General features: G+C 64.4%; 51 protein-coding genes (1 of these 51 cut by a window edge). 17 read left to right on the top strand and 34 right to left on the bottom strand.

Features of this window, described 5'->3' with window-relative positions:
• Nucleotides 1-14: 14 nt before the first annotated feature.
• Both EZV60_RS13365 and EZV60_RS13360 read right to left on the bottom strand, forming a co-directional pair.
• The gene (locus tag EZV60_RS13365; protein ID WP_135506088.1) at nucleotides 15-2,843 is read right to left on the bottom strand and encodes an efflux RND transporter permease subunit; all 2,829 of its coding nucleotides are present in this window, start codon (nucleotides 2,841-2,843) and stop codon (nucleotides 15-17) included.
• Nucleotides 2,844-2,852: 9 nt separating this feature from the next.
• The gene (locus tag EZV60_RS13360) at nucleotides 2,853-4,328 is read right to left on the bottom strand and encodes an efflux RND transporter periplasmic adaptor subunit (RefSeq protein ID WP_135506087.1); all 1,476 of its coding nucleotides are present in this window, start codon (nucleotides 4,326-4,328) and stop codon (nucleotides 2,853-2,855) included.
• A gap of 139 nt (nucleotides 4,329-4,467) precedes the next feature.
• Here EZV60_RS13360 and EZV60_RS13355 point away from each other — a divergent pair, with 139 nt between their 5' ends.
• Both EZV60_RS13355 and EZV60_RS13350 read left to right on the top strand, forming a co-directional pair.
• Complete coding sequence (locus EZV60_RS13355) at nucleotides 4,468-5,367, top strand: LysR family transcriptional regulator (RefSeq protein WP_135506086.1); 900 nt, start codon at nucleotides 4,468-4,470, stop codon at nucleotides 5,365-5,367.
• Between the two features lie 276 nt (nucleotides 5,368-5,643).
• The gene (locus EZV60_RS13350) at nucleotides 5,644-7,380 is read left to right on the top strand and encodes a mechanosensitive ion channel family protein (protein ID WP_135506085.1); all 1,737 of its coding nucleotides are present in this window, start codon (nucleotides 5,644-5,646) and stop codon (nucleotides 7,378-7,380) included.
• Nucleotides 7,381-7,393: 13 nt separating this feature from the next.
• Here the strand turns inward: EZV60_RS13350 and EZV60_RS13345 are convergent, their stop codons facing one another.
• Nucleotides 7,394-8,278 (bottom strand): LysR family transcriptional regulator, encoded by an 885-nt coding sequence (locus EZV60_RS13345; RefSeq protein ID WP_135506084.1) that lies wholly within the window; start codon nucleotides 8,276-8,278, stop codon nucleotides 7,394-7,396.
• Between the two features lie 194 nt (nucleotides 8,279-8,472).
• Between EZV60_RS13345 and dctP the strand changes: the two genes are divergently transcribed.
• The 4 genes from dctP (at nucleotide 8,473) to EZV60_RS13325 (ending at nucleotide 12,127) form a co-directional block, all read left to right on the top strand.
• Entirely contained in the window at nucleotides 8,473-9,456 is a 984-nt protein-coding gene (gene dctP / locus EZV60_RS13340) for a TRAP transporter substrate-binding protein DctP (protein WP_135506083.1), read from the top strand.
• Nucleotides 9,457-9,528: 72 nt separating this feature from the next.
• Nucleotides 9,529-10,038, top strand: a complete 510-nt coding sequence (locus tag EZV60_RS13335; protein WP_135506082.1) for a TRAP transporter small permease — start codon at nucleotides 9,529-9,531, stop codon at nucleotides 10,036-10,038.
• Entirely contained in the window at nucleotides 10,038-11,339 is a 1,302-nt protein-coding gene (locus tag EZV60_RS13330; RefSeq protein ID WP_135506081.1) for a TRAP transporter large permease, read from the top strand. The genes EZV60_RS13335 and EZV60_RS13330 overlap by 1 nt, the downstream gene beginning before the upstream one ends.
• Nucleotides 11,315-12,127, top strand: a complete 813-nt coding sequence (locus tag EZV60_RS13325; RefSeq protein ID WP_135506080.1) for an alpha/beta fold hydrolase — start codon at nucleotides 11,315-11,317, stop codon at nucleotides 12,125-12,127. The genes EZV60_RS13330 and EZV60_RS13325 overlap by 25 nt, the downstream gene beginning before the upstream one ends.
• A 54-nt stretch (nucleotides 12,128-12,181) precedes the next feature.
• Here the strand turns inward: EZV60_RS13325 and EZV60_RS13320 are convergent, their stop codons facing one another.
• From EZV60_RS13320 to EZV60_RS13285, 8 genes are all read right to left on the bottom strand, one after another.
• Complete coding sequence (locus tag EZV60_RS13320; RefSeq protein WP_135506079.1) at nucleotides 12,182-12,871, bottom strand: ABC transporter ATP-binding protein; 690 nt, start codon at nucleotides 12,869-12,871, stop codon at nucleotides 12,182-12,184.
• Complete coding sequence (locus EZV60_RS13315; RefSeq protein WP_135506078.1) at nucleotides 12,868-13,617, bottom strand: ABC transporter ATP-binding protein; 750 nt, start codon at nucleotides 13,615-13,617, stop codon at nucleotides 12,868-12,870. The genes EZV60_RS13320 and EZV60_RS13315 overlap by 4 nt, the downstream gene beginning before the upstream one ends.
• Nucleotides 13,610-14,593 (bottom strand): branched-chain amino acid ABC transporter permease, encoded by a 984-nt coding sequence (locus EZV60_RS13310; protein WP_135506077.1) that lies wholly within the window; start codon nucleotides 14,591-14,593, stop codon nucleotides 13,610-13,612. The genes EZV60_RS13315 and EZV60_RS13310 overlap by 8 nt, the downstream gene beginning before the upstream one ends.
• Nucleotides 14,590-15,513 (bottom strand): branched-chain amino acid ABC transporter permease, encoded by a 924-nt coding sequence (locus EZV60_RS13305; RefSeq protein WP_135506076.1) that lies wholly within the window; start codon nucleotides 15,511-15,513, stop codon nucleotides 14,590-14,592. Before EZV60_RS13305 ends, EZV60_RS13310 begins: the two co-directional genes overlap by 4 nt.
• 66 nt (nucleotides 15,514-15,579) lie before the next feature.
• Entirely contained in the window at nucleotides 15,580-16,722 is a 1,143-nt protein-coding gene (locus EZV60_RS13300; protein WP_135506075.1) for an ABC transporter substrate-binding protein, read from the bottom strand.
• 27 nt (nucleotides 16,723-16,749) lie between these two features.
• Nucleotides 16,750-16,986 carry an Lrp/AsnC ligand binding domain-containing protein gene (locus tag EZV60_RS13295; protein ID WP_425353569.1) on the bottom strand — a complete coding sequence of 79 codons (237 nt, stop codon included), beginning with the start codon at nucleotides 16,984-16,986 and terminating at the stop codon, nucleotides 16,750-16,752.
• 87 nt (nucleotides 16,987-17,073) lie between these two features.
• The gene (locus EZV60_RS13290; protein ID WP_245306298.1) at nucleotides 17,074-17,445 is read right to left on the bottom strand and encodes a L,D-transpeptidase; all 372 of its coding nucleotides are present in this window, start codon (nucleotides 17,443-17,445) and stop codon (nucleotides 17,074-17,076) included.
• 56 nt (nucleotides 17,446-17,501) lie between these two features.
• Nucleotides 17,502-17,927 carry a tellurite resistance TerB family protein gene (locus EZV60_RS13285; protein ID WP_135506072.1) on the bottom strand — a complete coding sequence of 142 codons (426 nt, stop codon included), beginning with the start codon at nucleotides 17,925-17,927 and terminating at the stop codon, nucleotides 17,502-17,504.
• Between the two features lie 117 nt (nucleotides 17,928-18,044).
• On the opposite strand from EZV60_RS13285, the gene EZV60_RS13280 reads away from it, so the two are divergent.
• The gene (locus EZV60_RS13280; RefSeq protein ID WP_135506071.1) at nucleotides 18,045-19,619 is read left to right on the top strand and encodes a lysine--tRNA ligase; all 1,575 of its coding nucleotides are present in this window, start codon (nucleotides 18,045-18,047) and stop codon (nucleotides 19,617-19,619) included.
• Between the two features lie 60 nt (nucleotides 19,620-19,679).
• Nucleotides 19,680-20,081, top strand: a complete 402-nt coding sequence (locus tag EZV60_RS13275) for a c-type cytochrome (RefSeq protein ID WP_135506070.1) — start codon at nucleotides 19,680-19,682, stop codon at nucleotides 20,079-20,081.
• Between the two features lie 7 nt (nucleotides 20,082-20,088).
• Here EZV60_RS13275 and EZV60_RS13270 read toward each other — a convergent pair whose 3' ends face one another.
• The gene (locus tag EZV60_RS13270) at nucleotides 20,089-20,766 is read right to left on the bottom strand and encodes a hypothetical protein (RefSeq protein WP_135506069.1); all 678 of its coding nucleotides are present in this window, start codon (nucleotides 20,764-20,766) and stop codon (nucleotides 20,089-20,091) included.
• A gap of 365 nt (nucleotides 20,767-21,131) precedes the next feature.
• Between EZV60_RS13270 and EZV60_RS13265 the strand changes: the two genes are divergently transcribed.
• Nucleotides 21,132-22,106, top strand: coding sequence for a BRCT domain-containing protein (locus tag EZV60_RS13265; protein ID WP_135506068.1), 975 nt, complete (start codon nucleotides 21,132-21,134; stop codon nucleotides 22,104-22,106).
• Between the two features lie 2 nt (nucleotides 22,107-22,108).
• On the opposite strand, the gene parE is transcribed toward EZV60_RS13265, so the two are convergent.
• The 3 genes from parE to EZV60_RS13250 form a co-directional block, all read right to left on the bottom strand.
• Nucleotides 22,109-24,067: a DNA topoisomerase IV subunit B gene (parE, locus tag EZV60_RS13260; RefSeq protein WP_135506067.1), complete on the bottom strand. Its 1,959-nt coding sequence runs from the start codon at nucleotides 24,065-24,067 to the stop codon at nucleotides 22,109-22,111.
• Nucleotides 24,068-24,186: 119 nt separating this feature from the next.
• Nucleotides 24,187-25,101, bottom strand: coding sequence for a glucokinase (locus EZV60_RS13255; protein ID WP_135506066.1), 915 nt, complete (start codon nucleotides 25,099-25,101; stop codon nucleotides 24,187-24,189).
• Nucleotides 25,094-25,861 carry an HpcH/HpaI aldolase family protein gene (locus tag EZV60_RS13250; RefSeq protein ID WP_135506065.1) on the bottom strand — a complete coding sequence of 256 codons (768 nt, stop codon included), beginning with the start codon at nucleotides 25,859-25,861 and terminating at the stop codon, nucleotides 25,094-25,096. The genes EZV60_RS13255 and EZV60_RS13250 overlap by 8 nt, the downstream gene beginning before the upstream one ends.
• 157 nt (nucleotides 25,862-26,018) lie before the next feature.
• Between EZV60_RS13250 and EZV60_RS13245 the strand changes: the two genes are divergently transcribed.
• Complete coding sequence (locus EZV60_RS13245; protein ID WP_135506064.1) at nucleotides 26,019-26,618, top strand: HdeD family acid-resistance protein; 600 nt, start codon at nucleotides 26,019-26,021, stop codon at nucleotides 26,616-26,618.
• A gap of 37 nt (nucleotides 26,619-26,655) precedes the next feature.
• Here EZV60_RS13245 and EZV60_RS13240 read toward each other — a convergent pair whose 3' ends face one another.
• Together EZV60_RS13240 and EZV60_RS13235 are read right to left on the bottom strand one after the other, a co-directional pair.
• A complete protein-coding gene (locus tag EZV60_RS13240; RefSeq protein ID WP_135506063.1) occupies nucleotides 26,656-26,862 on the bottom strand; it encodes a hypothetical protein in 207 nt (68 codons plus the stop codon).
• Nucleotides 26,859-27,743 (bottom strand): MBL fold metallo-hydrolase, encoded by an 885-nt coding sequence (locus tag EZV60_RS13235; RefSeq protein WP_135506062.1) that lies wholly within the window; start codon nucleotides 27,741-27,743, stop codon nucleotides 26,859-26,861. The genes EZV60_RS13240 and EZV60_RS13235 overlap by 4 nt, the downstream gene beginning before the upstream one ends.
• 102 nt (nucleotides 27,744-27,845) lie before the next feature.
• On the opposite strand from EZV60_RS13235, the gene EZV60_RS13230 reads away from it, so the two are divergent.
• The gene (locus EZV60_RS13230) at nucleotides 27,846-28,718 is read left to right on the top strand and encodes a DMT family transporter (RefSeq protein ID WP_135506061.1); all 873 of its coding nucleotides are present in this window, start codon (nucleotides 27,846-27,848) and stop codon (nucleotides 28,716-28,718) included.
• Nucleotides 28,719-28,884: 166 nt separating this feature from the next.
• On the opposite strand, the gene EZV60_RS13225 is transcribed toward EZV60_RS13230, so the two are convergent.
• From EZV60_RS13225 to ffh, 17 genes are all read right to left on the bottom strand, one after another.
• A complete protein-coding gene (locus tag EZV60_RS13225; RefSeq protein WP_135506060.1) occupies nucleotides 28,885-29,694 on the bottom strand; it encodes a division plane positioning ATPase MipZ in 810 nt (269 codons plus the stop codon).
• Between the two features lie 219 nt (nucleotides 29,695-29,913).
• On the bottom strand, nucleotides 29,914-30,135 hold the full coding sequence (rpmE, locus tag EZV60_RS13220; RefSeq protein ID WP_135506059.1) for a 50S ribosomal protein L31: 222 nt from the start codon (nucleotides 30,133-30,135) through the stop codon (nucleotides 29,914-29,916).
• A 14-nt stretch (nucleotides 30,136-30,149) separates the two neighbouring features.
• Complete coding sequence (gene rplS / locus EZV60_RS13215; RefSeq protein ID WP_135506058.1) at nucleotides 30,150-30,533, bottom strand: 50S ribosomal protein L19; 384 nt, start codon at nucleotides 30,531-30,533, stop codon at nucleotides 30,150-30,152.
• A 243-nt stretch (nucleotides 30,534-30,776) separates the two neighbouring features.
• Nucleotides 30,777-31,268, bottom strand: a complete 492-nt coding sequence (locus EZV60_RS13210; protein ID WP_135506057.1) for a GNAT family N-acetyltransferase — start codon at nucleotides 31,266-31,268, stop codon at nucleotides 30,777-30,779.
• Nucleotides 31,269-31,328: 60 nt separating this feature from the next.
• A complete protein-coding gene (trmD, locus tag EZV60_RS13205; protein WP_135506056.1) occupies nucleotides 31,329-32,129 on the bottom strand; it encodes a tRNA (guanosine(37)-N1)-methyltransferase TrmD in 801 nt (266 codons plus the stop codon).
• A gap of 4 nt (nucleotides 32,130-32,133) precedes the next feature.
• Nucleotides 32,134-32,640, bottom strand: a complete 507-nt coding sequence (rimM, locus tag EZV60_RS13200) for a ribosome maturation factor RimM (RefSeq protein WP_135506055.1) — start codon at nucleotides 32,638-32,640, stop codon at nucleotides 32,134-32,136.
• Nucleotides 32,633-32,776 carry a hypothetical protein gene (locus tag EZV60_RS19130; protein ID WP_167853527.1) on the bottom strand — a complete coding sequence of 48 codons (144 nt, stop codon included), beginning with the start codon at nucleotides 32,774-32,776 and terminating at the stop codon, nucleotides 32,633-32,635. The genes rimM and EZV60_RS19130 overlap by 8 nt, the downstream gene beginning before the upstream one ends.
• A 2-nt stretch (nucleotides 32,777-32,778) precedes the next feature.
• Nucleotides 32,779-33,408, bottom strand: coding sequence for a 5,6-dimethylbenzimidazole synthase (gene bluB, locus EZV60_RS13195; protein ID WP_135506054.1), 630 nt, complete (start codon nucleotides 33,406-33,408; stop codon nucleotides 32,779-32,781).
• A gap of 24 nt (nucleotides 33,409-33,432) precedes the next feature.
• Complete coding sequence (gene rpsP / locus EZV60_RS13190) at nucleotides 33,433-33,852, bottom strand: 30S ribosomal protein S16 (RefSeq protein ID WP_135506053.1); 420 nt, start codon at nucleotides 33,850-33,852, stop codon at nucleotides 33,433-33,435.
• 50 nt (nucleotides 33,853-33,902) lie between these two features.
• Nucleotides 33,903-34,202: a chorismate mutase gene (locus tag EZV60_RS13185; RefSeq protein ID WP_135506052.1), complete on the bottom strand. Its 300-nt coding sequence runs from the start codon at nucleotides 34,200-34,202 to the stop codon at nucleotides 33,903-33,905.
• Complete coding sequence (locus tag EZV60_RS13180; protein ID WP_135506051.1) at nucleotides 34,195-34,797, bottom strand: GNAT family N-acetyltransferase; 603 nt, start codon at nucleotides 34,795-34,797, stop codon at nucleotides 34,195-34,197. The genes EZV60_RS13185 and EZV60_RS13180 overlap by 8 nt, the downstream gene beginning before the upstream one ends.
• A gap of 3 nt (nucleotides 34,798-34,800) precedes the next feature.
• Nucleotides 34,801-35,385: a GNAT family N-acetyltransferase gene (locus EZV60_RS13175; RefSeq protein WP_245306297.1), complete on the bottom strand. Its 585-nt coding sequence runs from the start codon at nucleotides 35,383-35,385 to the stop codon at nucleotides 34,801-34,803.
• Complete coding sequence (locus tag EZV60_RS13170; protein WP_135506050.1) at nucleotides 35,382-35,951, bottom strand: GNAT family N-acetyltransferase; 570 nt, start codon at nucleotides 35,949-35,951, stop codon at nucleotides 35,382-35,384. The genes EZV60_RS13175 and EZV60_RS13170 overlap by 4 nt, the downstream gene beginning before the upstream one ends.
• Complete coding sequence (locus tag EZV60_RS13165; protein WP_135506049.1) at nucleotides 35,948-36,382, bottom strand: DUF6691 family protein; 435 nt, start codon at nucleotides 36,380-36,382, stop codon at nucleotides 35,948-35,950. The genes EZV60_RS13170 and EZV60_RS13165 overlap by 4 nt, the downstream gene beginning before the upstream one ends.
• Nucleotides 36,382-36,810 carry a YeeE/YedE family protein gene (locus EZV60_RS13160; protein ID WP_135506048.1) on the bottom strand — a complete coding sequence of 143 codons (429 nt, stop codon included), beginning with the start codon at nucleotides 36,808-36,810 and terminating at the stop codon, nucleotides 36,382-36,384. Before EZV60_RS13160 ends, EZV60_RS13165 begins: the two co-directional genes overlap by 1 nt.
• The gene (locus EZV60_RS13155; RefSeq protein ID WP_135506047.1) at nucleotides 36,807-37,343 is read right to left on the bottom strand and encodes a GNAT family N-acetyltransferase; all 537 of its coding nucleotides are present in this window, start codon (nucleotides 37,341-37,343) and stop codon (nucleotides 36,807-36,809) included. Before EZV60_RS13155 ends, EZV60_RS13160 begins: the two co-directional genes overlap by 4 nt.
• A gap of 3 nt (nucleotides 37,344-37,346) precedes the next feature.
• A complete protein-coding gene (ffh, locus tag EZV60_RS13150) occupies nucleotides 37,347-38,852 on the bottom strand; it encodes a signal recognition particle protein (RefSeq protein WP_135506046.1) in 1,506 nt (501 codons plus the stop codon).
• A gap of 235 nt (nucleotides 38,853-39,087) precedes the next feature.
• Here ffh and EZV60_RS13145 point away from each other — a divergent pair, with 235 nt between their 5' ends.
• The 6 genes from EZV60_RS13145 to EZV60_RS13120 all read left to right on the top strand — a co-directional run.
• Nucleotides 39,088-39,636: a prolyl-tRNA synthetase associated domain-containing protein gene (locus EZV60_RS13145; RefSeq protein WP_135506045.1), complete on the top strand. Its 549-nt coding sequence runs from the start codon at nucleotides 39,088-39,090 to the stop codon at nucleotides 39,634-39,636.
• Nucleotides 39,637-39,897: 261 nt separating this feature from the next.
• Nucleotides 39,898-40,272, top strand: coding sequence for an AtpZ/AtpI family protein (locus tag EZV60_RS13140; RefSeq protein ID WP_135506044.1), 375 nt, complete (start codon nucleotides 39,898-39,900; stop codon nucleotides 40,270-40,272).
• On the top strand, nucleotides 40,262-41,041 hold the full coding sequence (locus EZV60_RS13135; protein ID WP_135506043.1) for a F0F1 ATP synthase subunit A: 780 nt from the start codon (nucleotides 40,262-40,264) through the stop codon (nucleotides 41,039-41,041). Before EZV60_RS13140 ends, EZV60_RS13135 begins: the two co-directional genes overlap by 11 nt.
• Before the next feature lie 49 nt (nucleotides 41,042-41,090).
• Nucleotides 41,091-41,327, top strand: coding sequence for a F0F1 ATP synthase subunit C (locus EZV60_RS13130; RefSeq protein WP_135506042.1), 237 nt, complete (start codon nucleotides 41,091-41,093; stop codon nucleotides 41,325-41,327).
• Between the two features lie 89 nt (nucleotides 41,328-41,416).
• Entirely contained in the window at nucleotides 41,417-41,971 is a 555-nt protein-coding gene (locus tag EZV60_RS13125; protein ID WP_135506041.1) for a F0F1 ATP synthase subunit B', read from the top strand.
• Nucleotides 41,972-41,976: 5 nt separating this feature from the next.
• Nucleotides 41,977-42,263, top strand: the 5' portion of a protein-coding gene (locus EZV60_RS13120; protein ID WP_135506040.1) for a F0F1 ATP synthase subunit B. The gene runs 274 nt beyond the window's last position; the window shows 287 of its 561 coding nt (coding positions 1-287); it begins with the start codon at nucleotides 41,977-41,979; the stop codon falls past the right edge of the window.

Below are 42,263 nucleotides of genomic sequence, written 5' to 3'. Positions count from 1 at the left end.
CTCGTTCGCGCACTTCAGGGGAATACTTGTTCGTTGTCTTGCTCATGATGCTCCATCCTACTCAGGAGTTGGAGCCTCCGGCAAACCCGGCGCGGTTCACTCAGCAAGCCGAGAATTGGCATGAAGCCGAACTCAGCCTCGAAAAGCCTCAGCCCGAGACCGGCACCGAGTACAACAAGCGGAACCGTGGCCAGGATAATGGCAGGCCGGCGGAACGAGTTGAATTGCGCGATGAGGAGCACGACGATTACCGCGAGACAAAGCGGCATGTTGGCGGCCAAGGCCGCGCGCCCCTCGCCGGATTGCACGAGGATCCCGTCGAATTCGATGGAATGGCCAGGCGGCAGATCGGCGCGGAGCGTATCGATTTGGTTCGCGATGAGTGGTGCCATATCCTCGGCCCCCATGAGTTCCGAGCGCCCTTCGATGGTGACGGTACGCGTCAGGCCCTCACGCTCGATCCGGCCAAAGCCGGACTCGAGCCGGACATCGGCGACCTGCATCAGCGGTACGATCTGTCCGCCCGCCCCGAAGACGGAGAGGGTGCGGATGCGGTCGAGATCGGTCCGCTCGCCATTCACGGCGCGGGCGATGATCGGAATAACATCGTCCCCTTCGCGGTATTCCGACACTGGTCGCCCCGAAAAATAAGCGGAAAGAGAGCGTGCGACATCGGCGGAGGCGACGCCGGCGCGCCGGGCGCGCGTCTGGTCGACCTCTACCACCATGCGGGGCACGCGGTTTTCCCAGTTCTGGCGGATATCGCGCGCGCCCGGAACGGTTGCTATGATGTCTTCGACCCGGCCGGCGGTTTCGTAGATGAAGGCGCGATCCGGCCCCTTGACCTGCACCTTGAGAATCGCGCTGTCGGTCGGCCCGAGAAACATTCCCGTGACGTGGGCCTTCAGGTGACCGAAGTCCCTTGCAAAATGGTTGCGCAGCTCGTCCATCGCCCGTGTGACATTGCCCGGGTCGTCGACATTCAGGATCAGCACCGCGCGGTTCGGGGCGGGATCGACCGGCGTGAGAGACAGCACGAAGCGCGGCCCGCCGAAGCCGACATAGGCGGCATGATCTTCCAGCCAGTCGAAGCGGTCTTCGGTCAGGGTGGGCAGCAGCGCCTCGACCTCGGCCTTGGTCGCGGTCGTGGTGACGTCGGTGGGCAGGTAGATATAGGTGATGATCTGCGCGCGGTCGCTGTCGGGAAAAAAGCTTTGTGGTGCGGTCGCGACAAGGGCCGCGCCGCCCGCCAGCCCGGCCAGCATGATGCCGACAAAGACCAGACGGGCCTTCAGGAGACGCTCGATCAAAAAGCCGTACCCGCGATTGAGCGGATCGAACATGCGTTCGTAATAGGGGCGCGCGCCCTTTGTTTGCGCCTCGGCGAAGCGGTGGGACAGCACCGGTGTGACGGTCATCGCCAGAAGCCAGGAAATCGACAGGGTGATCGCGATCACGATCGAGATCGACCGGGTATATTCGCCGGCCACGTGTTCGGCCAACATCAGCGGAAGGAAAACGAGCACGGTGGTCGCCGTCGAGGACAAAAGCGGTAGAGACAAGGCACGCCCGACGCCCTTGAGTGCGGTATCGCGATCCTCGCCCTGTGACAGGCGGGTCTTGTAATCCTCGGCCACCACGACGCCCGCATCGACCAGAAGGCCCAATGCGATGACAAGCGTCGCAAGGCTCATCCGTTCAAGCGGCAGGCCGAGAAAGCCCATCACCGCAAGGGTCGACAGCATCACAATGGGCACGATGGCGCCGACGATCAGGCCGGTCCTGAGACCGAGAAGCAGCACGACCACCATCAGCACGATGCCGAGCGTCTGCAGCACATTGAGGGTCACGCCGAATACCGCGCGTTCCACCTGATCGGCCTGGAAGGTTATGATGTCGAGCGTCATACCGACGGGCAGGCTTGTCTCGATCTCGTCGAGCCTTTCCGCGATCCGGGGGCCGAGATCGAGGACGTTGTTCCCGTCCTGCATCGCGATGGCCAGAACGATCGCGGGATCGCCGTTGTAATAGGCGGACCGAGGTGCGGGATCGACCGGTTTGCGTTCGATGCTGGCGATATCGCGCAGGGGCAGTTGCCCGCCGTCGGGAAGCGAAATCAGCGTCTCGCCGATCTCGCCTACGCTGCGATAATCGCCCGTCGGCTCGATCATCAAGGTGCGTGGACCAAGATCGATCTGGCCACCGGGCCGGATGATGTTCTGGTTTGCAAGGGTTGCGGCAATCGCGTCGGGGTTCAGACCCAGTTGAGCCAGCCGCGCGTTCCGCGTTTCGATATAGACGCGCTCGGGCTGCAGGCCCTCGACGGAGACGCTCTTGACGCCTGCCACGGCGTAGAGCCTGTCGCGGATGTGATTGGTCATCTCGCCCAGTTCCGCAAGATCGTGATCGGGCGAGCGCAGGGCCGCAGTGACAACGGCCACGTCCCCGACATCGTCGGCGACGACAGGCGGGTTCGCCCCGTCCGGCAGATCCTGCCGCGCCCGCGCAACCTCGTTCCTCAGATCATCCCAGATCTGGTCCAGGTCGAAATAGCGGTCATGGATCTCTACGTGGATGATCGATGTGCCGGGCAGCGACGAGGACCGGATTTCCTCGACCTCGGGCAGGCGCCGGATGGCGCGTTCGAGAGGTTTGGTGACAAGCTGTTCGATACGTTCGGGCGACAGGCCGGGATAGCTGGTCGTGACGATCGCTTCGCGGATCGTGATCTGCGGGTCTTCCTGCGCGGGCAGCGTCACGTAGCTGTAGGCGCCGAACCCCATCAGAACAGCCACGATGAAGAAGACAAGCCTTTGGAAACGGGAGGCAAACTGCGTCAGCATGGCGGATCCTCAGTCGTCGTAGCGCGTGATGCCGGTGTCCCGAAGGGTCACCGCCATACCATCTGAGAGAAATGGAACGCCGCGGGTCGCCACGATCTCTCCGCGAGAGAGCCCTTTCGAAATCAGTGCGGTCTGACCTTCGGTGCGCGTCAGCGTGACGGCGCGGCGGTCAAGCATTCCGGTCGCCCGGTCGAAGACGAACACGTAACGCGCCGGTCCTTCGCCCATCAGCAACGCCTGAATGGGGACCGAGAGCGCGTCCGACCTTGGCGTTGCCTCGCGCAGAAGAAGTGCCGCCTCCACGCTTGTGCCTGACCGCAACTGTCCGGTTCCATCGGACAGCGAAAGGGACACGGGAAACCCCGACGAGCCGGTTGCCCGCGCTCCGATCTCTGTCAGCTTTGCGGTGAGGGTTGTGTTCGATCCGTCGAGTAGCCGGATCTTGTGTTCGGTGCCGAGGCGCAGCTTTGAAATAATCGTGGCGGGCACGGTCACCGCAACCTCGAAGCTGCCGCCATTGCTTTGAATATCGAGCACGGGCTCGCCGGCGCGGACGGTTTGCGCGGGTTCGGCCAGACGGGCGGCGACGCTGCCCGCGTAGGGCGCGTGCAATGTGGCGTCGGCAAGGCGGTCTTCGGCCTGATCAATGCCTGCCTGAGCGACACGCTGACGGCTGAGCGCGGCGTCGAGCGATGCGGTCGCGCTTTCCAAGACGGTCTCGGCCACAACCCCCCGCTCGAAAAGCGCCTTTTGCCGCTCCAGCGCTTGGCGCGCCTCGTCCAGCCGCGCGGTCGCCTCGATCAGGGCCGCTTCGCGTTCTTGCAGCGCAAGTTCCAGAAGATGCGTGTCGATGCGGGCGAGAATATCGCCGGCCTCGAAATGATCTCCGATAGTGACGGTGATCTCGGAAATGCGTCCTTCGACCTCGAAGGCCAGAGGCGTGCGTTCGGCTGCTCGCAGCTCGCCCGGAAGGGTGCGAATGAATGTCCCGTCGGACGCCGAAACCTTGGCCCAGTCGATGACGCGCGGCGGGGGCGTGCGTGTTTCCCGTGTGGCGGTGACCGGCGTGGGGAATGCGAGCGCGCCGTTTCGGGCAGCCGGTGGCAGCGCCGCGCCAATAGCATGTACCACGCGGTAGAGAGTTGCCGAGCGCAACGCCTCGGCGGCGTCGGGCACATTGCGATAGGGCCCGGCCAGAAGCAGGCCGGGCAGCAGAAGCGCCACAAGCGCCGCCTGCGCAAGGCCGAGCCCGATGGCCAGGCCCGGCGCGCCGCCGGCGTTCGTGGCGCGTCCGAGGGAGAAACGCAGCGCACCCGCGGCCCAGATCGCCAGCCCCGCAAGCCCCGCGATGGGGCCAAGCAGCAGACCTGCAATGACAGCGCCAAGCACCAGAAGAACCCCAATGGCCGCGCGAGGCACGCCGGCGCGCCATGCGAGGACGACCGCGAAAGCGGCGAGTGCTGGAAGGGCGAGATCGAAGGTCATCCGTGCCTTTCATCGAGATCATATGCCCACGCCCCGATCGTGGAGCGGCGCGTTGGCGGGTGTGATCTTGACACTAGGTTGCAACCGGTTCCTCACAATGGTCCTATATGGAACGTAGTGTTTCACTTATGGAACGGTCATGCCCGACGACATCACAAGCCTCGACGATTTGCGGTATCTGCACATGTTGCACGAGGCCGGCAGCCTGAGCCACGCCGCGCGCCGCTTTGGCGCATCCAAAGCCACGCTTTCCCGCGCGCTTGCGCGGCTTGAAGAAAAGGCCGGGATGCCCCTTTTCGATCGTTTGTCGACGGGCCTGCGCCTGACGCAGGCCGGGGAACAGCTTTTGCCGGCGGCGCAGGATGTCGTTCAGGCCGGAAGCCGCGCCGAGGATATCCTGCGCAGCGCGCTGGAAGAGCCGGCAGGCCCGCTGCGGATCGCGGCCAGCGCGATGTCGGCCCAACACCTTGTCGGGCCTGCAATCGCCGAAATGAGCCGACGTCATCCCAAGGTCGAGGTCATGGTCGAGATCACCGCCGCCGGGCCCGATCCGCTTGAGAAGGACCTCGATCTTGTGCTGCGGCTGGACCGGCCCGATACGCCGCATCTGATCGCGCGGCGCATCGTCGGGTCGCGCTTTCGTCTTTACGGGCCTGCGGGCGCGCAGGCGCGGCACGATCTGACCGACCCCGACGCGATTGGCCGGATGGGCCGTGTCGTTGTCGCGGTGCCGGGCTCTCCCGCCACATGGGCCGTGAAAAACGGTGACGGTGAGCATTTCGTCTTTGATCAGCGACCCATCGCACGGGTCGGCGATCCGACCGTCGCTTTGGGCATATTGCGGGCCGGTGCGGGCGTCGCGTTCCTGCCGGCCACCTTCGGAGAGCCGCGCGTCGACAGCGGGGAGTTCGTTCGCGTTCTGCCCGGGTTCGAGGGCGAGATGGCCGAGATTTTCGCGACTTTCCCGCCCAAAAGGGCCTCTATTCCAAGTGTGCGTGCCTTTATCGACATTCTGGTCTCACAAGCCCCGCGCGCATGAGCCCTGCTGTGGCAGCCTGCATATCCATGGTGGAAATGCAGACCGGGCGCCTTGGCGGGCCTGATGGTGTTCCGCCAGATCAGTCTGATCTTCACGCCGTGAGCCGCCCCTGGTGGTGCGAAAGGGGAACGGCGCGTTTCAATAAGTCTCCTTCAAAACCGCGCTGACAGCACGAGATCACACCCACGCAGGCAGAGCGGCGGCAGCGCGGAGCATCACCGTCGCTGACGGGTGTCTGTGCTTGGCCGGAGAGGCCGCGGGATTTGGAGACTGAGCATGACGACACGAAAGCCGCGACCGGACCTGCCGGACCCAGACCGCGCGACCACAGGGGACGAGTGTCTGTCGTCGCGCCGGTCGCGTGTTACGCGACGTGCCGCGTGGGTGGTGCCGAAATGGTTCGGGTCGCTTGTTGTCTTGTGCCTTGTTGTCGTCCTACCAACCGGGCCCGGCGGCGCGCAGGTTTTCGGGCTTTCGGCTCAGCCACAGCGCGCGGCCACCGAGACATCCGATCCTCTGGGCCGGGACACACCGCGCGGCCTTGTAAAAGGGCTGATCGCGGCGCTTGCGGCCGAGGATTACGACAGGGCCGCACGTTACTTTCAGGGCGGGACCGGCGTCGGCATCCCGGCTTGGAGGTTGCCGATGATCAAGACCGCGCTGAATTCAGCCGGTGCCCTGAAGACGTCGCGCGATCTCAGCCTGCAACCCGAAGGCGCCTTGGACGACGGTCTTGGGGCGGATCTGGAACAGATCGGCACGCTTGGGCAGGGTGAAGGGGAGGAGCCGCTGCTGGCGCGCCGCATCGAGGGCGATGAGGGCATGATCTGGCTGGTCGCCACGGAAACCGGGCAGGTCCTGTCCCGGTGGCGCGCCGGTAGCGCCGAGAACGCGACGCTGCTTCGGTATTTGGTGGGGTGGCTGCCGCCCGGCCCAAGCATCGGGGGTGTTCCGATCCGGGACTGGGGGCTTCTGATGGCTTTGGCCGATGTGTCCTTTGCCGTGGCGCACGGTCTGATGCTGACGCGGCGTTGGCTGGTCCGATTGCTCGGGCGGCGGGCCGAGGGCGGCCGGTTTTCGCGCTTCGTCTCGGCCTCGGAGCCGCCGCTGAAGCTTTTGGTCGCAGCGGTGATCTTTTCGCTCTGCGCCGGGATGCTCGGCGTGTCGCTTGTTGCCCGTTATCAGAGCATTTGGATCGTCGAACTGGCGGCATGGTTCGCGGCGGCCTGGTTTGTCTGGCGACTGATCGATACGATGGCCGATGCCACGCTTGCCCGCATGTCGCGCCACGGCGCGATCTCGGCCTATTCTGCGGTGATGTTTTTCTCGCGCCTGGCAAAGGTCGTGGCCGCCGGAATATTCTTGGCTGTCGCGCTTCGGGCGCTTGGCGTCGACATCACCGCCGGTCTGGCGGCGCTGGGGGTGGGCGGTCTGGCACTGGCTTTCGGTGCGCAGAAGCTGATCGAAAACCTGATCGGTTCGGTCACACTGATCGCTGACAGGCCGGTCCGCGTCGGCGATTTCTGCAAGTTCGGAGAGACACTGGGCACCGTCGAGGAGATCGGCATTCGGTCGACGAAAATCCGCACCCTGGCACGCACGGTCGTGACGGTGCCGAATGGCGAGTTTTCGTCACTGCATCTCGAGAACTTCGCGCGGCGCGACACGTATCTGTTTCACCACATGCTTGGCGTGCGCTACGAGACGTCGCCGGACGTTTTGCGCGGGCTGTTGTCGCGCCTGCGGCAGCTGCTGCGGGATCATCCGAATGTCTCGCCCGATTCCGCACGGGTGAGGTTCGTCCGCTTCGGGGCGCATTCGCTCGATCTGGAAATCTTCGCCTATATCCACGCCTCGGAGTGGAATGATTATCTGGAAATCCAGGAAGAGTTGATGCTGTCCATTATGGAATGCGTGGAGGATGCCGGAACGGGCTTCGCGTTTCCGTCGCAGACCCTCTATGTCGGGAAGGACCCGGGTGTGCGCGCCGCGATGCCGCGCGCGACGGAGTAAGGCCCAAGCCCTCCTAGAGGGTTTCCCAAACCGCGTGACCTATTTGATCGAGACGGTCGAGCGAACAGAATAGAGAGATCGTCATCTCGGCGTCCCAGCTTTCGCCGCCGACGCGCAGGATCTGGCCCGCGTCGATTTCGGCGGCTACGGCGCTTTCGGGCAGCCAGGAGATGCCGCTGCCGGTCAGGGTCCGCCGTTTGATCGCCTCGGTCAGCGCGTCCATATAAAGAAGGCTGAGCGGGGGCTGCCGCTTGCCGATGATCTGGTCGACCACCGTGCCGAGAAAACTGGATGGGTCATAGCCGAGATAGGGGATCGGCAACCCGCCGGGCGCGTCCAGCGACCAGCCATGCGCCGTTGCCGCCCTGGCCTCTGCCACGGGGATCAAGGGGTCGGTCCCGATATCCTTGCGGGCAAATTGCGCCTCGTCAAAAACCGGCTGCACCTCTTTATGGCTGTAATAGAGCAGGAAATCGCAGGTGCCGTCCGACAGCATCTGGCAGCAGGTGCGCAGGTTGTCGGAATAGACCCGCACGCGCAGGTTCGGAATTTCGGCCTCCAGTTCGCCGATCCGCCGCGACAGGTAATTGACCGAGATGGTGTGCAGTACCGCGAAGCGCTGGAAGGCGGTGATGCCGCGCTCCTGCGCGCGGAGTGCCTGACGGATGTCGGTCAGTTCGGTGATCGCGGCGCGGGCGACGGGCAGGAACTGTTGACCGGCCTCAGAGAGCTGTACCGGGTAACTGGAGCGCTTAATTAACGGAACACTGATCCAGTTTTCGAGCGCCTTGATCCGGCGGCTGAAGGCGGGCTGGGTAATGTTCCGCTCTTGCGCGGCGCGCGTGAAGTTCAGCGTCCGCGCCAGACAAACGAAATCCTGTAGCCAATTCAGGTCCATAGCCGCCCTCCGCTATCACGGTACAGGGTGGTGGCCCGGATAGTCATGCAAATTATGCATAGTTGGATGAATTGTTTGAATTGGCGCGGTTCCGGGGCGCGTGCGTAGACTTTTTCCAGGCTGCGCGCGCCGCAGCGCATCGGGGCTGACGGCAGGAACGACCGTCGGAAATCCAGTCCAACCGGGAGAACACCATGTCGAAACTCACAACAACCGCAGCGATCGCGCTTGCCGCACTGGCCGCGATGCCGGCCGCGGCGGAAACCACGATCCGCCTCAGCACCTATGTCAACGAGGCCGATATCCGCTATGCCGGCTTCACCCATTTCGCCGATCTCGTGTCCGAGAAAACCGGCGGCAGCGTCAAGGTCGAGGTGTTTCCGTCGGCCACGCTGCACGGCTGGTCCGAAGGGGTCGATTCGCTCCAGGGGGGCGTGTCGGACATCTCGTGGATCAACGCCGACAATCGCCTGCCGTGCTATGCCGTGACCTCTCTCTATCCCGCCGAGGTCAGTCTTGAAAACCAGACCGGGCTGGACGCGGCCTATGCCGAATTGATCCGGGACGAGGCCGCGAATGTTGGCTTGGTGCCGCTTCTCAACTCCAACTATTCCTACGATCAGGAATGGTGGTTCGAGGAACCGATTGCCGATATCGGCAATCTCGACGGCAAGCTTGTCCGGTCGATCGGGCCGCTTGTGTCCATGATGATCGAGACCTGGGGCGGTGAGCCGGTCTTTGTGGCGCCCAAGGAAGTTTTCCAGTCCGCCGAACGCGGGGTGGTCGACGGGATCAACATGGGCGTCGCGACCTATTCGTCATGGAAGCTTTGGACGGTGATGCCCTACATGGTCAACGCCAACCTCTTTTACGGCAACATCCAGTACATGATGAACAAGGACAAGTTCGATGCGCTGACCGCCGACGAGCAGGCAGCACTTGTCGAGGCCGCCGCCGAAACCGAAGCCTGGCTGCAGCCGCGCTATGAGGCATGGGTCGACCAGCAGGTCGGGAACGCTGTCATGTCCGGCGGCGGTCAGGCGGTGTCGATCCCCAAGGAGCGGCGCGAGGCCCTGATCGCCAGCGTCAAGGACAAGTGGGATGCGACCGTGGACGAGGCCTGCGGGGCAGAGCTTGCCGGTGAGATCCGCGCGCTTCTGGCCAGCCACGCGCCCTGATCGAAAGCACCGGCGGCGGTTCCGGCCAGGATCCGGGGCCGCCGATCTTTTCGCTGACCTTTGGGGACTGCCATGGATACCGGTTTGGATCGTCTGATCCGTAGCGTCGAACGCATCGTCATTTGGGTGGCGGCGCTTGGCGGCGTCATCGTCCTGATCCAGATGGTCTGGATTTCCTATGGTGTTTTCACACGCTACGGCCTTGGCAAGCCCGACCGGCTTGTGACGGAGGCGACAGCGCTGTTGCTCTTTCCCGTCGCTTTCGCCGGGCTTGCCTATGCGCTTCGGGAAGACGCCATGCCCAAGGTCACGATGCTGATCGACCGTTTTCCAGCCAGGGTGCAGCATATCTTCGCGATCGTGAACCACGTCATCATGCTGGGGGTGGGTCTGTTCTTTGCTTATGCGGGGGTCAGCGCGACCCTGCGCTCGTTCAATTCCGGCGTGGCGTCCGAGATCCTGCATTGGCCGCGATGGTGGTTCTGGGCGCCAGGCGCGACGGCGCTGGTGCTGTTCGCGATCTACGTCGCGCTGAGGCTGCTTCGCCTGATCGCCAACCGTCCTGTGAAGGGAGAGGCCTGATGGAATGGTACACCGTTGGTCTCGGGCTTTTGGCGCTGCTGATGGTCTTCATCGTCATCGGCCTGCCGATCCCCTTCGCGCTTGCCGCGGCGTCGCTGCCCTTTTTGTGGGATATCCAGGGTTGGAAGACCTCGGTTGTGTCCTCCGAGCTGAAGCTCTGGGGGGTGTGGATCGACTATATCCTGCTGGCCGTGCCGCTTTTCGTGTTCCTGGGAGAGCTCATAGGAAAATCGAATATTGGGCCCAATCTATACCAGTTTTTGCACCAGGGCGTGCGTTTGAAAGGGTCGGCCGCCTATGGCTCCATCGGGGCCAGCGCCGCGTTCGGCGCGGTCTGCGGGTCCTCGATGGTCGGTGCGCTGACCATCGGTGGCGTGGCGCTTCCAGAGATGCTTCGCCTGGGATACGGTAAGCGGCTGTCGTCGGGCGTGCTGGCGGCGGGCGGTACGCTGTCGGTGCTGATCCCGCCAAGCCTCATCCTGCTGTTCTACGGCATTGTCACCGACCAGAGCATCGGGGACTTGTTTATTGCCGGGGTGATCCCGGGTCTTATCCTTGTCACCGGGTTTGTCGTGGTCGTTCTGGTCTGGGGGCGTATGCGGCCCCAGGACATCCCGTCGAGCGAAGACGCCGCGAAAATGCCGGTACTGATAATCCTCAGCACGCTCGGGCCGGTGATCCTGATAGGGCTGGTCATCACGGTCGCGATCTACGCGGGCATCGCCACGCCGACCGAGGCGGCGGCCGTGGCCGCGTTGCTGACTGTGATCCTTGCGTTCGGTGTTGGCGGTCTGACGTGGGACGGGTTCAAGCAGGCACTGTTCTCGACGATGCGGACGATGGGATATCTGGGCCTGCTTCTCTCGGCGGGGGTGCTTTTCGGTTTCGTGTTGACCTACTACCGCGTGCCGCAACAATTCACCGAGCTGTTCCTGTCCTTCGATCTGTCGCCCTACACGGTTCTGATGATCGTGATCGTCTTTTATATCGTACTGGGCATGTTCCTAGAGCCGGTCTCGATGACCTTCATCACGCTGCCGACGATCTTTCCGCTGATGTCGGCGGCGGGGTTCGACCTGATCTGGTTCGGCGTGGTCTACACGATCACCATGGAAATCGCGGTTCTGACGCCACCTGTCGGGCTGAACTTGTATGTCATTCAGGCAATCAGCCGCGACAAGGTCAGCATTGGCGATGTCATCATGGGGTGCCTGCCGTTCATCGGCGCGATGGTGCTTCTGATCGCGATCCTGATCGCGGCACCCGAGGTGGCGCTGTGGCTTCCGGACCAGATGCGTTGAGCGACGGGCTGGCCTATCTGCGGTCCGGGACGGGCCCGGCCCTCGTTCTGGTGCACGGATATCTCGGCGGTGCCGCGCAATGGGCGCACGAGATCGAGATCTTTTCGGATCGCTACGACGTCATCGCACCGAACCTGCCCGGCTTTGGCGCAGCGGCGGACCACAAGGGCTGCACCTCGATCGAAGGGATGGCGCGGGCGCTCTTGGAACGGCTCGAAAGCCTTGGCGTCGACCGCTTCACCCTGATCGGGCATTCCATGGGCGGTATGGTGGTGCAGGAGATGGCCCGCATGCGCCCCGAGCGTGTGTCGCGACTTGTGCTTTACGGCACCGGGCCGCTTGGCCTTATGCCCGACAGGTTCGAGCCGATTGCTGTCTCGATGCAGCGGCTGCTGGAAGACGGGGTCGAAAGGACCATACGGCGGATCGGGGCAACATGGTTCAAAAACGGCGCCGGTGCGGCGGCCTATCCCCTGCTGTGCGAGATCGGTGCGCAGGCGGATCCGCAGGCGGCCGAGAACGCGCTTTACGCCATGGCCGACTGGGACGGGCGCGCGGCGCTACCCTTGCTTGGCATGCCGACGCTGGTTGTCTGGGGCGATACGGACCGGTCGTATCGCTGGCCGCAGGTCGAAACCCTGTGGCGCAATCTGCCGGATGTGCGGCTTGCCGTCATTCCCGGGGTGGCCCACGCGGCGCATCTGGAAAAACCCGGGCTGTTCCGGTCGATCCTGGAGGATTTCCTGACGGAGACAGCGGCGCAGGACGGCGTGGAAGCGGCGCAGTAGCAGAGGCGCGGGGAAGGTCGGTAGCTTGCAGGCGCTTGGGTCGGTCCGGACCGGTCAGACGCCGATATATCTTGCCGTGATCTCGTCGTTGAGTTGAGAAAATGCGCCGCTCCAGACCGTGCTGCCGCGCTGCACGATCACCGCGCGGTCGGCCACCTGCCGCAATTCGGCCAGCGACTTGTCGACCAGAAGGATCGCCAGGCCGGTGTCCGCTTTCAGCGCCGCGATGGCTCTCCAGATTTCTTGCCGGACAAGAGGGGCGAGGCCCTCGGTCGCCTCGTCGAGGATCAGGAGGCGCGGATTGGTCATCAGCGCCCGGCCGATGGCGAGCATCTGTTGTTCGCCCCCCGAAAGCGTGGCGGCGGATTGCGCGTGCCGCTCGGCCAGGCGTGGGAAGAGCGCGGTCACGCGGTCCAGATCCCAAGGTCCGGGCCGCGCGGCGGCGATCAGGTTTTCATCAACCGTCAGGTTGGGAAAGCAGCGGCGCCCCTCGGGCACGAGACCCAGGCCCAGTTGGGCCGCGCGAAAGGCCGGCAGGCGGGCAAGGTCGGTGCCGTCGAACGCGATGCGCCCCGCATCGAGTTCGAGAAGTCGGCAGATCGCCTTGATCGTGGTCGATTTGCCCATGCCGTTGCGTCCCATCAGGGCCACGACCTCGCCCTCGGCCACGTCGAGCGAGACGTCGAACAGGGCCTGTGTCGCGCCATAGCTGGCGGCGATGCTTTCGACCTGCAAGAGGCTCATGCGTCCTGCCCCAGATAGGCGGCCTGCACGTCCGCATTGGCACGGATTTCTGCGACGGAACCTGTTGCAATGCACTGGCCGTAGACCAGCACCGAGATGCGGTCGGCCAGGGCAAAGACCGCGTCCATGTCATGTTCCACAAGCAGGATCGGTGCGTCCTGCCGTAACGTGTCCAAAAACTGTGTCATTTGCCGTGAGCCTTCGCTGCCCATTCCTGCCATCGGCTCATCCATGACAAAGGCGCGCGGGCGCAACGTCAGCGCGACCGCAACCTCGAGCTGCCTTCGCTGCCCGTGCGACAGTTCCGCAGTCCGCACGGCGGCTTGATCAGCAAGCCCGACGCGGTGCAGGGCCTCGAAGGCGGCCTCGCGCAGGTTCGACTGGCCTAGCGCGGGCCGGAAGTACCCGAGCCGCCCGCCGCGCGATTTGAGTGCGCCCAGAACAGCGTTCTGAAGCACCGTGTCTTCCATCGCCAGCGCAGAGATCTGGAAGGTACGGGCCAGCCCCCGCTGCGCGCGGGCCGGACCGGACAGCGAGGTGATGTCCTTCCCCAGAAATTCGACCGTGCCGCTATCGGGCCGTAACCCGCCGCAGATCTGCGCGATCAGGGTGGATTTGCCGGCGCCGTTTGGGCCGATGACGGCGTGGATCTCGCCCGGACGCAGATCGATCGAGATGCCGTCCGAAGCGCGCACGGCCCCGAAGGATTTCGTGATGTCGCGGGTCGCCAGAACCGGGTCAGTCATGCGCCACCCTCCGCCCGGCCAGAAGCCCGATGATCCCGCCGCGTGCGAAAAGCACCACGACAAGCAGCAGAAGGCCGAGATAGACATGCCAATAATCCGACAGCCCGCCGAGCACATGTTCCAGCGTGATGAAAAGCGCGGCCCCCGCCACCGGCCCGAAGAGCCGCCCGACGCCGCCCAGAATGATGAAGACGATCAGCTCTCCGGAGAGTTGCCAGCTGAACATGGTGGGCGACACGAACCGGTTGAGATCGGCAAAAAGCGCCCCGGCCAGCCCGGTTATCGCGCCCGAGATCACGAAGGCCGTCAGGCGAAGTCGAAACGGGCTGAGCCCGACGGTTTCCACCCGTTGGGGCGATTGCCGCGCGGCGCCGAGCGCAAGACCGAACTCCGACGCCGCCAGCCGGGCGCTGAGCCAGAGCGCGAGCGATAGAAGCACGAAGGTGAGCGCGAAGAACTGGATCGGATCGAGCGTGTTGACGCCCGGAAACCCGTTGCGCACATAGATCGACAACCCGTCCTCGCCGCCATAGGCGGGCCAGCTGATGGCGAAGAAATAGAACATCTGCCCGAAGGCCAGCGTGATCATGATGAAATAGACGCCCGAGGTGCGCAGGCTGAGCGCGCCGATGACAAGTGCCGCAAGGCTTGAGGCGGCAATTGCCACAAGCCAGATCACCGGCATTGATTTGGTGCCTTCGATCAGGAAGGGCGTTTCCATCAGGGGCGTGTAGCTTTGGGCGTGGCTGGCAAGGATGCCCATCGCGTAGCCGCCGATCCCGAAGAAGGCCGCGTGGCCCAGGCTGATGAGCCCGCCGAAGCCGAGCGCGATGTTGAGGCCGACTCCAGCGAGCGCAAGGATCGCCACCCGGGTGGCGAGCGTGATGGTAAAGGGCTCGTCCGTGGCCCACGCCCAGAGGGGCACGGCCAGAAGGCCCGCGTAGAGCGCGGCGTTGATCCAGCCCTCGCGCGTCATGCGGGGCGTGCCCCGTAAAGGCCCTGAGGTTTCCAGACCAGAACGCAGGCCATGAGGATATAGATGAGCATCGAGGCCAGGGCCGAACCGGTCGTCTGGGCCGCGGAATTATCCATGAAAAGCGCGAAGAGCGCCGGGAGGAGGAGACCTCCGAGCGTATCGGTGAGACCGACGAGGATCGCGCCCACAAGCGCGCCCTTGATCGAGCCGATGCCGCCGATGACGATCACGACGAAGGCGAGGATCAGCACTGGCTCGCCCATGCCGACCTGCACCGACTGTATCGCGCCGACAAGTGCGCCCGCCAGCCCGGCCAGCGCCGCGCCAAGCGCGAAGACGACGGTGTAGAGGCGTGAGATATCGACACCGAGCGCCGCGATCATCTCTCGGTCGGATTCGCCGGCGCGGATGCGGATGCCGAGGCGGGTGCAGGAGATAAGCCAGAAAAGGCCGCCTGCGATGACCAGACCGATGGCGATGAGCGTCAGGCGGTAGAGGGGGTACTGGATGCCTCCGGGCAGGGTGACCGGCCCGGATAGGTAATCCGGGATATCCAGAAACAGCGGGAAGGACCCGAAGATCCACCGCGTACCTTCAGAGAAGATGAGGATGAGCGCGAAGGTCGCCAGCACCTGATCGAGGTGGTCGCGGTCGTAAAGCCGCCGGATCACGACCAGTTCCACGATGGCCCCTGCGGCGGCCGCCGCGGCCAGCGCGGCGATCAGCGCCAAGAGAAACGAGCCTGTCGCGCCCGCCACTGCCGCTGCTGCGAATGCGCCCACCATGTAAAGCGAGCCATGCGCGAGATTGATCAACCCCATGACCCCGAAGACAAGCGTCAGCCCCGCCGCCATGAGAAAGAGCATGACGCCGAACTGAAGCCCGTTCAGGACCTGTTCGATAAATAGGATCGCGGTCATGGGGAGTGGCCCGGGTGGTAGGGCGGGCGCGCGGCGCGCCCGTCTTTTTGACTAAAGTGTCAGGTCTTACATCTTGCAGTCGTCGACATAGACGTTGGCGTGATCTTCAAGCGCCGTGCCGATGATCTTGTTGGTGTAGACGTCCCCCTCCTTGATCACCTCGCGGACATAGATGTCCTGGATCGGGTGATTGTTGGCGGCAAAGGCGAAATCCCCGCGGGTCGAGGCGAAATCGGCCTCTTTCAGCGCGGCGCGGAATGCGTCGGCGTCAGAGATATCTGCCTTGGCCATGGCCGAGAGCAGCAGGTTCGCGGTGTCGTAGCCCTGGCTGGCGTAGAGCGACGGCAGGCGGCCGTACTCTGCCTGGAAGGTTTCCACGAAAAGCCGGTTGGCCTCGTTATCGAGATCTTTGTTCCATTGCGAGGTGTTCTTGACCCCCATCGCGGCCTCGCCCACAGCCTGAAGAATGCCCTGATCGAAGGAGAAGGCAGGCCCCACCACCGGAAGGTCGATGCCGCTATCGGCGTATTGCTTGAGAAACGAAATCCCCATGCCGCCCGGCAGGAAGAAAAACACACTGTCGGCACCGCTGGCGCGGATCTGGGCGATCTCGGCGGCATAGTCTGTCTGACCAAGCTGAGTGAAGACCTCGCCTGCCAGATCGCCTTCGTAGATGCGTTTGTAGCCCGTGAGCGCGTCCTGCCCCGCCGGATAGTTCGGCGCGAGGATGAAGCTGTTCTTGAAGCCGGCGGAATTGGCGTAGCCGCCTGCGGCCTCGTGCAGGTTGTCGTTCTGCCAGGCCACGTTGAAATAGTTCGGATGGCACCCCTTGCCGGCCAGCGCCGAGGGGCCTGCGTTGGGCGACAGATAAAACTTGCCCTGCGCGGTCGCGGCGGGGATGACCGCCATGGCGAGGTTGGAGAAGATGATCCCGGTCAGGACGTCGACCTTTTCCGACTGAATCATCTTGTCGGCCAGCTGTACCGCGATATCGGGTTTGCGCTGATCGTCCTCGACCACAATCTCGAGACTATCGTTGCCCGCCATCTTCGCGGCGAGCAGAAAGCCGTCGCGCACGTCGATGCCAAGGCCCGCACCGCCGCCTGACAGCGTGGTGATCATGCCCACCTTGACCTTGCCGGTCTCGGCCGTCGCGGCGCCGGCGAGGGCGGCCATGCAGGCACCCGCGATAAATGATGTCAGTCGCATCTGTTTCTCCCTGTCTTTCTGTCTGTCTCAGAACGCCTTGAAGGTCAGCGTCGTCTCGGTCCGTTCTATATCGGGGATCTCTAGAAGGTTCTCGTTGATATATTTGCCCACGTCCGCGTCATCGGGGATGTAGAGCTTGAGCAAGAGGTCGAAGGGCCCCGATGTCGAATAAAGCTCTGAATGGATCTCGCGCAGGGCGATCTCTTCGGCCACGTGATAAGATCTGCCGGGCTTGCAGCGGATGTTGACGAAAACGGGGCGCATGATCGGGATCTCCCTTTCGGTTCCGGGCCTATTTAGTACGGGTTTTGACCGGGAAGAAAACTGCGAATTTCGCGATGGCTGCGGGTGCTAGGGCACGATTTCGATCGTCAGGCTTTGCGGGCCGCGCGCGCGCACAAGCTCGTAAAGCAGCTGCGCGTTATCGGGGTGAAGCCGGACGCACCCCGCCGAGGCCGGTTGTCCGAGGCGGCTTATCTGGTCTGTTCCGTGAATGGCGTAGTTGCCGGCGAAGAAGATCGAATGCGGCATCGGCGCGTTGTTGTAGAGGGTCGAATAATGCATCCTGTGCATCGCTTCGACGCCGTAGATACCCGTGGGCGTGCGCTTGCCGGCTCGTGCCGTGGAGACCGGCCAGTGATGCATTTCAAGCCCGTCGATCACAAGCGTCATGTGCTGATCCGACAGATCGATATGCGCGAGGATGTCGGCGGCCTTTGCCATCGCGGTCCACGCCCCCAAACACCATACCACCAACACCAGAGCCGCGATGGGATGTCTCATGCCTTGAGATGACGCGCCCGGGACCCACGCTCGATAGCCGCCGCCGCCAGCCGGTCGACGTTAAGCTCGTATCGGATTTCCTCAAGGATGCGCAGTTCTGTTTCGTCCAGTGTGCCGTCCGCGGCGGCCACGTCGCAGGCCAGCGCATAGGCCGTCTCGATCAACCGCTCGGGCAGGTTGTCGCGGACAAGGCCAAACAGCGCGTCGAGCCCATCTTCGACGCTGAACAGGTCGAACACCATCTGCGAAATGACCCGCATGCGATCGAGATCGTATGATGCGAAAACCGGTAGATTGTTGACCGCGCTCTCGATCTTGACCAGCTCGGCGGTTTGGATGTCCTCGTCCGAGGCCGAGACCGCGATCATTACCGCTACGAGGCAGTCCTGCGGGCTGAGCGGGTGTGGGATCTGATCGGTCATTTCTGGAAGTCCTAAAGGCGTCTTGCAGGTGCAGAATATTGACTGTCCCGCCCCTCGGCAATAGGAAGCGGACGACCTGCCCGAGGCCTCGGGACGGGCAATCAACCGGAGAACCCCATGTCTGATCTACGCGACGCCGCGATGAGCTCGAAAGCCTGGCCTTTTGAAGAAGCGCGCCGCGTGCTCAAACGTTATGAAAAGGCGCCGCCCGAGAAGGGTTATGTGCTCTTCGAGACGGGGTATGGGCCGTCGGGCCTGCCGCATATCGGGACCTTTGGCGAGGTGCTGCGCACGACGATGATCCGCCATGCCTTTGAAATGATCAGCGACATCCCAACCAAGCTGATCTGTTTTTCGGACGACCTTGACGGAATGCGCAAGGTGCCGGGCAACGTGCCGAACCAGGACATGCTGCAGGAACATCTGCAAAAGCCGCTGACATCCGTGCCGGATCCGTTCGGCACGCATGACAGCTTCGGCGATCACAACAACGCCATGCTGCGCCGGTTCCTCGACACGTTCGGGTTCGAGTACGAGTTCTATTCCGCGACCGAGTTCTACCGCTCCGGCCAGTTCGACGAAGTGCTGTTGCGCGCTGCCGAGCGGTACGACGACGTGATGAAGGTCATGCTGAAAAGCCTGCGCGAAGAGCGGCAGCAGACCTATTCGATCTTCCTGCCGATCCACCCCGAGACGGGGCGCGTTCTCTATGTGCCGATGAAGAACGTGGATGCGGCGAAGGGCGAGATTACCTTTGACGACGAGGATGGCCGCGAGTGGACGCTGCCCGTGACGGGCGGCAACGTAAAGCTGCAATGGAAGCCCGATTTCGGCGCGCGGTGGGCCGCTTTGGGCGTCGATTTCGAGATGTATGGCAAGGACCATTCCACCAACACGCCGATCTATGACCGGATCTGCCAGATCCTCGGCTGGAAGGCGCCCGAGCATTTCACCTACGAGCTTTTCCTCGACGATCAGGGGCAGAAAATCTCCAAGTCCTCGGGCAACGGCATTTCGATCGACGAATGGCTCAGCTATGCCTCGACCGAGAGCCTGAGCTACTTCATGTATCTCAAGCCGAAAACCGCCAAGCGCTTGTATTTCGACGTTATTCCCAAGGCGGTGGACGAGTATCACCAGCAGTTACGCGCCTATCCCGGGCAGGACGCCACACAGCGGCTGGCCAACCCGGTGCACCATATCCACAACGGTGATGTGCCCGAAAGCCGGATGGTGGTGCCCTTCGCGATGCTGCTGAACCTCGCGTCGGTGGCCTCGGCGCATGACAAGGAAACGCTCTGGGGCTTTATCCGGCGTTATGCACCCGAGGCGAGCCCGGAGACGCACCCGGATCTCGATCAGGCGGCGGGCTTTGCGGTGAAGTATTACGAGGATTTCGTTGCGCCGCAGAAGACATACCGCGCGCCCACCGAGCTGGAGCGCGAGGCGCTGCAACACCTGCGCGATCAGCTGGCCACCTATGACGGGCCGGTCGAAGATGAGGCTTTGCAATCAGTGGTTTATGCCGTAGGCCGCGACCGGTTCGAGCCGCTGCGCGATTGGTTCAAGGCGATCTACGAGGTGCTTTTGGGCGCGAGCCAGGGGCCGCGGTTCGGCGGGTTCATCGCACTTTACGGGGTGGACGAGACCGTGGCGCTGATCGACAAGGCGCTGGCGGGCGAGTTGGCTTGATTTGCGGCGCCGCAGGTGTCAGCCTGTGACAAAAGACACAAGGGGCAGAGGAGGCGCAGCATGATCCGTAAGGCATTGATTTCATGTGGGGTTTTGGCGGGCCTTGCGGCCTGTGTCGAGGTTTCCATGCCCGAGCCGTCCGAGGGGGAGCGGCTTTTCATGGAGAACTGCGCGCAATGTCATGGGCGCTCGGGCAAGGGGAACGGGCCTTGGGCGGGGTCGTATTCGCCGCCGCCCTCCGACCTTACCGCGTTGAATGTAAACGGAGAATTCCCCCGGGCGCGGGTGCTTTCGGTGATCGACGGGTATGACCGCACCGGGCTGCCGGGGCAGGATATGCCGGAATTCGGGCTGCTTTTGATGGGTGATACCGTGCCGGTGGATGTGGGCGACGGGGTGCTGACGCCGACGCCGCGGCCCCTGGCGGCGCTGCTGGCGTATCTGGAAAGTATTCAGCAATAACAGTCGGTTAAATGCGGCATATCCCTGTCGTCTGCGCGTCTTTCCAGGGCAGAATGACCTGATCGGGGATGCGCAGATCGGTGACGGGCATCGCCTGTTTTATCAAGCTTTTCAATCGCTTGGTCCGTGGGGCGCCCGGGTCGAGCGTGGCGCAGCAGACATATTCCTCGACAATGCTGGCCTGCTGTTCGTAGGCGTAATCGAGGAAGCGGGTTTTCGTCGTGATATCAAATAGATAGGGGTCCGGGCTAGCATTGTGTTCGGAGAACGCCTTAAGCGGGGAATAGCCGGTCTGGCGGCGGTTCTGCCATTGCCAGGCATGGGTGATTTCATGCGCGAAGATCATCGCGTGGACCAGGGAATAGCGTTTCGGATAGGCGGGCAGGTAGTTCTCGGCATACCAGTCCTGCGAGAAAAATACTTTGTTATGAATGACATAGGCAGCGGGACCCACTGTCACGGTGGGGGTGCCCGGCTCGGGGAAGATGCGTTCGCGGCAGGCGAGGCGGGGGCGTTTGGGGCGGTCGTAGGTGACCTTGCCGATGAGCGCGCCCTCGACCAGCCGGATACGGGAGGATTTCAGGCTATCCCCATGAATTTGCTCGGCAAAACTCCGCTCCGTCGGCGTCAGGGGACGACCGCAGGAGATCAGGAGGAGACAGGCGAGGAGGAGACAGGCGCGCATGGGGACGTGGTATCAGGGAAACCGAGAATTTTGTACAAAATGTAGCAGGTTTCAGAGGGCGTTTGTCCATTTTGTACAAAAGTTCTTAACGTGAAATTTACCCCGTAGGCCGTGTTTTGGCGTGGCGCGGGTAGGCGCGCTGAAGCACGCCCTACGGTTGGGGGGAAAAGCCGCGCGATTGCCAGACCGCGGGATGGCGATCTTTGGGGCGTCAGAGCGCTTTATGGTGGCCGTGTCTGGATGACTTTCGAGCGGGGCGCTGGTGTCAGCCAAATCGCCAGCTCGGGGGCGGTCTGGCGATCGCGCGGCGGCTTTGCTCACAAAGCCTTGATTCCGCGCGGTATATGCCACTCAAAAGACTTACTATGCTTGCCACGTCTTCTTACCAACATTATCCTTTAAATTGCGATGCGTTGGAGACTTCACCTGCGCAAATAAGGTTAACTAACAGAGGTGGTGGTTTGTCTGAACTAGAACACGGCGGTCATGAACTTGAGCAAATCCACTCGAAGAACAATGAGAGGAAATTATTCTGCCACTTCACGGGTTTTTTAGAAGGTATCGCCGCAAGTGGCTATATCGAACGCGGAGAGGTTGAACCACTTATTGCTGAATGCGTAGAGTTTGTTGAGAAGTGCGCAGATTGCGATGCATCAGACTTAATCCAAGACTTCGAAGCTGATCTTATGGAGCACGACACAATTGTCGATGCCGCCAGATTTCGTATAGAACAGATAGACGAAAGCTGTAACAAAAGTGCTTTGAACCGTTTCTTAGGCTTTTGCAGAGGCATAGTGTGCGACGGAGTGATTACTGTCGAAGAAGCGAAAATGCTTCGCGACTCCATCGCTAATCAACCCGCGATTCGAAAAGTCGTGGGTGTCAATCAAATTGAGACAAGCTTGCAAGATGCTCTAGAGGACGGCATTGTAACAGCTGAGGAGTCTCAGGAACTTTGCACTGTCATTGGAAGTGTTGTTGGGGATTGTTATGGCGATACGGGCCTTGCGCAAACCAGTGGAGTCGCCAATTTTGACGAATTCCGGCTAGACGATATCTCAGTTGATTTAAATGAAAAAATGGTCGTTTTAACTGGTAATTTTAGGGCCACACCTAGAAAAGATTTTGAGGATGAATTAGAAGCTCTTGGGGCTTTTGTTGCTCGTTCAGTATCTGGTAAAACCGATTATATTATTGTCGGTGGCGAAGCCTCACGCGACTGGATTGAATTGAATCGTGGAACGAAAATCCGAAAAGCTCAGGAACTTCATGCCAAGTTTAATCGTCCAAACTTTGTCTCGGAAGGCCAGTTACTTCGTTTAATGGGTAAGAATCGCTAGCCTTAAACATCCAACTCCTCAACAAACCTGGCATTCTCCTGAATATACTGGAACCGCAATTCGGGCTTTTTGCCCATCAGGCGCTCCACCAGATCCCCGGTTTCACCCGGTTCGTCCTCGTCGATGGTGACGCGGATGAGTTTGCGCGTCCTGGGGTCCATCGTGGTTTCCTTGAGGTCCTTGGCGTCCATCTCGCCCAGGCCCTTGAAGCGGGAGACGTCGATCTTGCCTTTGCCGCCCAGGCCCTTCTTGAGCCAGGCGTCGCGCTCGGCCTCGTCGAGGCAATAGACGCGCTTGGCCCCTTGGGTCAGGCGGTAGAGGGGCGGGCAGGCGAGGTAGAGGTGGCCTGCGTCTATCATGGGGCGCATCTGGGTGAAGAAGAAGGTCATCAGGAGCGAGGCGATATGCGCGCCGTCGACATCGGCGTCGGTCATGATGATGATCTTGTCATAGCGCAGGTCGTCGATGTTGAAGCGGGTGCCGAGGCCGCAGCCGAGCGCCTGCGTGAGGTCGCTGATCTCGGCGTTGGAGCCAAGCTTGGATGACGCCGCGCCGAGCACGTTGAGGATCTTGCCGCGCAGGGGCAAAAGCGCCTGGGTGCGGCGGTCGCGGCCCATCTTGGCGGAGCCGCCCGCGCTGTCGCCCTCGACGATGAACAGCTCGGTGCCGTCTCGGGCGGTGGCGGTGCAATCCACCAGCTTGCCGGGCAGGCGGAGCTTCTTGGTGGCGGATTTGCGTTGGGTTTCCTTTTCGGCGCGGCGGCGCAGGCGTTCCTCGGCGCGCAGCACCAGAAAGTCGAGGATGGCGCCGGCGGATTTGGTGTCACTGGCCAGCCAGTTGTCGAAATGGTCGCGCACGGCGTTTTCCACCAGCCGCTGGGCCTCGGTCGTGGCGAGGCGGTCCTTGGTCTGGCCGACGAATTCGGGCTCGCGGATGAAGCAGGACACCAGCGCGCAGCCGCCCGTGAGCAGGTCGTCGCGGGTGATGTTGCCAGCCTTCTTGTTGTTGACGAGCTCGCCATAGGCCTTGATCCCCTTGAGGATCGCCGCCCAGAAGCCCGCCACATGGGTGCCGCCCTCGGGCGTGGGGACGGTGTTGCAGTAGGACTGGATGAAGCCGTCGCGGCTGGGCGTCCAGTTGATGGCCCATTCGACCTTGCCGGGGGTGCCGAAGCGTTCCTGAAACTCGACGGTGCCGGCAAAGGGCTGATCCGCGTAGGTGGAGGCGGTGCCCATGGTCTCCTTGAGGTAGTCCGAGAGGCCGCCGGGGAAGTGGAACGTGGCCTCTTGCGGCGTGTCGCCGTCGGGGATGGCGGATTTCCAGCGGATTTCCACGCCGGAAAAGAGATAGGCCTTGGAGCGGATCGACTTGAAGAGGCGCGAGGGTTTGAAGCGGTGGGAGCCGAAAATCTCCTCGTCCGCGTGGAAGGTGACGGTGGTGCCGCGGCGGTTGGGAGCGGCGCCGATTTCCTGCAATGGCCCGAGGGGTTTGCCGCGCGAGAAGCGCTGTTCGTAGAGTTTGCGGTCACGGGCGACCTGCACGACCATCGAGTCGGAGAGCGCGTTGACCACGGAGGCGCCGACGCCGTGCAGTCCGCCCGAGGTCTGGTAGGCCTTGCCGGAGAACTTGCCGCCGGCGTGGAGGGTGCAGAGGATCACCTCGAGCGCGGATTTGTCGGGGAATTTGGGATGCGGGTCGATCGGGATGCCGCGACCGTTGTCGCGGATGGTGACGGAATAATCCTCGTGCAGATCGACCTCGATCCTTGTGGCGTGGCCCGCGACGGCCTCGTCCATGGAGTTGTCGAGCACCTCGGCCACGAGGTGATGCAAAGCGCGGTCATCGGTGCCGCCGATATACATGCCGGGGCGCTTGCGGACGGGCTCCAACCCCTCGAGCACCTCGATGGAGGCGGCGTTATAGTCGCTGTCGGTGGTGGCGGTCAGGAGATCGTCGGCCATGTGCGCTGCTCGCATGTTTATTGCTTTGGGCGCAGTATGGCAGAGCGCCGGGGCCCGGGGAAGATGCCGGGTGTGTTTTAACGCGCGTTCCGGGCGGCCCGGGCGCGCTGAAGCACGCCCTACGCGGCGAGACGGGACGCCAGGCAGCGGTTGAGCCCCGCCAGGGCCGCGGTGTCGTCGGTGACAAGGGTCACCGGGAGGGCGCGCAGGATGGGCGTGTAGGGGCCGCGCGCGGTGAAGCTGTCGCGGAAGCCTTGGCCGATATGGGGCGCGATGGCCCGCGCCGTGCCGCCGATGAGAAAGAGCCCACCGGTGGCCATATGCGCAAGGCAGAGATTGCCGGCGACAAGGCCGAGCAGGTGCGTGAAGGCCTGAAGCGTTTCGGGCGGTGCGGCGGCGATGATCTGTTGCGGGGTCAGGGTGTCACCGGTCAGGTGCCGGTGCAGGTTGAAGAGGCCAGGGCCGGAGAGTGCGGCCTCGATCGGCAGGTGCGGGTGACCAGAGCGCAGGTCGTCGTAAAGCGCGCGGAAGTCCGGCGCATCGGGCAGGGTGGTGTGGCCGGATTCCGATGGCGGAACCAAGAGCCCTGCCGCCGTGCGATGGGCGACGGCGACGTTGCACCCGGTCCCGAGGCCCAGCACGAGACGCGGACCGTCGGGATCGGCTGTGCCGGTGATCAGCGGGTGCAGCGCCTCGGGCGCGAGGTCGTCGAGCGCCCATGCCTGGGCCTGAAGATCGTTGATGAGATGTACGTGATCGGCCCCGGTGGCGGCGGCCAGCGTGGCGGCCTCGATCAGCCAGCTGTGATTGGTGAGCTGCGCGGTTCCCGCCCGGACCGGGCCGGCGACGCCCGCGCAGAGCGCGTGGATGTGGCCCGCCTGTATCCCGGTCAGATAGGTGGCGAGCAGGGCGGCAAGGCTGGGGTGGTCCGCGTTGGGCATTGTTTGGACCGTTTCGGGCAAAACACCCCGCGCGCCGGCAAGGCCCACGCGGGCGGTCGTGCCGCCCAGATCGACCAGCAGACGGTCAGCCATCGAAGGCCGCGCGCAGCGCGCGGACGGCCTTGGCGAAAAGCACCACGTCGACGCCCACGCCCAGCATCGTCGCGCCCCAGTCGCGGTAGCGCCGGGCGCTGTCGTGGTCATTGGCGAGGATGCCCGGCGCCTTGCCCGAGGCCGCGATGCGCGCGAGCGCATGCTGCATGGCCGCCTGCACCTCGGGCGCCTGGCTGTCGCCGGCATGGCCCATATCCATCGCCAGATCCGAGGGCCCGATGAAGGCGCCGTCGACCCCGTCCACCGCGCAGATCTCTTCGAGCGCGTCCAGACCGGCGCGGCTTTCCATCTGCACGATTAGGCAGATCTGGTCATTCGCGGTAGATTTGTAATCGGGGATCGCAGAGAAGCGCGAGGCGCGCCCCAGAGCGGCGCCGGAGCCGCGGATGCCCTCGGGCGGATAGCGGGTGGCGGCGACCAGATCGCGCGCTTGCGCCGCGCTTTCGACCATCGGGATAAGCAGCGACTGCGCACCGATATCGAGCGCCTGCTTGATCGCCCAGACCTCGCCCATGGGCAGGCGCACCACCGGGGCGCTGTCATAGCCCTGCAGGACCTGAAGCTGCGCCATCAGCGTGCGCAGATCGTTGGGCGCATGTTCGCCGTCGAGCACCAGCCAGTCGAACCCGGCGGTGGCCAGCACCTCGGTCGGGTAGGGGTCGGCGAAGCCGGCCCAGCAGCCGTAAAGCACGCGGCCCGAGGCAAGCGCGGATTTGAAGCGGTTTTCGGGAGCGGGCATGGGGTGGGCCTGTTCTGGGTGCGATCTGACCAGAGCCTAGCGGCGTTGCCGGCGGCGGGTCCAGCGGGAAAACCCGCGCCTGGATCGGACGGCGCGCGACGCGGAACTTCAGAACCGGGCCGTGCGTTTCTTTCCGGAGATCGAAAGAGAGGCATACATGACGTCCACTGAGACATCACAGACCGAGATACCACAGACCGATACCGCCCGCCCGCTGGAAGAGCTTTATCCCGATTGGGGCTGGAAAGGACTTGCCGCGCTGGGCGCGCTTATGCTGATCGGCGGGCTTCTGGCCTTTCTCAACCCGTTCGCGGCCTCGCTTACGGTGGAACTTGTGGCGGGCTTCGCGTTCGGCGTCGCGGGCATTGCGCAGATCTGGCTGGCCGTCACCGCCAAGACGCCGGGAAAGGGAGAGCGCTGGCTAACCGGAGCGCTGGGCGTGCTTCTGGTGCTGCTGGCGGTCTCGTTGCTGATCAACCCGCTGGCCGGGCTTGTGACGCTGACCCTGATGGTGGCGGTGTTGTTCGCCATGATGGGCGCGCTGCGGGTGGTCGTGGCGTGGCAGGCGCGGCCCCGTGACGGCTGGGGCTGGCTGATGGCGGCCGGCGTGCTGTCGCTGGCGTTGTCGTTGCTGATCGTGCTGGGGCTGCCCGGCGCGGCGCTGGGTCTTCTGGGGCTGCTGCTTGCGCTGGATCTCACGTTTTCGGGGGTGGCGACGTTGCTTGTGGCGTGGCGGATCCGCAATCGGACGACCTAAGGCATGCTGCGCCACGTCCCGCGCTTGCATTGTCGCGCTAGGGGTGATCGCGCTTGAAGAGTTTCCACCCGGCCCAGACGGCGGTGCCGCCGAAAAAACCGCCGCCGATCACGATCAATTCGAAAAATGCCGCGCCCGAGGGCAGACCGCGCCAGAGGCAGAGCCCGGCAAGGCCCGCCAGCCCGAGCAGCCCGGCGGCGCAGCGGAACCAGAGTTCACCGCGCGACGGGCCGAAGCGGCTCATACGCCGCCGGTCAGATCGATCACCATGCCGTCATGCCCAATGAAAAGCGGGCCGTCATAATGCGGCGCGATGGCGGCGTGCCAGTCGTCCTCGGTCACGGTGGGGTCGTCGGCGGGCAGAAGGTGATTGAGCGCCAGCGCGCCCACGTCGGCGGCGGCAGCAATCCGGCCCGCGGCCGCGGCGGGCGTGTGACTGCGCATCAGATGTGCAAGCAGGCGATCATCGGTGGCGCCCGCGCGCACGGCCAAGGCCTGCATCGCGTCGGGCAGCATCGCCTCGTGCACCAGCAGATCGCAGCCCTGCGCGAAGGCCGCCATCGTCTCTAGCGGGGCGGTGTCGCCCGACAGCACGACACTGTGCTGCGCTGCGTCGATGCGCAGCGCAAAGCTGTGGTCGAGCGGGGGATGATGGTTGGCCATGGCCGACACGACGATGCCGTCGATATCGACGGCGCGGGCCTCGCTCAGATGGGCGAGCGGAAAAAGCTCGTAGAAATCCGGGCGGCCCTCATCCTCCATCCGGGTCTCGATATCGAGCGCCATGGAATCAAGAAACCCCTGCCAGTAGGTCTCGATCCCCGGCGGGCCGAAGATCGGGATCGGGTGCGTCAGCCCTCCGGTCCAGGCGGTATGGAGAAGCGGGCCCAGTTCGAGCACGTGATCGGAATGCAGATGGGTGATCACCACGGCGTCGAGCGCCTCGAGCGGCAGGCCCGCGCGCACGACGCCCGCCGCCGCGCCAAGCCCGGCATCGACCAAGAGCGCCTGCCCGTCGAGGCGCAGCAGGGTGGCGCTTGGCATGGGCGTGCCGGGGCGAATGGCCGGCCCGCCCTTGGTTCCGAGAAGGGTGACGGTCTGGGGTGTGGGGGATTGGTCTTTCATGCCGTCCAGCCTTTGCGAAACCCGCGCGCCACGTCAACCGAAAGCGCCGGACCGGGCGCGCGCGGGCTTTACTTTCATCGGCAAACATCCAAGAGATGTGCCATGAACGATCATCTCAAAGGCCTTTTGCTGACGACGCTCGGCGTGCTTTTCGTCGTGCCGGATTCGCTCTTCGTGCGGCTTATCGTCGGCGATCCGCTGGCGGTGGCGCTTTGGCGCGGGGTTTCGGCCGGGGTGATGATTCTGATCGGCGTTCTGCTGGTCATGGGTTTGGGGGCCATCCGCGCGGCGCTGTCGACCGGCTGGCCGGGCGTGATCTACATGGTGCTCATGGGATCGACCGCGCCGGGTTTCGTGCTGGCGGTGACGCAGACAAGCGTGGCCAATGTGGTTTTCATCTTCGCCTCGATGCCGGTCTTCGCGGCGCTGTTCGGCAAGATCTTTCTTGGCGAGACGATTAGCCGGCGCATGGTGCTGACCATGCTCGGCGTCTTTGCGGGGCTGGCCATCATCGCCTACGGGTCGGGCGAAAGCGAGATCGCGTCCTGGCGCGGCGATCTCTGGGCGGTCATTGTCTGCATCGCTTATGCCGGGGCGCTGACGGCAGTGCGCAAGGTCAGGGACGTGTCGATGATCCCGGCCATTCCGCTTTCGTATATCGGGGCGGGTCTTGTCCTCTTGCCGTTCTGCGCGCCCGCCGAAATCGTGCCGGGGCAGGCGCATCTGCTGCTCGGGCACGGCGCGTTTATCGCCGTGGCGACCTGTTTCCTGACGCTGGGACCGAGGTTCATCTCCTCTGCAGAGGTGTCGTTGCTGATCTTGCTGGAATCGGTGCTGGCGCCGCTTCTGGTCTGGGCCTGGGTGGGCGAGGATCCGGGGCGCTGGGCGCTGCTGGGCGGCGCGGTGGTCATCGGGGTGCTGCTGATCTCGAACGCGGTGGCCCTGCGCCGCCGGGGCGTGACGACACCGGCCTGACCTGCCCGCCGGTTTCTTCCTGGCAAAATACTCAAAATCAGAGGCCTTATGGCACGGTCCTCCGCTCGGCCAAGGACGTGCATCGGGAAAGCCGGGCGGCCCGAGCCGGCGCGACCGCGACGGCGAGACACATTGTGCGGCCCTTGGGCCGCGCCGCGGGATCCGATCAGAAATCGGCCGTGACGCCGGGCAGGTTGAGCGCCTTCACCAGGTCGCGCAGTTCCTGCCGGGCGGCGACGTTGGAGATATTGAGCTGCTTGACGCCGATATCCTTGAGATCAAGCAGCGTGAGGCCGCGCGGAAAAAGCTCGCGGAAGATCACCCGCTCGTTGAAGCCCGGCGCCGTGCGAAACCCGATGCGCTTGGCGAGATTGTCGAGTGCCGCGCCCATCTTTTCCTTGTTGACCATCTGCTGCGCGCCCAGACGGTTGCGCACCACGATCCAGTCGATGGGCTTGAGCCCCGCCTGCGCGCGCAGCTGGCGCGCGTTCCAGACCATCTCGGAATAGACCGATGGGCCCTGGATCTTCTGCCCGTCGGTGTCGACATGCGCGAGCAGGTCGAAATCCACGAAACTGTCATTGAGCGGCGTGATCAGCGTGTCCGCGAGGCTATGCGCCACCTGGCTGAGCCGGGTGTGCGAACCGGGGCAGTCGATGATGATGAAATCGCTGTCGGGCTCCAGCGCGGCCACGGCCGCGGACAGGCGCCGGTCATAGACGTTCTCGCCCGGGCGCAGCTTGGCCGGGTCGATCTCGGGCAGGTCGTGATAGCGGGGGCTTGGCAGATCGAGGCCATTCTTCTCAAGGTAGGCCTTGCGGTTCTGCGTGTAGCGGCCGAAGGTCTTCTGCCGCAGGTCCAGGTCGAGCGCCGAGACCTGGTGGCCCATACGCGCGAGCGCCGTCGCGACATGCATCGACACGGTCGACTTGCCCGCGCCGCCCTTTTCGTTTCCGACCACGATGATATGTGCCATGCCCGTATCCTTGCCCCTGCCTGGCTGCCCCGCAGGTGAATTTTCGCCGACTATATGTTGTGTGTGCCGCCTTGCCTAGCGCCCTGCGGAACACGCGTGCGGAATTTTTCCGCGGCGCGGCCTGTCCGGCACAGTCCCGGGCGGCCCGCAGGCGGAGGGCGCCAAGAAAAACGCCGCCCCGTTGGGGGCGGCGCTGCATCGGTCACGCGCTGGCGTGGCTCAGAAGCCGAGGCCGGCGTACTTGTTCTTGAATTTCGACACGCGGCCGCCCGCGTCGGTGAGGCGCGCGCCGCCCCCGGTCCAGGCCGGGTGCACGGTGGGGTCCACGTCGAGCGACAAGGTGTCGCCTTCCTTGCCCCAGGTCGAGCGCATCTTGACGATGGTGCCGTCGGTCATCTTCACGTCGATGAAGTGGTAATCGGGATGCAGGTCTTGTTTCATGTCTGAACGCTCCTTCAGGCCGAGGCGTCGGCTTTGGGCTTGTAGTTGGACACTTCGGCGATCCGGGCCGACTTGCCGCGACGCTGGCGCAGGTAGTAGAGCTTGGCGCGGCGCACGCGGCCACGGCGCACGACGGTGATGCTCTCGATATTCGTGGAATACAGCGGGAAGACGCGCTCGACGCCTTCGCCGAAGGAAATCTTGCGCACGGTGAACGACCCTGCGATGCCCGCGCCGTTCTTGCGGCTGATGCAGACGCCTTCGAAGTTCTGCACGCGGGTGCGGGTGCCTTCGGTCACCTTGAAGCCGACGCGCACGGTGTCGCCGGCTTTGAAATCGGGGATGGTTTTCCCCAGTTCGGCGATCTGTTCCGCCTCGATCTGAGCGATAATGTCCATCGCTTCTACTCCATATGCTGCTTGCGGTTTCATCCGCAAAGGTGGTGTGCCGCCTCAGAACTCCGGGTCCTGGATCGGGTCCGCTTGGATAGCGCCCGCCGGAGGATCAGGTCGTCATTTCTTTTCTTGAGCTGCCATGCCGTTGCGGGATCCCGTAGACAGCGGGAGACAAACGCCAAGCAGGTCCGACCGACTCGGGGTGAGCCGCAGACAGGCGGGGTATAGGGGGGATCGGCGCGTGGATCAAGGCCCGTTGTCTGCCGGCTGAGACAGGTCTTTTGCCATTGCGAAATTGTAGAGCGTGACGCCCGCGCGCTCGACCTCCTGCCTTGCCAGCTCGGTGAATCCTTGCCGTAAAAAGAACCGCCGCGCCATCGCGCTGGCGTCGACGGTGAGACGGTCGAGGCCCCGGCGGCGGGCCTCTGTTTCAAGGTGATCGTAGAGGGCGGCGGCAACCCCGATGCCCGCGTGACCGGGCGCGCAGTAGAAGCGGTCAATCTGGCCGGAGGGCAAAAGTTCGATGAAGGCGCAAGGCGCCAGGGCGGCGTCCTCGGCCACGAAGACGGCGCGACCGTCGCCGAGGCGCGCGGCGAACTGCGCGGGCGGCTGTGGGGTTGGGCTCCATGCCGCAAGCTGCGCGGGTGTGTAGTCCCGCATGCCCAGCCCGTGCACGGCGTCGTGCAGGATCCGCGAGAGCGCGGCGGCGTCCTCTGGCTGATAAAGGCGGATACGCATGGCGGCGCTTTTACCCGTCGCAAGGTCGCGCGCCAAACTTTTCGATAATCCAGCGTCCGTCTAGGGCTTGCGGGACGCTTGATAGGCCGCCCAGAGGTCCGGGCGGCGGGCCCTGGTCAGGGCTTCGCTCTGGGCGCGGCGCCACTCGGCCACCTTGGCGTGATCGCCCGAGGTCAGGACCTCGGGGATGGGGCGCCCGTTCCATTCGGCGGGGCGGGTGTATTGGGGATGCTCCAGCAGACCCTGCGAAAAGCTTTCTTCCTCTGTCGAGGCGGCGTTGCCGAGAACGCCGGGGAGCAGGCGCACGGTGGCGTCGATTATGGCCTGCGCCGCGATCTCGCCCCCCGTCAGAACGAAATCGCCGAGCGAGATCTCTTCGATGTCGTAATGGTCGATCACCCGCTGGTCGAGCCCTTCGAACCGTCCGCAGATCAGCGTCACGCCGGGGCGGGCGGCGAGGCGCGCGGCCACGGCCTGGGTGAAGGGGCGGCCGCGCGGGCTGAGATAGATGAGCGGCATGCCGGGGACGGATTTCGTGCGCGCGTGCTCGATCGCGCGGCCCATCACGTCGGCGCGCAGGACCATACCCGCACCGCCGCCGGCGGGCGTGTCGTCGACATTGCGGTGGCGGCCCTCGCCGAAGAGCCGCAGATCGGTGGTGTCGAGCTGCCAGAGCCCGTCTTTTAGCGCGCGGCCCGTCAGGCTTTCGCCCAGCACGCCGGGAAAGGCCCCGGGCAGAAGCGTGATGATCTGGGCCTGCCAGGCGCGCGCCAGACGTTCCGGGCCTTCCATCAGGCTGCGCGGTTTGAGCGAGGCGGTGATGGATTTGCGGCCATGGGATTTCGAGGGCGTGTTGGACATCGGCCTAAAAGAGCCCCTCTGGCGGGTCGGCGATGATGCGGCCCCCGGCGATATCCACGGTCGGCACGGCGTCGAGCGTGAAGGGCAGAAGCACGGTGGATTTGAGCCCCGGCCCGTGGATTTCCAGAAGGTCGGACGCGCCGTGGTTCTGCACGGATTTGACGCGCCCCAGGGAGGTGCCGCCGGTGTCGAACACCTCCAGCCCGATGAGGTCGGCGTGGTAATACTCGTCGTCGGGCAGGGCGGGCAGACGGTCGCGCGCCACGTAAAGCCGCGCGCCCTTGAGAGCGTCGGCCTGTTCCTTGGTGGCGATGCCCGAGAGCCGGGCGATGAGCGCGCCCTTGGTGGCCTGCCCGGTGAGCGTGATGGTGAAGTTTTGCGCCCCATCCTCGGTCTCGACAGGGCCATAGGTGGCCACATCCGTAGGCTCGGCGGTGAAGGATTTGAGCCGCAATTCGCCGCGCACCCCAAACGCGCCGGCGACGGCGCCGATGCAGACCCGTTCAGACATCGGAGCCCCCTTCGACATAGCACAGCCCGGCGCGGTAGGTGCCGGGGCATTCGCCGCGCTGGTCGGACCGCTCGTAAAGCACGCCCGCCACGAAGGCGAGCGCGGCAAAGATCACGAGACGGATAAGGCCGAACATGTCTAGCGCACCTCGATGTGAAGGCTGTCGGAGCGATCTTCCCAGCCGGCCTGCTGCAACTCGGGCGTTTCGCTTTCCGCTTCGGGCCAGCCGACGCAGAGCCAGGCGACGAGGGCCCAGTCGGGGGGCACGTTCAGATCGCGGGCGAGCCTGTCGGGGTCGAGGATCGACACCCAGCCCACGCCCAAGCCCGCCGCGCGGGCGGCAAGCCAGAATTGCGTGACGGCGGCCACGACCGAGTAGCGGCGCATTTCGGGCATGGTGCCGGCGCCGAGCCCTGCGCCCTTGTCGGTGCTCTCGTCGCAAAAGACGGCCAGTTGCACGGGTGCCTCTGCCATGCCCGACAGCTTTAGCGTGGCATAGGTCTGTGCGCGGTCGCCGTCATAGCCCGAGAGGGCCGCGTCATTGGCCGCGCGGAAGTTGTCCAGCGCGGCCTGACGGAGCGCGGGGTCCTCGATGCGCAACACGCGCCAGGGTTCGGACAGTCCGACGGAGGGTGCGAGCCGGATCGCCTCGAGGCAGCGGGCGAGCGTGGCCTCGTCGACCGCGTCGGTGCGGAAGCGGCGCACGTCGCGCCGCCACCGCATGAGCCGGTCGAGATCCGACTGGAAGTCAGGCGAAAACCCCTGCATGCCCCGCACGCCCCGCTGAAAAGATCAGCTTTCGCTGGTCTCTTCGGCGGCTTCGGCTTCTGCCTCTGCCGGGGCGGCTTCGGCTTCCTTGGCGGCCTCGGCGGCAGCGGCGGCCTTGTCGGCTTTCTCCTTCTCGCGCTCCTGGGCCTTCTTGCCCGGGGTGCCCTTCTTAAGGTTCGCGCGCTCTTTCTTGTCGAGAATGCCCGCGGCCTCGAGGAAGCGCGAGATCCGGTCGGAGGGCTGCGCGCCCTGGTCGAGCCAGTACTGGATACGCTCGACATTCATCTTGATGCGGTCCTCGCTGTCCTTGGGCAGGAGCGGGTTGTAGGTGCCCAGCTTCTCGATGAAGCGGCCGTCGCGCGGCATGCGGCTGTCGGCGGCGACGATGCGGTAGAAAGGGCGTTTCTTGCTGCCACCACGGGCGAGGCGGATTTTCATGGCCATTGTTTGTGTCTCCTTTGAATGGCTGTTGGTTTGGCGCGCTGAAGCACGCCCTACGTTTGCTGTTGTTTGTGATGCTGAATCACTTCAGCGATGATGAAGTTCAGAAACTTCTTGGCGAATTCCGGGTCGAGATCGGCCCGGGTCGCCAGGTCTTCGAGCCGTGCGATCTGGGCGGCTTCGCGCGCCGGATCGGACGGGGGAAGGTCGTGTTCGGCCTTGAGCTTGCCCACGGCCTGGGTGTGCTTGAAGCGCTCGCCCAGCGTATAGACGAGGATCGCGTCGAGCCGGTCGATGCTCTCGCGGTGGCCCTTGAGCAGGGCGGCGGCGCGGGTGGTGGCGTCATCAGTCAATGGGCATCCCCTTCGGTCTGAACATCGGATCGGCGTAATGCCCGATTTCCAGCTCGATCCCGTCGCGGATCTGGCTGTTGGCAAGCCTGGCGGGCGTGGGATGGCGGTAGACCGCATCATTGCCGTCGATGGTGGGTGCTTCCGGGTCCTTGACGCAGCCCAGCCGTTCGGCGAGGCGGATCGAGTCGAGGTTCTTGGGGTCGATATAGCTGACCGCCCCGTCCCAGCCCTTGGCATAGAGATGGTCGCGCACCTTGTGCGTGGCTTCGAGGGCAAAGCCGTTGCCGGCCTTCTCCGGCCAGATGATCCAGGCGATTTCGCGCTCGGGCCACTTGGCGGGAAACCAGCCGCCGGCCATGCCCACGGTCTCGCCCGTGTCGCGCCGGTGGATCATCCACATGCCGTAGCCGCGGATTTCCCAATGCCCGATTTCGGCGGCGTAGAGCATCCACGCCTCGTACGGATTGAGCGGCCCGCCCATGAAGCGCGAGCGGTAGGAGGCGAAGGTGGCCTTGAAATCCGGGTAGTCCTGCGGCTCGGGCGCGCGGAGCACCAGCCGGCGGGTTTCCAGAACGGGGATACTCGGATGACCCATCTCTCAGCCCTCCGCCTTGTTCAGGTCGTGGCGGAACACCGCGGTGCCGGCATGGCTTCCGGGCCGTCCGTCGCCGGCCGGGGTCGCGCCCAGCCGCTGCGCCAGCGCGATGGAGCGGGCGTTCTGCGGCACGATATAGCTGACCAGCGACGGCAGGCCGAGCGTGTCGCGGGCAAAGGCGCGGGCGGCCTGCGCCGCCTCTGTTGCATAGCCATGGCCTTCGGCGGCTTCGGTGAGCAGGAAGCCAAGCTCGTGCTCTTCGTCGCCCGGCTCGCAGCCCAGCACGACGAAGCCCAGAAGATCGCCGCCGCCGCGCGGCTCGATCGACCAGAGCCCGTGGCCGCGCAAGAGCCAGCAGCCGACCATGTTGGAAAAGTCGTACCAGGCCTCGCCATGGGCCATCGGCCCGCCCAGCCCTTCGCCGCGCGGACCGCAGACGATATCGGCATAGGCGGCGAAATCCGCCAGGCGCGGCGCGCGCAGCCGGAGCCGCGCGGTTTCGAGCGCCGGCAGTTCCGCCGCGAGCCGGTCGGCCAGGGCCGCGGCCTTGGGCGGCGCGGGGCGTTCGCAGAGCATCTGGCCTGTCATGCGTAGGCCTCCGGGCTGCCGTCGTCATCCGCGCCGATCCCGAGGGCGTCGGGGCCGGGGTGGCGATAGAGCAGATCCTCGCCCATCTCGATATTCATGTAGGTCCGCTCGAACCAGGCACCGAGCCGTTCGGCCAGCGCCACAGAACGGGCGTTGCCCGGCACGATGTTGGAGGTGAGCGTCGTGAACCCGAGATCCTCATAGGCCCAGCGCCGCGCGCGTTCGGCCCCCTCGAAGGCGATGCCGCGTCCTTCGAACCGGTCATAGACGGCCCAACCCAGTTCCGGCTCGGGCCAGCCTTCGGGGTTCCAGATACCGGTGATGCCGCAAGGCTCGCCCGTTTCTTTCCACTCGATGGTGAAATAACCGTAGCCGTGCAGCGCCCAATGGCCGATCGAGAGCGCGAACCAGCGCCAGGCGCGGCCGCGATTGGCCTCGGTCCCGAAGCCCCAGGAGCGTGTGGGATCCAGAAGAAACCCGCAGAGCGGCTCGAAATCCTCGGGCTCGGGGCCGCGCAGGAGAAGCCGGTCGGTGTCCAGCTGGGGTATGTCGAGCGACAGGGTCATGCCGGGCGCCCCCGCATCGCGCCGCCCAGATGCAGGATGTGCCAGATCAGCATCCCGGCGACCATCGCCACCACGAAGACCGCGCCGTGCCCGCCATTATAGCTGAGCGCCGCGAGGGCCGGACCGGGGCAGAGACCCACAAGCGCCCAGCCGATCCCGAAGAGCGTGGCGCCGGCGAGCAGGCGCGCGTCGATGATCTGCGCGGGTTTCGCCGGGATGGGCGTGCCGAGCGCGGCGGTGGGGCGTTTGCCCGCCACCCGCCAGGCCACCAGCATCGGCAGGATCGCCCCGCCCAGCACGAAGGCCAGCGTCGGATCCCACGCCCCAAGCACGTCGAGCCAGCCCTGCACCTTGGCGGTGTCGGTCATGCCCGAAAGCATCAGACCGACCCCGAAGAGGCCACCGGCGAGAAAGGCGAAGAGCGCGCGCATCAGATCACCCCCAGCCCGTGGCGCGCCACGGCCATGGCGATCACACCGGCGGCGAGATAGACCAGCGTCGCCACGATGCCGCGCTTTGAGAAACGCGAGATGCCGCAAACCCCGTGCCCCGACGTGCAGCCGCTGCCCATGCGCGTGCCGAGCCCCACGAGGAGACCGGCGACAACGAGGAGCAGGGGATCTGTCGTCAGGTTGGTCTGGGGCGCCTGCCAGACCAGCGCCACGACCGCCGGTACGCCGACAAGACCCGCAAGAAACGCGAACCGCTCGTCCAGATTGCCCCGGCCGGAGCCGTCGACGACCCCGCCCAGGATGCCGCTCGCCCCCATGATCCGCCCGTTGACGAGCAGGAACATCGCCGCCGCCGCGCCGATCATGAGGCCGCCCAACAGGCCGAAGATCCAGTCCGCCGGGATCATGCCGCACCTCGCCGCGATGCCGCGCCGGGCGCGGGATGACGGTAGACCAGATGGTCCGGGTAGGGGCATTCGGGCGCGCCGGGATCATGCGCCGCGCCAAGTCTTTGGGCCAGCGCGATGGAGCGTGCGTTGTCCTTGTGGATGTAGCTGACCAGCGTGGTCTGCGCGCCCTCGGAATACGCCCAGCCGCGCGCGGCCTCGGCCGCCTCGAAGGCGATGCCTTTGCTTTCGCCCTCTGGGAAGACCATCCAGCCCAGTTCGGTCTCGGCGAAATCAGGATGCCGGCTGAGCATGATCTGCCCGACGGTCGCGCCGGTGGCACGGTCTTCGATGGCCCAGCCGCCGTGCCCCAGCAGCGCCCATTGCGCCACGTCGCGACAGAACATGCCCCAGGCGTCGCGCATCGACATCGGCCCGCCCATGTAGCGCAGGCGGTCGGACGCGCAGGCGTCGCGGTAGGCCGGAAAATCGGTCATCCGGGGCGCGCGCAGGGTGAGGCGCGGCGTGTTTATGGTGGGGGCGGTGGCTGGCATGGTTTATTTCTTCTTGCCGAACCCGCTGAGGCCGGGCGGCAGGGCCGCGCCGCCGCCCAGACCGGTCAGGCCGCCGCGCCCGGCGCCCATCTGCTTGGCCGCCTGTTCCAGCGCCTTGGGGTCCATGCCCTGCGCCATCTCCTCGGGGCTGGGGGCGCCCTTGCCGAACATGCCTTTCATGGCCTGCTTGAGCATCCCGCCTTTGCCCATCTTGCCCATCTTCTTCATCATGTCGCCCATCTGGCGCTGCATCTTGAGAAGCTTGTTAAGCTCGGAGACTTCCAGTCCCGCGCCCTTGGCGATGCGTTTCTTGCGGGAGGCCTGCAGGAGCTTGGGGTTGGCGCGCTCTTTTTTCGTCATCGAGTTGATGAGGGCAATCTGACGCGCGAGGATGCTGTCGTCGATGCCGGCGGTTTCCATTTGCTTGGCCATCTTGCCCATGCCGGGCATCATGCCCATCACGCCTTCCATGCCGCCCATCTTCTGCATCTGTTCGAGCTGCATCTTGAGGTCGTTCATGTTGAACTGACCCTTCTGGAAACGCTTCATCATCTTCTCGGCCTGTTCGGCCTCGATGGTCTGTTGCGCCTTTTCCACAAGGCTGACGATGTCGCCCATGCCAAGGATGCGGCCCGCGATGCGCTCGGGCTCGAAGGTCTCGATGGCGTCCATCTTTTCGCCCAGACCCACGAAGCGGATGGGCTTGCCGGTCACGGCGCGCATCGAAAGCGCCGCACCGCCGCGCCCGTCGCCGTCCATCCGGGTGAGGACCACGCCGGTGACGCCGATCTTGTCGTCGAATTCGGTGGCCACGTTGACCGCGTCCTGGCCGGTGAGGCCATCGACCACCAGCAGCGTCTCGCGCGGGTTGGCCACGTCGCGCACGGCGGCGGCCTGCGCGATCAGTTCCTGGTCTATATGGAGGCGACCGGCGGTGTCGAGCATGTAGACGTCGTAGCCGCCCAGACCCGCCTGCGTCTTGGCGCGCTTGGCGATCTGGACGGGGTTTTCGCCCTTGACGATGGGCAGCGTGTCGACGCCGATCTGGCGGCCGAGGATTTCGAGCTGTTCCATGGCTGCCGGGCGGTTGACGTCGAGCGAGGCCATGAGCACGCGCTTGCCCTCGCGCTCTTTCAGGCGCTTGGCAAGCTTGGCGGTGGTGGTGGTCTTGCCCGAGCCCTGCAGACCGACCATGAGGATCGGCGCGGGCGGATTGTCGATCTTGAGCGCGCCGGGATCGCCTTCGCCCTTGAGCGTGTCGACAAGCGCGTCGTGCACGATCTTGACGACCTGCTGGCCCGGTGTCACCGATCTGGTGACGGCCTGGCCCGTCGCCTGATCCTGCACGCGCTTGACGAAATCGCGCGCCACCGGCAGCGACACGTCGGCCTCGAGCAGGGCCACGCGCACCTCGCGCAGGGCTGTCTTGACGTCATCCTCGCTGAGCGCGCCCTGCTTGGTCAGCCGGTCGAAGACACCTGACAGGCGTTCGGATAGGTTTTCAAACATCGCCAAGGCCTCCTGCGCCGGTTGCGGTTTGCTGCCCCCAAGATAGGGGCAACGGTTCAAAGCATAAATGCCCCCACGGGCGAAACTCGCTGGTGGGGGGCGATCCCGGGATGATCCCACGGGACCGGAAGAAACGACGCCTTCCGGAAATGTTGAGGGGCGTTTAGGCCCGTGAACCCACCGAGTCAAGCCTTAGGGGGTTGCCGCAGGCGGCGCAGCGCGGCAAAAGTGCGGCATGGACGCCTCTTCGCTTTATCAGGACAGTCTGCCGGTCAGTTCGGATGCGCTTCTCGACGAGATGCGCGCCGCCGGGATCGCTTTTGATCTTCATGAGCATATCCCTCTGCGCACGGTCGAGGACGCCAAGACGGTGCAGGGCGGCGACGTGCCGAATGGGCCGGGGCGCATGAACGTCAAGAATTTCTACCTGCGCGACCGCAAGAAGCGGAATTACCTTGTGACGCTGGAACAGGATCGTGACGTGGATCTTGCCGCGCTCGGCGCGGCGATGGGCTGTGGCAAGCCGTCTTTCGGCTCGCCCGAGCGGTTGATGGAGTTCCTTGGCGTGCGGCCCGGCGCGGTCAGCCCGCTGGCGATGCGCACCGGCGCCGGTGCCGGCGTGACGCTTTTCATGGACGCGGCGCTGCTTGAGGCGGAATTCATTCACGTGCATCCGCTGGTCAACGACCGGACGGTGGCGATGACGCCCGACGCTCTTCTTGCATTGCTTGAAAGCTGGGGCGTCGAGGCGCACTGGCTTTCAGCGGATGCGCTGGCCACCTAGGCCCTGCGTCCCGGCGTCTTCTGGGCAAAATACCCACGTGACTTTGCCGTCAAGCCCACCGTCCGATCCGGGGGGGAGCGCCAAACTCAACCGCGCGGTTGAATATCGCAAACATGAGCATATTGCCCCGGAAGACCCTGCGGCAGATTGGTGGCCTTCGGGAAATTCTAGCAAAATCATGCACTTGCCGCGCTGCCGCGCTGTCTTGACTCGCGCGCGCCCGCCACGTAGCAACATCGCAACTGTTCCGGAGGGGCAAAGGTGGTGGATCCTGACGAGAGAGAGCGTCTTGCGCGGCTCGAAGATCGGATCAACCAGCTCAAGGCGAAAGACGCGCCGAAGCCCCATCAGGAAAGCCATTACAGTCAGGCGCAGCTGGCCTGGCGGATGGTGATCGAAATTGTGGCCGGTCTGTTGATCGGTTTTGGCATGGGATACGGGCTGGATTACCTCTTTGGGACCATCCCGATTTTCCTTGTCATCTTTACCCTGCTGGGCCTCGCTGCCGGCATCAAGACGATGATGCGCAGCGCCGCCGAGATCCAGCACGAGAAATTGGCCGACGAGGCCGAGACGGACATGCCCGAGGCTGATCTACAGCAGGGCAGCGAGAAGAGGACGACCCATGGCGACTGACGCGAAAGAAGGCGGCCAAGAGCTTGTTTTCCACCCGATGGATCAGTTTATCGTCAAGCCGCTTTTCGGCGATGGCCCGGTGGGCCTGTTTACCGTCACCAACGTGACCTTCTGGATGGTGCTGACGGTTCTGGCGATCGTGGGGCTTCTGGTTCTTGGCACCTCGGGCCGGGCCACAATCCCCAACCGCACGCAGTCGGTGGCGGAACTGGCCTATGGGTTCATCCGCAAGATGGTCGAGGACGTGGCGGGCAAGGACGCGCTGCCGTACTTCCCTTACATCATGACGCTGTTCATGTTCATCGTCTTCTCGAACTTCCTCGGGCTTATTCCCGGCGCCTTCACCACCACCAGCCATATCGCCGTCACCGCCGTTCTGGCGATGCTGGTCTTCGTGGCGGTCACGGTGATCGGCTTTGTCAAGCACGGCGCGGGCTTTCTGGGCCTCTTCTGGGTCGGCGCGGCCCCCTTGCCGCTGCGGCCCATCCTGGCGGTAATCGAGGTGATTTCCTACTTCGTGCGCCCGGTCAGCCACTCCATCCGTCTTGCTGGCAACATGATGGCCGGTCACGCGGTGATCAAGGTTTTCGCGGCCTTCGCGCCGCTGGTGCTGATCTCGACCGGGATCGGCCTTGTCGTGACGCCGCTGTCGATCCTTGCGATCACGGCGATCTACGCGCTCGAAATGCTCGTGGCCTTTATCCAGGCCTACGTTTTCACCATCCTGACCTGCGTTTACCTAAAGGATGCGCTGCATCCCGCGCACTAAGGTCGGGCGAACCCTATCCAAGCCAATTCCAACGTAAGGAGACATCACAATGGAAGGCGATATCGCACAAATGGGTCAATTCATCGGCGCAGGCCTGGCCTCGGTCGGCATGGGCGGCGCAGCCGTCGGTGTGGGCAACGTGGTCGGCAACTTCCTGTCCGGCGCCCTGCGGAACCCCTCGGCCGCTGCTGGCCAGACGGCCACCATGTTCATCGGTATCGCGTTTGCCGAAGCGCTGGGGATCTTCTCGTTCCTCGTGGCACTTCTGCTGATGTTCGCCGTTTAAGCCTCTCGGACGACGATCCTTACGACCGGGGGTGAGGGGTATTACGCCGCTCACCCTCTGTACACGGAAAGTTCCCATCGGAGGACGACATGGCAACCGAAACACATGATGCAGCCGGCAGCACGAGCGCCTGCGTCGATGCAGGTGGCGGCGCCATCGGCATGCCGCAGCTCTGCCCCGACTGGATGGGCAACCAGATCTTCTGGCTTGTCGTCACGCTGGTCGTCATCTTCTTTATCCTGTCGCGGATCGCGCTGCCTCGCATTGCCGCCGTGCTGGCCGAGCGTCAGGGCACGATCACCAACGATCTGGCCGCAGCCGAAGACCTGAAGGTCAAGGCGCAGGAAGCGGAAGAGGCCTATGAAAAGGCCCTTGCCGATGCCCGGTCCAAGGCCAACGAGATCATCGCGGAGGCCAAGGCCGAGATCAAAGCGGAACAGGACGAAGCCGCCAAGAAGGCCGACGCGCAGATCGCCGAGAAGGCCGCCGAAAGCGAGAAGGCCATCGCCGAGATCCGCGCCAGCGCGCTGGAAAACGTCGAGACCGTCGCCAAGGACACCGCCAAGGAACTGGTCGCCGCCATGGGTCAAAAGGCCGATACCGCCGCTATCGACAAGGCCGTCGCCGCACGGCTGAAAGGATGAGCGCCATGAAACAGACCCTTGCCACGCTGGTCGCCCTGACGGTCGCCAGCCCCGCGTTCGCCGCGAAAGGCCCGTTCTTTTCGCTGTCGAACACGAATTTCGTGGTGTTGATCGCGTTCTTGCTGTTCATCGCGCTGCTGGTCTACCTCAAGGTGCCGGGGCTGATCGGGGGCATGCTCGACAAGCGGGCCGATGGCATCAAGTCCGAGCTGGACGAGGCACGGGCCCTGCGGGAAGAGGCGCAGACCCTTCTGGCGAGCTACGAGCGCAAGCAGAAGGAAGTGCAGGAGCA

Source organism: Roseovarius aestuariivivens, assembly GCF_004761875.1.
Lineage (GTDB): Bacteria > Pseudomonadota > Alphaproteobacteria > Rhodobacterales > Rhodobacteraceae > Roseovarius > Roseovarius aestuariivivens.
Note: the sequence above shows the minus strand (reverse complement) of the source record. Positions and strands in the feature narration are given on the sequence as shown.

What these genes read in the sequence shown, in the direction of transcription:
- EZV60_RS13365 (WP_135506088.1), bottom strand. Translation starts at nt 2,843, where the DNA reads ATGCTGACGCAGTTTGCCTCCCGTTTCCAAAGGCTTGTCTTCTTCATC.
- EZV60_RS13360 (WP_135506087.1), bottom strand. Translation starts at nt 4,328, where the DNA reads ATGACCTTCGATCTCGCCCTTCCAGCACTCGCCGCTTTCGCGGTCGTC.
- EZV60_RS13355 (WP_135506086.1), top strand. Translation starts at nt 4,468, where the DNA reads ATGCCCGACGACATCACAAGCCTCGACGATTTGCGGTATCTGCACATG.
- EZV60_RS13350 (WP_135506085.1), top strand. Translation starts at nt 5,644, where the DNA reads ATGACGACACGAAAGCCGCGACCGGACCTGCCGGACCCAGACCGCGCG.
- EZV60_RS13345 (WP_135506084.1), bottom strand. Translation starts at nt 8,278, where the DNA reads ATGGACCTGAATTGGCTACAGGATTTCGTTTGTCTGGCGCGGACGCTG.
- dctP (WP_135506083.1), top strand. Translation starts at nt 8,473, where the DNA reads ATGTCGAAACTCACAACAACCGCAGCGATCGCGCTTGCCGCACTGGCC.
- EZV60_RS13335 (WP_135506082.1), top strand. Translation starts at nt 9,529, where the DNA reads ATGGATACCGGTTTGGATCGTCTGATCCGTAGCGTCGAACGCATCGTC.
- EZV60_RS13330 (WP_135506081.1), top strand. Translation starts at nt 10,038, where the DNA reads ATGGAATGGTACACCGTTGGTCTCGGGCTTTTGGCGCTGCTGATGGTC.
- EZV60_RS13320 (WP_135506079.1), bottom strand. Translation starts at nt 12,871, where the DNA reads ATGAGCCTCTTGCAGGTCGAAAGCATCGCCGCCAGCTATGGCGCGACA.
- EZV60_RS13315 (WP_135506078.1), bottom strand. Translation starts at nt 13,617, where the DNA reads ATGACTGACCCGGTTCTGGCGACCCGCGACATCACGAAATCCTTCGGG.
- EZV60_RS13310 (WP_135506077.1), bottom strand. Translation starts at nt 14,593, where the DNA reads ATGACGCGCGAGGGCTGGATCAACGCCGCGCTCTACGCGGGCCTTCTG.
- EZV60_RS13305 (WP_135506076.1), bottom strand. Translation starts at nt 15,513, where the DNA reads ATGACCGCGATCCTATTTATCGAACAGGTCCTGAACGGGCTTCAGTTC.
- EZV60_RS13300 (WP_135506075.1), bottom strand. Translation starts at nt 16,722, where the DNA reads ATGCGACTGACATCATTTATCGCGGGTGCCTGCATGGCCGCCCTCGCC.
- EZV60_RS13295 (WP_425353569.1), bottom strand. Translation starts at nt 16,986, where the DNA reads ATGCGCCCCGTTTTCGTCAACATCCGCTGCAAGCCCGGCAGATCTTAT.
- EZV60_RS13290 (WP_245306298.1), bottom strand. Translation starts at nt 17,445, where the DNA reads ATGGCAAAGGCCGCCGACATCCTCGCGCATATCGATCTGTCGGATCAG.
- EZV60_RS13285 (WP_135506072.1), bottom strand. Translation starts at nt 17,927, where the DNA reads ATGACCGATCAGATCCCACACCCGCTCAGCCCGCAGGACTGCCTCGTA.
- EZV60_RS13280 (WP_135506071.1), top strand. Translation starts at nt 18,045, where the DNA reads ATGTCTGATCTACGCGACGCCGCGATGAGCTCGAAAGCCTGGCCTTTT.
- EZV60_RS13275 (WP_135506070.1), top strand. Translation starts at nt 19,680, where the DNA reads ATGATCCGTAAGGCATTGATTTCATGTGGGGTTTTGGCGGGCCTTGCG.
- EZV60_RS13270 (WP_135506069.1), bottom strand. Translation starts at nt 20,766, where the DNA reads ATGCGCGCCTGTCTCCTCCTCGCCTGTCTCCTCCTGATCTCCTGCGGT.
- EZV60_RS13265 (WP_135506068.1), top strand. Translation starts at nt 21,132, where the DNA reads ATGCTTGCCACGTCTTCTTACCAACATTATCCTTTAAATTGCGATGCG.
- parE (WP_135506067.1), bottom strand. Translation starts at nt 24,067, where the DNA reads ATGGCCGACGATCTCCTGACCGCCACCACCGACAGCGACTATAACGCC.
- EZV60_RS13255 (WP_135506066.1), bottom strand. Translation starts at nt 25,101, where the DNA reads ATGGCTGACCGTCTGCTGGTCGATCTGGGCGGCACGACCGCCCGCGTG.
- EZV60_RS13250 (WP_135506065.1), bottom strand. Translation starts at nt 25,861, where the DNA reads ATGCCCGCTCCCGAAAACCGCTTCAAATCCGCGCTTGCCTCGGGCCGC.
- EZV60_RS13245 (WP_135506064.1), top strand. Translation starts at nt 26,019, where the DNA reads ATGACGTCCACTGAGACATCACAGACCGAGATACCACAGACCGATACC.
- EZV60_RS13240 (WP_135506063.1), bottom strand. Translation starts at nt 26,862, where the DNA reads ATGAGCCGCTTCGGCCCGTCGCGCGGTGAACTCTGGTTCCGCTGCGCC.
- EZV60_RS13235 (WP_135506062.1), bottom strand. Translation starts at nt 27,743, where the DNA reads ATGAAAGACCAATCCCCCACACCCCAGACCGTCACCCTTCTCGGAACC.
- EZV60_RS13230 (WP_135506061.1), top strand. Translation starts at nt 27,846, where the DNA reads ATGAACGATCATCTCAAAGGCCTTTTGCTGACGACGCTCGGCGTGCTT.
- EZV60_RS13225 (WP_135506060.1), bottom strand. Translation starts at nt 29,694, where the DNA reads ATGGCACATATCATCGTGGTCGGAAACGAAAAGGGCGGCGCGGGCAAG.
- rpmE (WP_135506059.1), bottom strand. Translation starts at nt 30,135, where the DNA reads ATGAAACAAGACCTGCATCCCGATTACCACTTCATCGACGTGAAGATG.
- rplS (WP_135506058.1), bottom strand. Translation starts at nt 30,533, where the DNA reads ATGGACATTATCGCTCAGATCGAGGCGGAACAGATCGCCGAACTGGGG.
- EZV60_RS13210 (WP_135506057.1), bottom strand. Translation starts at nt 31,268, where the DNA reads ATGCGTATCCGCCTTTATCAGCCAGAGGACGCCGCCGCGCTCTCGCGG.
- trmD (WP_135506056.1), bottom strand. Translation starts at nt 32,129, where the DNA reads ATGTCCAACACGCCCTCGAAATCCCATGGCCGCAAATCCATCACCGCC.
- rimM (WP_135506055.1), bottom strand. Translation starts at nt 32,640, where the DNA reads ATGTCTGAACGGGTCTGCATCGGCGCCGTCGCCGGCGCGTTTGGGGTG.
- EZV60_RS19130 (WP_167853527.1), bottom strand. Translation starts at nt 32,776, where the DNA reads ATGTTCGGCCTTATCCGTCTCGTGATCTTTGCCGCGCTCGCCTTCGTG.
- bluB (WP_135506054.1), bottom strand. Translation starts at nt 33,408, where the DNA reads ATGCAGGGGTTTTCGCCTGACTTCCAGTCGGATCTCGACCGGCTCATG.
- rpsP (WP_135506053.1), bottom strand. Translation starts at nt 33,852, where the DNA reads ATGGCCATGAAAATCCGCCTCGCCCGTGGTGGCAGCAAGAAACGCCCT.
- EZV60_RS13180 (WP_135506051.1), bottom strand. Translation starts at nt 34,797, where the DNA reads ATGGGTCATCCGAGTATCCCCGTTCTGGAAACCCGCCGGCTGGTGCTC.
- EZV60_RS13175 (WP_245306297.1), bottom strand. Translation starts at nt 35,385, where the DNA reads ATGACAGGCCAGATGCTCTGCGAACGCCCCGCGCCGCCCAAGGCCGCG.
- EZV60_RS13170 (WP_135506050.1), bottom strand. Translation starts at nt 35,951, where the DNA reads ATGACCCTGTCGCTCGACATACCCCAGCTGGACACCGACCGGCTTCTC.
- EZV60_RS13165 (WP_135506049.1), bottom strand. Translation starts at nt 36,382, where the DNA reads ATGCGCGCGCTCTTCGCCTTTCTCGCCGGTGGCCTCTTCGGGGTCGGT.
- EZV60_RS13160 (WP_135506048.1), bottom strand. Translation starts at nt 36,810, where the DNA reads ATGATCCCGGCGGACTGGATCTTCGGCCTGTTGGGCGGCCTCATGATC.
- EZV60_RS13155 (WP_135506047.1), bottom strand. Translation starts at nt 37,343, where the DNA reads ATGCCAGCCACCGCCCCCACCATAAACACGCCGCGCCTCACCCTGCGC.
- ffh (WP_135506046.1), bottom strand. Translation starts at nt 38,852, where the DNA reads ATGTTTGAAAACCTATCCGAACGCCTGTCAGGTGTCTTCGACCGGCTG.
- EZV60_RS13145 (WP_135506045.1), top strand. Translation starts at nt 39,088, where the DNA reads ATGGACGCCTCTTCGCTTTATCAGGACAGTCTGCCGGTCAGTTCGGAT.
- EZV60_RS13135 (WP_135506043.1), top strand. Translation starts at nt 40,262, where the DNA reads ATGGCGACTGACGCGAAAGAAGGCGGCCAAGAGCTTGTTTTCCACCCG.
- EZV60_RS13130 (WP_135506042.1), top strand. Translation starts at nt 41,091, where the DNA reads ATGGAAGGCGATATCGCACAAATGGGTCAATTCATCGGCGCAGGCCTG.
- EZV60_RS13125 (WP_135506041.1), top strand. Translation starts at nt 41,417, where the DNA reads ATGGCAACCGAAACACATGATGCAGCCGGCAGCACGAGCGCCTGCGTC.